The following is a 57671-nucleotide window of genomic DNA, read 5'->3' as shown; positions in this document are numbered from 1 at the left end:
TGCTGGCGGCGCTCTCGGGGCTCTCGTACGCGGTGTACTCGCTGATTGCCGGGCGGCTGATCGCGGCCGGGCACCCCTCCGCCGGGGTGATGGGCGCGATGTTCGGCGGGGCGGCGCTGCTGGTGCTGCCCGTGCTCGCGCTCGGCCCGGTGGGCTGGCTGCTCTCGGAACGCGGGGCGGGCGTCGTGCTGCACCTCGGGGTGATCACCACCTTCCTCGCCTACCGGCTCTTCGGCCACGGCCTGCGCCACACCTCGCCCCAGACCGCTACCACGCTGACCCTGGCCGAACCGGCCGTCGCCGCCGTCCTCGGCGTCGCGGCGTTGGGGGAGCGGCTGCCGGCGGTGTCCTGGTGCGGGCTCGCGGTGCTCGCGGGCGGGCTGGCGTTCCTGACGCTCCCCGGTCGGCGGTAGCTCAGTTGCTGCGCAGGAAGTCGGCCCGGTCGACTTCCTGCGCAGCAACTGCCCGGCAGCTAGGGTGAGGTGATCGTGTGATCGTCGGGGGCCGCGTCGCTCGTGGTGCAGGGCTCCTGGCGTTCCCGCTTGTTCAGGACGGGGGACTGGTCATGGAGGAGTTCGCGGGTCCGTTGGAGGTGCTCGCCCGCTACCGTCGGGCCATGCTCGACCTCGACGCCGATGCGCTGGCCGAGCTGTACGCCGAGGACGGGGTGCACGAGTTCCCGTTCCTGTTCCCGGGGATGCCCGAGCGGTACCGGGGGCGCGAGGAGGTGCGGGCCGGGTACCGGGCGGCCTGGGGTGCGAGCACCGCGCGGCCGCAGGAGATCCGGGAGGTCGCCGTCCACCCGAGCGCCGATCCCGAGGTGCTCACCGTCGAGCAGTGCGTGATCGGTACCGATGCCGCTACCGGCAGGCCGTTCAGCCTGCCGGGGCTGCTCGTGCTGCGGGTCCGGGACGGCCGGCTGGTGCACGTCCGGGACTACATGGACGGCCTGGGCGTGGCCCGTGCCATGGGGCGGCTGGCCGCCGTGGTGGCGCGGCTGGAGGAGCGGGGCTGACGGTCGGTCGGATGGCGCCGTTCCGTGATCTTGAGCGTGTTCGGGCGACTACGATCAGTGGATATGACGACGCCGCCCGATGAAGGCATCCACCCGTTCCGCATCGCCGTTCCGGAGAGCGACCTGGAGGACCTGCGCCAGCGCCTCGACCGCACGCGCTGGCCGGACGAGTTGCCGGGGGTCGGCTGGGCCTACGGGATCCCGCGCGACTACCTGATGGAGCTGGCCGGCTACTGGCGACACGAGTACGACTGGCGGGCCGCCGAGGCGCGGCTCAACCAGTGGCCGCAGTTCACCACGACGATCGACGGCGCCAACATCCACTTCCTGCACGTCCGTTCGCCGGAGCCGGACGCGGTGCCGCTGCTGCTGTCGCACGGCTGGCCCGGTTCGATCGTCGAGTTCGCCGAGCTCATCGGACCGCTCACCGACCCCCGGGCGCACGGGGCGGGCCCCTCGCCGGCCTTCCACCTGGTGATCCCGAGCCTGCCCGGTTTCGGCTTCTCCGGTCCGACCCGGGAGGCCGGCTGGGAGTACCGGCGGGTGGCGGCGGCCTTCGCCGAGCTGATGCGACGGCTGGGCTACGACTCGTACGGGGTGCAGGGCGGCGACTGGGGCTCCGCGATCTCGCGGGAGCTCGGCCGGGTGCACCCCGAGCGGGTGATCGGGGTGCACCTGAACCTGATCCCGGGGGGTGCGGCGGAGAGCGAGCCCACCGAGGAGGAGCTCGCCGGGCTCTCCGCGCCGGAACGGGCGCGGACGCTGGCCTCCTGGGAGCGGATGCGCGAGTGGAACCGGGAGCGCAAGGGCTACGCGGACATCCAGACCACCCGGCCGCAGACCCTCGCGTACGGCCTCACCGACTCGCCGGTCGGTCAACTGGCCTGGATCGCCGAGAAGTTCAAGGAGTGGACGGACTCGGCGGAACGCCCCGAGGACGCCGTCGGCCGGGACCAGCTGCTCACCAACGTGATGCTCTACTGGCTCACCGGGACGGCCGGGTCCTCGGCCCGGCTCTACTACGAGCGCACCCACGCCGACTACTGGGGCCGGCCGGCCGAGCCGTCGACCGCCCCGACCGCCGTGGCGCTGTTCCCGGAGGAGAACTTCCTGGTCCTGCGGCACATCGCGGAGCGGACCAACAACATCGTGCGCTGGACGGAGCTGGACCGGGGCGGTCACTTCGCCGCGATGGAGGAGCCGGACCTGCTGGCCGCCGACATCCGGGCCTTCTTCGGGCGGCTGCGCCCGGCGGGCGCCTAGCCGCAGCGGTGCGCCGCCTCCAGCCCCTGCGGGGAGGCGGCGCCGCTCAGGCCCGGGTGGCGCCGGCGTCGGGCTCCGCGAAGACCCCGTACAGCAGCAGGTCGAGGACGGCGAGCAGTTCCTTGGTGAGTGCGCCCTTGCGGCCGGGGTTCATGCACCAGCGGTACAGCGTGCCGAGGTAGAGGTCGCGCAGCGCGTTGCCGACCTGGTCGGGGCGCGTCCCCTCGCGGAACTCGCCGCGCCGTACGCCGTCGGCGACCAGCTCGGAGAAGAGCTCGGCGAGGTAGGGCTCCTCCAGGAGCGGCCGGCCGGCCCGGACCCAGGCCATCAGCATGGCCCCGGTCTCCTTCTGGTCCTCCTCGTTCATCTTCCCGAGGGCGCGCATGCAGCGCTGCAGCCGGGTCCGGGTGGTGCCGGTGCCCAGGGCGTCCGCGGCGAGGGAGCCGCGCAGCTTGTCGCGGCGCTTCTCGCCCCACGTCCCGAGCAGGTCCTCCTTGCGCTGGAAGTAGTTGAAGAAGGTGCCGCGCGCGACGTCGGCGCGTTCCGCGATCTCGTCGATCGAGGTCTCGTCGTAGCCCTGTTCGGTGAACAGCGTGAGGGCGGCCGTGTAGAGGCGCTCCCTGACCCGTAGCTTGTTGCGCTCGCGGCGCCCGAGTGGCGCCGCCTCCGGCGCGGCTTCAGCTCCCGTGGAGTTCAACGGGCTCTCCGATCAATGGTGGCTGTCGGGGAGGGCCCACTCCTCCCCGACTTGGTGCACCACAGTTTAACTATGATTCGTAGTTGAAATTGTCCTCCATTAAGAGCTTTGATAGCTGTCGAACTTTTCAGCCTATGGCCGCCAGCAGGCCGTTGAGGCTCTCCGAACCGAGCAGGCGTCCCGCGGTGAGGTCCAGCCCGCAGTCCGAGCGGACCTGCGCCCGCAGCTGCGCGGCCATCAGCGAGTCCAGTCCCAGGTCGCGCAGCGAGCGGCGGCGGTCGATCGCCGCCTCGGGCAGGTCGAGCAGCCGGGACACCCGCTGGAGCAGCGCGTCCGTCGCGGCGCGCGCGGGTTCGGGCGCCGGCTCGGCGGCCACGGCCGCCAGGACCGGCTCGGCGTTCACCGGCACCGGGACCGGACGGGCGTCCACCGGCACCGGCCGGGGGCGGGCCAGCGACCGGGCCGCCGGTACGGCGGGGCGCCGCCGGGCCAGGGCCCCGGCCAGCCGGCCGCGGACGCCGGCCGCCGGCGCGGCGAGGGCGACCAGCTCGATGTCGAGGAACTCGGCGAGCACCGAGCCGTCGGTGGCGAGCAGGAGGACGTCGCCCCGGGCCCGTCGGCCGCCCGGGCCGGGCGTGACGCGGCACAGGGTCCAGTACTCGTCGGCGAGTTCGGCGTGGCGGCGGACGGCGCCGAAGCCGGCGGGCACGTAGCCGGCGCCCGCCGGGTAGCCGGCGAGCATGGCCAGCAGCCCCGCCTCGTAGCCGACGGCGGTCGAGGCGCCGGCGCGGCGCACCCGGGCGACGACTCGTCCGCCGCGCCGCCAGGCGTGCTCGACCGTCCGCAGTCCCGTGCCGACCTCGAAGCCGCGTTCGGCGGCGCCCGCATACAGGGCGTCGGCGGACAGGTACTCGCGGTGGCGGGCCAGGCTGGTCTCCAGCAGCTCCCGCCGGTCGGGAGCGGCGCACGCGGTGGTGGGCTCCAGGCGGCCGAGCGCGCAGAGTTCCGGGCCGGCGCCGTGGCCGCGGCGGGCCTCGACCCGGACCGCGCGGGCGCCGTCCGGACCGGGCGCGTCCACGGTGACGAGCAGCACGGCGGTGGGGACGTCGGCGAGGGTGAGCGCGGCGTCGCCCAGGCGCACCCCGGCCAGGGTGAAGTGCTGCCCGGGCGCGGCCTCGCGCGCGGCGGCGAACGCGGCCTCCAGGTAGACGGAGGGGAAGACCGGCTCCGCCCCGCTCACCCCCACCCCGGCGCCGACGGCGGGCAGGCCCCAGGCGTCCAGCCGGAATTCGCGCACCGGCGGCGCGGACGCGGCGGCCGGTGCGGTGGCCTGCGTCGCGGCGCTCTGGCGCAGCCGGGTGGCGTCCCAGGGGTAGGCGGGCAGCGGCACCACCGGGGGCTCGAAGCCGTACCAGCGCGACCAGTCGACGGCGGCGCCCCGGGTGAACGCCCGGCCCACCGCCTCCAGCAGCAGGACCGCCTCGTCGCCGCCGCGCCGCAGGGTGGGGACGGCGGCGGGCTCGGCGCCGCCCGCGGTGACCGTCTCGTCGATCGCCGTGGTCAGCACCGGGTGCGGGCTGACCTCCAGGAACACGGTGTCGGTCTTGGCCAGGTGCTGCACGGCCTCGACGAAGCGGACCGGGCGGCGCAGGTTGTCCAGCCAGTAGCGCGGGTCGAGTTCCGCGCCGGTGGTGGGGGCGGCGGTCACGCTGGACATCAGGGCGGTCCGGGCCGGGCGCGGTGCCAGGCCGTCCAGGGCGGCGAGCAGCTCCGCCCCGATCAGGTCCATGTCGGGGGAGTGCGAGGCCACCTCGACCTTGACCAGACGGCAGAGCACCCCGACGCCCTCCAGACGCCTCGCGATCTCGGCCAGCGCGGTCGGCGGGCCGGCCAGCACGGTGGACGACGGGGAGTTCTGCGCCGCGACGCACACCGCGGCGAACTCCCGGTCGGAGGCGAGGAGTTCCTCGGCGCCCTCGGCGGAGAGCTCTACCGCGAGCATGGCGCCACGCCCGGCGAGTCGGCGCATCAGCCGGCTGCGGCGGCAGATCACCGCGGCGGCGTCGCGCAGCCCGAGCGCCCCGGCGCTCTGGGCGGCGGCGACCTCGCCCATGCTGTGGCCCACGCAGACGTCCGGGCTCAGGCCGGCCTCGCGCAGGGCGGCGTCCAGGGCGACGCCGACCGCCCACAGCGAGGGCTGGACCTTGTCCATGTCGGTGGGGAACTCCTCGACGTGGGTGAGCAGGTCGACCACCGACCAGCCGAGCTCCAGGCCGATCGCGGCGTCGCACTCCAGCAGCTTCTCCCGGAAGGCCGGGGAGGTCTCCAGCAGCCGGCGGCCCATGCCGGGCCACTGGGCGCCCTGGCCGGGGAAGACGAAGGCCAGCCGGCGGGGTTCGCCGAAGCCCGCCTCGGCGGTGCCGCCCTCGGGGACGGACTTCCCGGCGGCCAGCGCCCGCAGGCGCTCGGCGACCACCTCGTGGCTGTCGCCGCGGACCCACAGCCGGTAGGGGTGGGCGTCCCGGCGCAGGGCGGCGGCCGCGCAGAGTTCGGCGAGCGGGAGCTCGCGGCCGGGGCCGTCCGTCAGGTGGGTCGCGTAGGCCTCGGCCAGCCGGTTCAGCGAGCGGGCCGAGCGGGCGCTGAGCACCAGCAGCTGTTCGGCGGTGCCGCGGCTCGGCGGTTCGGCGGCCAGGGCGGCGGGTTCGGCCGGGACGGGGACGTACTCGCCGATCACCACATGGGCGTTGGTGCCCGAGATGCCGAAGGAGCTGACGCCGAGCAGCGCCCGGTCGGCGGTCCGGGGCAGCGGGGTGTTGCGGGTGACGACGGTGACGCCGAGCTCCTCGCGCTCGATCACCGGGTTCGGCTCCGCGCAGTGCAGGGAAGCGGGGATGACACCGTGTCGGGCGATCAGGACGGCCTTGATCAGCCCGGCTATGCCGGCCGCGGACTCGGCGTGGCCGATGTTGGTCTTCACCGAGCCGGTCAGCAGCGGGCGCCGGAGCGGGCGGGCGGTGGCGGTGGCGAGCGCCTGGAGTTCGACCGCGTCGCCGACCGAGGTGCCGGTGCCGTGGGCCTCCACGTAGTCGAGGTCCTGCGGGGAGACGCCGGCCGAGCGGCAGGCGGTGCGCAGCATGTCGACCTGGCCGCTGATCGCGGGCTGCAGCAGGAGTCCGCTGCCCCGGCCGTCGTTGGTGACGGCGCTGCCGAGCAGGGTGGCCAGGATGCGGTCGCCGTCCCGTTCGGCGTCCGCGAGCCGTTTGAGCACGATGACGCCGACGCCGTCGCTGCGGACGAAGCCGTCGGCCCGGGCGTCGCCGAAGCGGCAGCGGCCACCGGGCGACAGCATGCTGCCCTGGGAGTAGGCGATGGCGTCGTGGGGGGAGAGGACGAAGTTGACGCCGCCGGCGAGGGCGAGGTCGCACTCCCCGGCGAGCAGGCTCTGCCGGGCCTGGTGCACCGCGACCAGGGAGGAGGAGCAGGCGGTGTCGAGCACCACGCTGGGGCCGAAGAGGTCGAAGGCGAAGGAGAGCCGCCCGGCGGTGACGGCGCGCAGCCGGCTGCCGGCCACGTCGCGGACGTTCGGGCCGGTGGTGGAGCGGGTGGCCTCCGAGTACTCGGCGGTGGCCTGGCCGATGAACACGCCGGCGTGGGTGCCGGCCAGGGTGGACGGGCGGATGCCGGCGTCCTCGAAGGCCTCCCAGGTGGCGTGCAGCAGCAGGCGCTGCTGGGGGTCGATGGCCCGGGCCTCGGCGGGGGAGATGTTGAAGAACCCGTAGTCGAAGGAGAACGGGTCGGTGACGAAGCCGCCGTGCCGGGAGGCGGTCCGGCCGGGGACGCCGGGGGTGGGGTCGTAGTCGGCCGTGATGTCGAACCGTTCCGCGGGCACCGCGGTGATCGAGTCCTGCTGGGCGATCAGGTTCTCCCAGAACCGTTGCGGTCCGTCCGCGCCTGGGAACCGACACCCCATGCCCACGACGGCGACTTCGGGACGGGGGTGCTGGTGTGCGTGCTCCATGGATGGCCCAATCTCGGTAGACGTAGACCTATGGCGTGCATGACCGTGCGCGGCTCTGGGGCTAGCGGGATCCAAACTTACACCGGGACTCAAGTTTGTTCCTAGGGTTCTACCGCTGGACTTTGAGTCCAACGAAAGACCGGGGTGGTGTCGGCGGAAGTGCCCCGAGGGGCGGGGATTTCGGCACTTGTCGGGGTGATCGGGCCGCTTGCCCGGACGGTGCCGAAGGGTGCCGGAAAAGCAGGAAAGGCCGCCCGGGGCGACGGTGTTCCGTCGTCCCGGGCGGCCTTTCACGGGCGGGGTGGTTCCCGGCTGTCGGGTTCGGCCGGGTTCGGTCGGTCCCGGTCCGCCTCAGTTCGGTGAGTGTCCCGTGCCGGCGGGGCGCTCCCGCGCGGCCAGGCCGTGCAGGACCAGGTCCAGCACGGACACCAGCTCGCCGGTGAGCCGGCCCGGATCCTCCCCCCGGGCCGCCCGCCGGGTCCACCGGTAGAGCGCACCCAGGTAGAGGTCGCGCAGCGCTTCGCCGACCTGCTCCGAGCTGAGCCCGGTGGCGATCTCCCCCCGGGCGCGGCCGGTCTCGACCAGCTCCGCGAGGATCGCGCCCAGGTAGGGCTCCTCCTCCAACGGCCGTCCGGTGCGCACCCAGGCGGTGAGCATCGCCCGGCTGAGCTCGGGCTCCTCCTCGTTGAGGGCGCCGAGGACGGCGAGGCACTGCCGCAGGCCCTCGGCCGAGCCGGGCCGGTCCGCCGGCCCTTGCCCGGGCCGCCGCTGTTCCAGCCCCGCCTGTTCGAGCCCCACCTCTTCGAGCCGCTGCATCAGCCTCTCCCGTCGCGCCTCGGCCCAGGCGTTGATCAGGGCCTCCTTGCGCGGGAAGTGGTTGAAGAAGGTGCCGCGCGCCACGTCGGCGTGCTCCGCGATCTCCTCCACGGAGGCGCCCGCGTAGCCCTTCTGGCTGATCAGGGTCATCGCCGAGGCGTAGACCCGCTCCTTGACCCGCTGCCGGTTGCGGTCTCGTCGCGTCGCGGCCGGGGTCGGCACTTCGCCGTGCGCATCCATGGTCCGTCTCCGCTCCGGGCCGTCGGTCGGTCAGTGTGTCCGGTTCTGCGGCGGCAGTCCGCCGATGAACTCGTGGTCGCGCTCCAGGGTGCCGAGCTTGGAGGCGCCGCCGGGCGAGCCGAGTTCGTCGAAGAAGCCGGTGTTCGACTTCCGGTAGTCCTCCCACTCGTCCGGGAGGTCGTCGTCGTAGAAGATCGCCTCAACCGGGCAGACGGGCTCGCAGGCGCCGCAGTCCACGCACTCGTCGGGGTGGATGTACATCGAGCGGGCGCCCTCGTAGATGCAGTCGACGGGGCATTCCTCGATGCACGCCTTGTCCTTGACGTCCACGCAGGGCTGCGCGATCACATAGGCCACGTGCTGTTCCTCCTCGTGAAGGGATGTCGGGCTAGAGACCGCGCAGGTACGGGGCGTCGCCGCTGCTGCCGATCCCGTCGGGCGCGTGCCCGCCGCCGGTGGATCCGCCGGTCGGAACCGTCCTGTGCTCGTAGCTCTCCAGTCGGGCCATCTCGCCGCGCGGGACCTCGGGTCGCTCCTGCGGCTGGTGAGGGTGGGACATGGCAGCCTCCAGCTGACAGTATGTAGAACTTGAACTTCAGTCCATTTGTTCTCCATCAGGCAAACATGGACTCAAGTTCATGTCAATGGGTCGGTACGGCGGACGGCGCGGCGCTGCGCCCGGCGAGCGGACGACGACGCAGGGCGGCCTCGGCGATGGCCGGCGGCGGCCAGGAGGCGTTCGGGTCGTACAGGTTGACGCCGGGCGGGACGATCTCGTCGATCCGGTCCATCGCGGCGTCGTCGAGCAGCAGCGAGGCGCCCTTGATCGTCGCCTCCAGCTGCTCCATGGTGCGCGGGCCGATGATCGCCGAGGTCACGCCGGGGTGCGCCGTCACGAAGGCCATGCTCAGCTCGGGCAGGGTGCAGCCCAGCTCGTCCGCCAGTTCGGTGAAGCGCTCGACGGCCTCCAGCTTGCGGACGTTGCCCGGGATGCTCGGGTCGAAGCGGCTCGGCACGACGGCGGCGCGGCCCTGGGTGAGGTCCACCGGGCGGCCCTGCCGGTAGGTGCCGGAGAGGAAGCCGAAGGCGAGCGGGCTCCAGGTCAGCACGCCCATGCCGAGCCGCTGGCAGGTCGGCAGCACCGCGGCCTCGGCGCCGCGGGCCAGCAGCGAGTAGGGCGGCTGCTCGGTGCGCGGGCGCAGCAGGCCGCGGCGCTCGGCGAGGTGGTGCGCCTCGACGAGGTCCTCGGCCGGGTAGGTGGACAGGCCGTAGGTGCGGATCTTCCCGGCCCTGACCAGATCGCTCAGGGCGGCGAGGGTCTCCTCCAGGTCGGTCGAGCGGTCCGGGCGGTGGACCTGGTAGAGGTCGATCCAGTCGGTCCGCAGCCGCCGCAGGCTCTCCTCGACGGCCTGCACGATCCAGCGGCGCGAGTTGCCGCTGCGGTTGCGGCCCTCGCCCATCTGGAAGTGGAACTTGGTGGCCAGCACGACCTCGTCGCGCCGGCCCCGCAGGGCCTTGCCGACGACGGTCTCGGACTCGCCGGCCGAGTACATGTCCGCGGTGTCGACGAAGTTGATCCCGTGGTCCAGCGCGGTGTGGACGATCCGGGCGCAGTCCTCGTGGTCGGGGTTGCCGACGAACCCGAAGTTCATCGTGCCGAGGCAGTACGCGCTGACCTCGATGCCGCTGCCGCCCAGGGTGCGGTAGTGCATGATCCGGCTCCTTTTTCGGTCATGGCGGAGGCCGCGCCGGGGTGCGTGCCGGCGCGGTGACAAGGGGTTGGGGGGATCCCGACGGTACACGACCCCCCCTTTCCCGCAACAGCTCTGACGGACCATCAGCTGGTGCGGAGCGGTGAACCGGGGCGTCCGCCGGTCCGTCGAGGATCCCATTGACATGAACTTGAGTCCATGTTTGACTGCGGGCCGCGAGATGGACATGAGTTCATATTTGATCTCCCGGAAAGGAATCCGGCCATCATTACCCACGATGCGCCCGTATCCCGGTGCCCGGTCACCGGCGGCGCGGCAGCGGACCTGGTCGACCCCAGGCTCTACAGCGACGGGGACGCCTGGCGGATCTGGCAGCGCATGCGCGCCGAGAAGACGCTCGGGTGGCACCAGGTCGACGCGGAGCGAGGCTTCTGGTCGGTGGTCAAGTACGCCGACTCCGACCTGGTCCTGCGGGATGCCGCCACCTTCACCTCCGAACGAGGCACCCTGCTGGACATCCTCGGCACGGACGACCCGGCCGGCGGCCAGCAGCTCGCCGTCACCGACCCGCCCCGACACACCCCGCGCCAGGCGCGTCTGAAGAAGGCCCTCGCCAGCAAGGCCGTCGGTCGGCAGCGCAGCATGATCACCCCGATCGTGCGCGAGCTGCTCGAACCCCTCGGCGACGGCGGCGTCTTCGACTTCGGCGCGGCCATGCTCGGACTGCCGATGTCGGTGACCGGCACCATGATGGCCCTGCCCGAGCAGGACTGGCCCTGGCTCACCCGCCTCACCACCATCTGCATCGCCGCCGACGACCCCGACTTCCAGGGGCCGGACGGCAAGGAGGCGACGCTGACGGAGGCGCACCGCGAGCTCTTCGGCTACTTCCAGGACCTCACCCGGCACCGCCGGGAGAACCTCGGCGACGACCTGCTGAGCACCCTGATCTCGACCACCTTCGAAGGCCGGCAGATGTCGGCGGCCGAGGTCGTCTCCAACTGCTACAGCCTGCTGCTCGGCGCCAACGTCACCACCCCGCACGCGCCGACCTTCGTCATGGCCGAGTTCGCCGAGAGCGACGTGCTCGCCGACTGGGCGGCTCACCCGGAGGTGCACGCCACCGCCTACGAGGAGGCGCTGCGCTGGGCGTCGCCCGTCAACCACGTGCTGCGCTACGCGACCCGGGACACCGTCGTACGGGACACCGAGATCAAGGCCGGCGAGGCCGTGGTGGTCTGGCTCGGCGCCGCCAACCGCGACGAGGAGGTGTTCGCCGACCCGCACACCTTCGACATCCGCCGCAAGCCCAACAAGCACCTGGCCTTCGGCATCGGCCCGCACTACTGCGTGGGCCACAGCGTCGCCCGGGTCACCGTCTCGATCCTCTTCGAGGAACTGCTCGCCGGCTACCAGGACTTCCGACTGGCCGGCACGCCCGAGCGGCTCGTGTCGAACTTCGCCTCCGGCTACAAGTACGTGCCGATCACGGCCCGTCGGCGGAAGTGAGCCCGGGATGAGCACGACCGAGACCGCGGACGACCGCTGGTACCCGGCCAACCCGGCGCAGAAGGGCCTGTGGGTCCTGGACCGGGTGGAGCAGCTGCGCCGCACCACCCTGATCCCGACCGTCGTCCGCTTCACCGGCCCGCTCGACGTCCAGCGGCTGGCCCGGGCCGTCCAGCAGGTCCTCGACCGGCACCCGGCGCTGCGCTCGCGCTTCCGGCTCGACCCGGAGCACAAACGCGTCGAGTTCCGCACCGACCTGGAGCCCGCCCGGGTCGGCGTGATCGACGCCGCCGCGGAGGGCTGGACGGAGGCCGAGCTGCCCGAGCTCGTCGACGTCCTGTGCTACGCGCCGTTCGACCTGTCCGCCGAGGCCCCGGCCCGGGCGGAGCTGATCGTCCTCGGCCCGCAGGACGTGCGGCTGGTGCTGACGGTGCACCACATCGTCTGCGACGGCTGGTCCCACTCGCTGATCCTGCGGGAGATCGAGCAGATCTACCGCGCCGAGGCCGAGGGCGTCGACCCCGCCCTACCGGTGCCGCCGCACCCCGGCGAGGTCACCGTCGGGCCCGGACCCGAGGAACTGGCCGAGCGGCTGCCGGACGTGGTCGAGCGCCTCGCCGGTGCGCCGCTGGAGGTCGACTTCCCGTTCCGCCGCCCCGTACCGGCCGACGCCGAACCCGACCTCGACGGCGGGACGCTGGCGATCGACCTGGACGAGGAGCTGACCGGCGCGCTGCTCGACGCCGCCGCCGGGGCGGGCTGCACCCCGTTCGCCCTCGGGGTCGCCCTGCTCACCGGAACCCTGGCCCAGATCGGCGACCAGCGCGACTTCGTCATCGCCTTCGGCTGGCCCGGCCGGGACGACCCGGCGATCGCCGACGTGGTCGGGATGTTCATGAACACCACCATGCTCCGGGTCACCCTCGACGGGGACCGCACCAGCTGGGGCGAACTCCTCGGCGGCGCCCGGCTCGGCGCCCTGGAGGCGTTCATCGACGCCGACATCCCGCTGGACGCCGTGACCGCCGAGCTGAAGCCCGAGCGGGCGGTCATCTGGCCGCCGCTGTCGGCGGTGCTCGTGAACCTCAACGAGTCGCCGCGCGACCTCGTCCTCGGCGACGGGGCGGTGGGCCGGCTCCAGCCGCTCGACCGCCTCCACATGAAGTACGACCTCGCCCTGTTCGTCCGCGTGGACGAGACCCCGCGGGGCCGGCGGCTGCAGCTGTCCGTGGACTACACCCGGGCGCTGTTCGACTCCGCCGACATCAGCCGACTTCTCGACGCCATGCGGCGCAACGCCGCAGTCATCGCCCACTCCCTGGAGGAACCCGTGACCGTAGCCGTGAACCCGACCGTAGACCTGGACGACCCGGCCGCCCGGCTGGAGCTCGTACGTTCGCTCTGGCTGGAGGTCCTCAAGCTCGACTCGGTAGGCGACGACGTGAGCTTCTTCGAGGCCGGCGGCGACTCGCTGCTGCTGGTGATGCTCGTGGAGCGCCTCACCCAGGCCACCGGCCGGGCCCTGAAGACCATGGACCTGTTCCGCGCCGGCACCGTACGCGGCCACGCCGAGCTGCTGGTGACCGCCGGCTCGCCGGCCGGCGCCGGCGCCGGCAGCAGCCGGGACCGCCTGCTGGGCGCCGCCCGCGCGGCCGCCGCCGCGCGCTGATCCCGGGCCCGCCCCGGGCATGTCCGGCGGGTCTTCGCCGGGGTCGACAAGATCCGCCGGACATGCCCCGGGCGGTACGCGAGCCGCGTCCAACCCTTCCTCATTGGAGAGCAACTGATGACGCTTCATGAAATGGCGTGCACCGTGCTCGGCCTGCAGCCGGCCGGTGCGGACCTCGGGACGCTGAGCTTCGTCGAGCTCGGCGGGGACTCACTGCGCGCGATGCGGCTCGCGGCAACGGCTCAGGAGGAGCTGGGGCTGCGGCTGGCGATGCGGGAGCTGCTCGGGATCCGGCCGCTGGCCGAGGTCCTGGCCGAGGCGGCGGAGTCCGCCGTCGTACCCGCTCCGGCGGCCACCGGTGACGGGGCCGACCGGACCGCCGCGACGGACGCCCTGTCCTACACCCAGCGCGGGATGTGGCTGATCGAGAGCATCACCGGCGGATCCCCGTACAACCTGGTCTTCACCTGCTTCGTCGAGGAGGGCAAGCTCGACCAGGGCCTGCTCCAGGAGGCCTTCGACCGCACCGCCCGCCGCCACGAGGGACTGCGCACCGTCTTCCGGGAGCGCGACGGCGAGGCGGTCCGGCACATCCTGGACGGCGTCACGCCGCAGCTGACCGCCGTCGAGCACGACGGTCCCGCCGACGAGTTCGACGCGTACGTCCGGCGGGTGTCCGCCGAGCGCGGCGCCGAGCCCTTCGACCTGGCCGCGGCCCCCGCGCTGCGCCTGCTCTTCTTCGGCAACCCGGCCGGCGGCCGGGCCGTCACCCTGATCGCCCACCACATGCTGCTGGACGGCACCGCCGTCGGCCTGCTGCTGCGCGAACTCTTCGACCACTACCGCGAGTTGGAGGGCGGCATGGCGGCCGACCACGACCCGGCGGTACCGCTGGACGCCCTCATCCGGCGCCAGGAGGAGCTGCGCTCGGCCGGCGAGTGGGAGCGGCAGGCGAACTTCTGGACCGAGCACCTGGCCGGCGTACCGAGCGTGCTGGAGTTGCCCGCGGACCGGCAGCGCCCGGCGATCCAGGACGCGGCCGGCGACCGGCTGCCGCTGGACCTCGGTGCCGAGGTCAGCGCCGCGGTGACCGGACGGGCCCGGCAGCTGGGCGTGACCCCGTTCGCCTTCCTGCTGGGCGCGTTCGGCCTCACGCTCAGCCGCTGGACCGGCACCCGCCGCCTGCTGGTCGGCGTACCGATGCTCGGCCGCGAGACCAGCGAGCTGGCCCGGCTGGTCGGCGTGGCCGGCAACCTGGTACCGGTGCGGATCGACGTCGACGACGACGCGGACACCGCCGACTACCTGCGCGCCGTCCACGACTCGGTGGCCCTCGCCATGGACGCCGGCCAGCTGCCCTTCGACGAGCTGGTCGCCCACCTCGGCACCGAGCGCACCCTCGGCTGCCACCCGCTGGTCCAGGCCTGCTTCGGCATGCACGACCAGCTGGTGCCGGAGCGGCTGCGCACCGACGCCCTGGCCGTACGCGTCGAGGAGGGGCACGGCGGCGGCTCGCAGTTCGACCTCACCCTGCTGGTGGGCCACGCCGACCCGGCGTACGCCGGCCACGTCGAGTACGCCACGGCGGTGTGGCACCGCGGCGAGGCCGAGGCCTTCGTCGCCGACTTCCGCACCGCCGTCGCCGAACTGGCCGTCGCCGACTCCGCCCTGGAGGAGGTGCGCTGCCTGGCGCCCGAGCGCCGCACCCTGCTCGACCGGCTCAACGAGACCGGGCAGGACGTCCCCGCCACCTCGCTGGACGAGGCGTTCCGCACCGCCGCCCGGCGCCACCCCGACGCCGTCGCCGTCCGCGAGGGCGACACCGAGCTGACCTACACCCAGCTCGCGGCGGCCGTCGCCGAACAGGCCCGGCTGCTGCGCGCGGCCGGCGTGGTACCGGGCGACACCGTCCTGGTCGGCCTGGAGCGCTCGGTCGCCGAGGCGGTCGCCGTCCTCGGCGTGGTCTCGGCCGGCGCCGCCTACGTCGGCGTGGACCTCGGCCTGCCCGCGGCGCACACCCGGCAGATCACCGCCAAGGCCGCCCCCGCCGCCGCACTGGTACCGGCGCACGCCCGCGAGCACGAGGCCCTCACCGGGATCCCGGTCGTCGAGGCCTGGGACCCGTCCTGGCGGCCCGAGACCGCGGCGGACGCGGCGCACCCCGCCGCGGACCCCGCGCGCCAGGCCTACATCGCCTTCACCTCCGGCTCCACCGGCGAGCCCAAGGGCGTCAGCGTCCCCCACCGCGGGGTCCTGCGGCTCGTCCTGGACGTCGACTACGTCCGCCTCGGCCCGGGCGAGCGGATGCTGCGGCTGTCGCCGCTGGCCTTCGACGCCTCCACCCTGGAACTGTGGGGCGCGCTGCTGACCGGCGCGACCCTGGAGGTCCACCCGGCCGGGCTGCCCTCGCCCTCCGAGCTCGGCGCCTTCCTGGTCGAGCGCGAGGTCACCGTCGCCTGGCTGACCGCCGGACTCTTCCGCCTGGTCGCCGAGTTCGCGCCGGACGGCCTCGGCGGGCTGCGCCAGCTGCTCACCGGCGGCGACGTGGTACCGCACGACCACGCGGCGCGGATGCTGGCCCGCCACCCCGGCCTGGTGATCACCAACGGCTACGGGCCGACCGAGAACACCACCTTCACCACCACCCACTCGGTGCGCCGCCCCGAGGACGTCGACGGCCCGCTGCCGATCGGCCGCCCGATCCCCGGCACCCGGGTGTACGTCCTCGACGAGCGCGGCCGGCGGGTCCCCCCGGGCGCGGTCGGCGAGCTCTATGCCGCGGGCGAGGGCCTGGCCGACGGCTACGTCCACAACGAGGCGGAGACCGACCGCCGCTTCGGCCACTTCTCCACCGAGGTCCCCGAGCGCCTCTACCGCACCGGCGACGTCGTCCGGCTCGACACCCGGGGCCGGATCTCCTTCCTCGGCCGTTCCGACCACCAGGTCAAGATCCGCGGCTACCGGATCGAGCTCAGCGCGATCAGCGACGTCCTCGCCACCCACCCGGGCGTCCAGGACGCCGTGGTGGTGGTGACCGACGACGACAGCGCCGGCAAGCGGATCGTCGGGGCCGTCGTCCCGGTACCGGGCGCGGCCCTCGACGCCGCCGAGCTGCGCGACCTGCTCGCCGAGCGGCTGCCCAGCTACATGGTCCCCGTGCTGTGGGCGTTGCTGGAGCGGATGCCGGTCACCGCGAACGGCAAGGTGGACCGCAAGGCCATCATCGCCGCGGCCGCCCCGGCCCGGACCGGCCGACCGCAGCCGGCGGCCGCGCCCGGCGCCGCCGCCGAGGCCGACCCGACCGAGCGCGTCGCCGCCCTGTTCGCCGAGGCGATCAAGCGGGCCGGCAACCAGACCCGGGAGATCCCCGCGATCGACCGCGACACCGACTTCTTCCGGATCGGCGGCACCTCGCTCGCGGCCGTCCAGCTGATCCGCCTGATCAAGCAGGACCTCGGGGTCACGCTCAAGCTCCGCGAGTTCCTGCTCAACCCCACCCCGACCGGAGTGCACGGGCTCGCCGACAAGGCGGCGACCGCGTGACCGGCCGCACCGTCGAGAGGAGGTGGCGGGCGTGGTAGCCGACCGTGCCATCGCCGTGATCGGAATGGCGTGCCGGTACCCCGGCGCGTCGGACGTCCGGGAGTTCTGGGCGAACCTGCGCGCCGGCGTCGAGGGGATCACCCACTTCGACGTGGACGAGCTGCTCAAGGCCGGAGCGGACCCGGAGTACGTCCGCCGGCCCGAGTTCGTCGGGTCCAAGGGCGTCCTGGCGGGCTCCCGGAACTTCGACTGGGGCTACTTCCGCTACCCCCGGGCCGAGGCCGCCGTCATCGACCCGCAGCAGCGGGTCTTCCTGGAGTGCGCCGCGACCGCCGTCGACGACGCCGGGATCGACCCGACCCGCTTCCCCGGCCGGATCGGCGTCTACGCCGGCTCCGACCGGACCGCCCAGCCCAGCGACGACCTCAGCCCGCTGGCCCGGGTGATCAGCCTGGAGAAGGACTTCGTCGCCACCCGGGTCGCCTACAAGATGGGCCTGCGCGGCCCGGCCGTCACCGTCCAGACGGCCTGCTCCACCTCACTGACCGCCATTCACATGGCCGTGCAGAGCCTGCTCGGCGGCGAGTGCGACGTGGCCCTGGCCGGCGGCGTCGCCGTCTCGCCGAAGGGCGAGTGGGGCTTCCTGCACGAGCCGGGCGGGGTGCTCTCGCCCGACGGGCACTGCCGCCCCTTCGACGCCGAGGCCGGCGGGACCGTCCCCAGCGAGGGCGTCGGCGTGGTGGTCCTCAAGCGCCTGGAGGACGCGCTGCGCGACGGCGACCGGATCGCGGCCGTCGTCCGCGGCTCGGCGATCAACAACGACGGGGCCGAGAAGCTCGGCTTCACCGCCCCCTCGATCCCCGGCCAGGCCGAGGTGATCCGCCACGCCCACCGGGTGGCCGGCGTGGACGCCGAGCAGATCGGCTACGTGGAGTGCCACGGCACCGCGACCAGGCTCGGCGACCCGGTCGAGGTGGCCGCGCTCACCGAGGCGTTCCAGCTGTCCGCCGAGGAGCAGACCTGCTGGCTCGGCTCGGTCAAGAGCAACATCGGGCACACCAGCGTGGCCGCCGGCGTCGCGGGCTTCATCAAGACCGTCCTGATGCTCGAACACGGCGAACTCGTCCCCACCCTGCACTTCCGCAGCGCCAACCCGCTGCTCGACCTGGAGTCCTCCCCCTTCCAGGTCAGCACCCGGACCCAGGCCTGGGCCCCGGAGCGGCGCACGGCCGGCGTCAGCGCCTTCGGCGTCGGCGGCACCAACGCGCACGTCGTCCTGGAGGCCGCGCCGCCGCGCGAGCGCGCCGCCGCCGACCGCGGCCCGCGGGTGCTCACCCTCTCCGCCAACACCCCCGAGGCGCTGCGCCGGATGCGCACCCGCCTGGCGGAGCGGCTGGAGGCCGACCAGGAGCTGGAGCTGCCGGACGTCGCCCGCACGCTCGCCGGACGGCGGGTCCACCCGCTGCGGCAGAGCGTCGCGGTCGCCGACCGCGACAGCGCCGCTCAGGCACTGCTCGCCGCCCCCGAACCGGTGCGCGGCGACGGCCTCAACAAGGTCGCCTTCCTCTTCCCCGGCCACGGGGTGCTGCGCCACCCCGCCGGAACCGCGGCCTACCGGCTGCTCCCGGACTTCGCCCGGGCCTTCGACGAGCTGCGCGCCTCGGCCGCCGGTCTCGGCCTCGACCTCTCGCCGCTGGTGGCCGGCGAGGCCGCGCCGGCCGAGTGGTTCGACGAGTTCGTCCACCACCAGGTCGGGCTGTTCACGCTCGGCTACGCGCTGGGCCACCAGCTCAAGGAGTGGGGCGTCAAGCCCGCCGCCATGTTCGGCAACAGCGCCGGCGAGTACGCGGCCGCCGCCGTGGCCGGCGTCTGGGCGCCGGAGGACGCGCTGCGGCTGGTGCACGAGCGGGCGATCGCGCTGCGCGCCACCGAACCGGGCCGGATGGTGGCGGTCAACGCACCGCCGGCGGAGGTGGCCGCGCGGGTCCCGCTGGACGGGCGGATCGCCGTCTCCATGGTGGCCCGCGGCGGGGTGGTCCTGTCCGGGCCGGCCGCCGAGATGACCGAGCTGCTCGACGGGGACGCCCTCGACGGGCTGGACCTGCGGGTGCTCAACGTCGACCGGGCCGCCCACTGCGACATCCTCATGCCGGTCGCGGACCGGCTGACCGAGCTGGTGGCCGGGATCCCGGCCCAGCTGCCCGGCGTCCGGCTGGTCTCCAACGTCTCCGGCGGCTTCGCCGACCCGGCGGCCGTGACCACCCCCGAGTACTGGGCCTCGCAGGTCCGCCGGCCCGTCCTGCTGGACGCGGGCATGGCGACCCTGCTCGACTCCGACTGCGACACCTTCCTCGAACTGGGCCCCGGCGCCACCATGCTGAGCGCCCTGCGCTGGAGCCCGGACTGGGACGGCACCCGGGCGGCCGTGCCGGTGCTCGGCCGGGCCGAGGACGGCGAACTCGGGCTGCTGCGGGCGCTCGGCGCGCTCTGGGAGCGCGGACTGGACGTCCTGGAACCGCCCCTGACGGCCGACGGCGCGCGCCCCGCGCTGGTCCCGCTGCCCGGGTACCCGTTCGCCGAGGACGACCCCGAGGTGGAGCCGGAACCGCCCACCGCCGTGGCCGGGGCCGCCGCGCCGGACGACCCGGACGCGCTGCGCCCGCTGCTGGAGCGGCTCTGGTGCCGCACCCTCGGCGTGGCGTCGGTGCGCGACGAGGACGGCTTCTTCGCCCTGGGCGGGGAGTCGCTGACCGTGCTGTCGCTGCTCAGCCGGCTGCGCGAGCAGGCCGAAGTCTCCGTCGTGGCCGCCGAGTTCATGCGGGAGGCGACCTTCGGCCGACTGCTCGCGCTCGCCGAGGAGCAGCGGGCGCTGACCGGACCGGCCCCGCTGGTCGGCGCCGTCACGCTGCGCGAGGGCGTCGGCCGGCCCGTCCTGCTGGTCGCCGACGCCGCCGGATCCGCCTGGAGCTACCGGGAGTTGGCGCAGGCCCTGGAGACCGACCGGCCGGTCGTGGTGCTGGAGCCGGTCGACGGGGAGAACGGACGGGGGACGATCGAGGAGATCGCCGCCCACCACGTCCAGGCCCTGCTCGCGGTGCAGCCCGAGGGCCCGTACACCCTCGGCGGCTGGTCCTTCGGCTCGGTCGTGGCGCACGAGATGGCGACCCGGCTCAAGGCCCGCGGCGCCGTGGTGGACCTGCTGGTCTGCCTGGACTCCTACCTGCCGGGCCGGCCCGGCCAGGCCTTCGGCGCCACGCCCGACTTCCTGCTGGGCCACGCCCGCCTGGTCGGCGGGGCGTTCCTCGGCCTCGGCGCCTCCGGCCGGGCGGTCCGGCGCAACCCGGCGCTGCGCCGGCTGCTGCTGGACAAGTTCCGGCTGCTGTCCCGCTACCGGCCGCGGCCGGCGGCCTGCCCCGTCCTGGTCTTCAAGGTCGACACCGACCGGGCCGGAGCGGACCGCCTGGAGCGCCGGATCCGCGCCATGTACACCGCGGGGTTGCGGGTCCGGGCGGCCGCGGGCGACCACTGGTCGATGCTCCGGCCGCCGCTGGTGGGCCGGCTCGCCGGTCAGCTGTCCGAGGCGCTCGTCCACGCGGCCGCGGCGGTCGAGCCGTCGCCGACGGAGGGAGAACACGATGGCGATCGATGACGCACCCCCGGCCACCGAGCCCGTCCCGGCCGTCGAGCCCGCCCCGGAGGCCGTGGCCGAGGACCCGGAGGCGCACCGCGGTTCGCTGCTGCGCAACCGCAGTTGGCAGGCCTTCTGGGTGAGCGAGACCCTGGCGGCGGTCGCCGAACAGTCCGCGGACATCGCCTACCCGCTGCTGGTCCTGGCCACCACCGGCTCGGCGTCCTACGCAGGGGCGGTGGGCTCGGCCCAACTGCTGGCCACCGGCCTGCTGTCGATCGTCGGCGGGACCCTGGCGGACCGCTTCGACCGGCGCCGGCTGCTGGTGCTCTGCAACACCGTCCGGGCGGTCCTGCTCGGGGCGTTCTGCTGGATGATCGCGGTGGGCACCGTCCCGATCGCGGTCACCTTCGCCGTGGCCCTGGTCTCCGCCGCCTGCTTCGGCATCTCGATGCCGACCCAGATGGCGCTGATCAAGCAGCTGGTCCGCCCGTCCCAGCTGACCGAGGCGACCGCGCAGAACCAGATCCGCTGGTTCGGCGCGATCACCGCCGGTCCCCCGGTGGGCGGCTGGCTGTTCGGCGTGGCCCGGGCGCTGCCCTTCGTGGGCGCCGCGGTGGCCTTCCTGGTCTCCAACCTGCTGCTGATGCTGGTCAAGGTGCCGGCCGCGCAGAAGCCCGCCACCGGCACGGCCGGCCGCGGCACCATGGAGGGCTTCCGGTTCCTCTTCCGCCACCCCGTCCTGCGGCCGCTGATGATCAGCATCACGCTGTCCAACATGGCGTTCAACACCACCGGGATCTTCCTGGCGGTGATCGCCACCGCCAAGGAGCGCGGCGCCTCCGACGGGTTCACCGGCGTCACGCTGGCCCTGGCCGGCGCCGGCGGCCTGCTGGGCTCGCTGGTGGCCGGAGAGGTCATCAAGCGCACGCCCCCGCCGCTGGTCTTCATCGTCGGCTACGGGATCGGCCCGATCGCCGCGCTGCTGCTGGCCGTGGTGCCCGGCGTCGTCCCGCTCGGCGTGATCGTCGCCTGCGTCTTCGTCCGCGGCCCGATCATCAGCGCCCTGTTCCTCACCTACGCGGCCAAGCTGGTGCCCGACGACATCCAGGGCCGCGTACTCGGAGCGATCGTCTTCACCTCGATGATCGCCTCGCCGATCGGCGTCCTGGCCGTCGGTGCCATCTTCGACACCGGGGGCTCGTTCTGGGTCTTCGTCGCGGTCGCCGTCACCGCCGCGCTGGGCACGCTGCCCACCCTCACCCGCGGGGTCCGCACGCTCCGCCCCCTCGACGAGATCACTTCCTGAGGCTTCCCCACCGCCCCTTCGACACGCAGGAGTCGGACCATGACAGACACCATCGACCACACCCTCGACCAGACCCTCGACCAGACCCTCGACCAGGGCGGCGAGGCCGTAGCCGGCGGCCCCTCCGAGATCCTCCCCCCGGAGTTCTTCACCGACCCGCTGGCCGACCGCAACGCCACCTACGCGCAGCTGCGCGAGCAGTGCCCGGTCCGCGGCATCAACCACCCGCCGGGCGCCGAGGCGTACATCGTCGCCGACTACGACCTGGCGCTGAAGGCCTTCGGCGACGGCCGCATCTCCAAGTCGCTGGACAACGCCCCCAAGTGGTTCCGCGACCAGCTGCTGGACGCCAGCCCGGTGCAGTCCCGCAACCTGCTGATCGCCGACGCCCCGGACCACTCCCGGCTGCGCAAGCTGGTCAGCAAGTCCTTCGTACCGCGCCGGATGGAGACGCTGCGCCCGCGCATCCAGGAGATCGCGGACGACCTGATCGACGCCTTCCCGGAGTCGGGCGAGGTCGACCTGATGGAGTTCGCCCGGGTGCTCCCGGTGATGGTCATCTTCGAGTACCTCCGCGTCCCGATCGAGGACCGGGCGATGCTCTACAGCTGGGCGCCGATCCTCGGCGGAGCCCCGTACCACACCGAGGAGGAGAACCGCCGGCTCAAGGAGGTCAGTGCCAGGTACGAGCAGTACCTCCTGGACCTGCTGGAGTCCCGCCGCGCCGACCTCGGCGAGGACCTGGTCAGCCAGCTGCTGCGCGCGGCCGACGAGGACGTGTTCACCACCGACGAGATCGCCTCGACCATGTCGCTGGTCATCATCGCCGGCCAGCGGACCACCACCAACCTGATCGGCAACGGCCTGTCGGCCCTGCTCAGCCACCCCGACCAGCTGGAACTGCTGCGCGAGAACCCCGAGTTGGTCGTCTCCGCGGTGGAGGAGTTCCTGCGCTACGAGGCGCCCAGCTACCGCGGCACGCTCCGGGTCGCCGCCCAGGACATGGAGATCGCCGGGGTGGAGATCGGCAAGGAGGCCTTCGTCCACCTGCTGATCGCCGCCGCCAACCGCGACCCGAAGGTCTTCGAGGACCCGGACGCGCTGGACATCACCCGCAAGAACAACCGCCACCTCACCTTCGGCCACGGCCCGCACTTCTGCCCGGGCGCGCCGCTCTCCCGACTGGAGGGCCACCTGGTCTTCCCGACCCTGCTGCGCCGCCTGGAGGGCATCGAACTCGCCGTCCCGGAAGACGAGTTGGACTGGGTGTACGACAACTCGGTGAGCCGCGGCCTGGCCTCGCTGCCGATCCGCTACCGCCGCCGCCTGCCGCGCACCGACGGCACGCGGACCGCGCCCGCCGAGGCCGTCGAGATCGTCGAGGCCCCCGACGCCACCGAGGCCGCCGCCGGGGCCCCGGCCGGCGTCTGCCCGATCACGGGGATGACGGTATGAGGCTCCTGGTACTGGGCGGGACGGTCTTCCTCTCGCACGCCGTCGCCGCCGAGGCCCTGCGCCGCGGCCACGAGGTGGTCTGCGCCGCCCGCGGCACCTCCGGCCGGGTACCCGACGGGGCGCGGCTGGTGAAGGTCGACCGCAACGAGCCGGACGGCGTCCGGGCGCTGGCCGGTGAGCAGTTCGACGCGGTGGTGGACGTGGCGACCATGTCCCACCGCTGGGTGCTGGAGGCCCTGCGCGCGGTCGGCGCCGACGCCGGCCACTGGACCTTCGTCTCCTCGATCAACGTCTACGCCGACGCGGTGACCGCCGGCCAGAACGAGAGCGCGCGGCTGCACGAGCCGATCGCCGAGGAGGCCCCGCCGGAGGAGCGCATCCAGCACCCGTACCTGTACGGGGCGATCAAGGCCGCCAGTGAGCAGGCCGTACTGGAGCAGCTGGGTGAGCGGGCGTTCGTCGTCCGCTCCGGGCTGATCGTCGGTCCCGGGGACGTCTCCGACCGGTTCGGCTACTGGCCCGCGCGGATCTCCCGCGGCGGACGGGTGGCCGTACCCGACGCCGCCGACCAGATCACTCAGTGGCTGGACGTCCGCGACCTGGCCTCCTGGATCGTCGACGCGGGCGAGCAGCGCCTCGGCGGCGTCTTCAACGGCGTCGGCACCGCCCACCGCCTCGGAGACTTCTTCGACCGGGTGGCGGCCACGGTCGGCGCCCCGGACACCGAGCTCGTCCCGGTGCCCCTCCCGGTGCTGGAGGCCGAGGGGGTCGAGTACTGGCGCGGCCCCAAGTCGATGCCGATGTGGATGCCGGACGAGGACGCCGGGTTCTGCGCCCACGACAACACCAAGGCGCTCGCCGCGGGCCTGCGTCCCCGGCCCGCCGAGGAGACCCTGCGCGACGTGCTCGCCGACGAGCTCCGGCTCGGCCCGGACCGGGACCGCAAGGCCGGCCTGACCGACGCCGAGGAGACCGAGCTGCTCAAGGCCCTGGAGGTACGGTCGTGACCGCGCAGCCCGCCTGGCGCCGGATCGGCGACGGCGAGGGCGGCCGCACCGTCCTCGCCGTCGACTACGACGCCACCGGTCGGCCCGAGGCCACCTTCGACGAGCTGGCCGCCCACCCGGCCCTGGCCGGTCTGACGCTCTGGCACGCCGTCCAGCCGGAGACCGGCCCCGGTGCCACCGCCTGCGCCGAGGACTACCTGCGGGCATGGCAGCGGCCGCCGGTGGACGGTCCGGTCGAGGCGGTGCTCGGCTACTGCGTCGGCGGCGTCTTCACCGGCGAACTGGCCGACCGCCTCGCCGAGCGGCAGGGCTTCCGCCCGCAGGTGCTGCTGTTCGACCCCGAGCCGGTCGACGACGGCAGCGTGCTGCGCGACTTCCTGAAGACGCTCGACACCATGACCATCCTGTCCGAGCCCGAGCGCGCCGAGTACCGGGCGAAGGCCGAGGCGGCCCGCGCGGCCGGGGGCGCCGACTTCGGCGCCGCCGCCGCGGGCATCACGGCGGTCTACGAGGCCGCGGCCGGCGAGGCCTTCGAGCGGCTCGGACTGGACGAGGAGGAGAGCGAGGACCTGCTCGACCTCTTCCGCTCCTACGTCCGCTACCTGACGGCGGCCCGGGAGATGACCGAACCCGGCTGGGCCGCCGCCACCGCGCTGACCTCGGCCGGCTCCAGCCCCGGCGCCCCGCACGCCCGCGAGGAACTGGGCTTCGACACCACCACCGCGGCCCTGCTGGAGGACGACCGGGTGGCCGAGGCGGTAGCCCGCCTGCTGGCCGTACCCGCCGCCTCCGCCGCCGCGACCCCGGACGCCACCCTCCCCGCCCTCGCAGGAGACCGCGCATGACCGACATCCTCGACCCCGTAGCCGTGGCGGACGGCACCGAGCTGCTGTCCGCCGCCGACCGGAGCCTGATCGAGGGCTGGAACGCCACCGGGCGGCCCGTCCCGACCGCGACCCTGCCCGAGCTCGTCCAGGCGGGCGCGGCCGCCCACCCCGACCGCCCCGCCGTACGGCACCACGACACCCGGCTCAGCTACGCCGAGCTCAACGAGCGGGCCAACCGGCTCGCCCGGCTGCTGATCCGGGGTGGCGCGCGCCGCGGCGACATCGTCGCCATGGTGCTGCCCCGGTCCGTGGACTACATCGTGGGCGCCCTGGCCGTCGTCAAGACCGGCGCGGCCTACCTGCCCGTCGACACCGGCTACCCCGTCGACCGGATCACCCAGGTGCTCTCCGACGCCCGGCCGACCCAGGTCCTGACCGTCACCGGGCTCGTGGACTCCGTCCACAGCGAGGCCCGCCTGGTGGTGCTGGACGAGGAGACGACGCGGCGCGACCTGGCGCAGGCCGACCCGGCCGACCCGGCCGACGCCGACCGCCTGGCACCGCTGACCCCGGACAACCCCGCCTACGTGCTCTACACCTCGGGCTCGACCGGGCGCCCCAAGGGCGTCGTGGTCGCGCACAAGGCGATCACCAACCGGCTGCACCACATGCAGTCCGAGATCCCGCTCGGCGCCGGCGACCGGCTGCTGCAGAAGACCCCGGCCGGCTTCGACGTCACCGTGCGCGAGGTGTTCTGGCCGCTCATCGCCGGGGCCGAGATCGTGGTCGCCGACCCGGACGGGCACCGCGACCCGGCGTACCTGGTCGAGACGATCACCGCCGAGTCCATCACCATCTGCCACTTCGTCCCCTCGGGGCTGAAGGTCTTCCTCCAGGAGCCGGAGGCGGCCGGCTGCACCAGCCTGCGGAACGTGGTCTGCGGCGGCGAGGCCCTGCCGGCCGAGCTGCAGGCCTGGTTCGCCTCCGTGCTGGAGGCCCGGCTGCTCAACGTCTACGGGCCGACCGAGGCCGCCGTCGACGTCACCTCGATGTTCTGCCCGCGCAACCCGGCGCCCGGGCCGGTGCTGATCGGCCGTCCGGTCTGGAACACCCGGCTGTACGTCCTGGACGACCAGCGCCGCCAGGTACCCCCCGGCGTGCTCGGTGAGCTGTACCTGGCCGGCGTCCAGCTGGCCGAGGGCTACCTCGGCCGCCCCGACCTGACCGCCGAGCGCTTCGTCGAGGACCCCTTCGTCCCCGGCGAGCGGATGTACCGCACCGGCGACCTGGCCCGCTGGCGGGCCGACGGGATGATGGAGTTCTTCGGCCGGATCGACCACCAGGTGAAGATCCGCGGCTTCCGGGTCGAGCTCGACGAGATCGAGTCGGCCGTGCTGCGCGAGCCCGACGTGGGCCAGGCCGCCGTGATCGTGCGCGAGGACGTACCGGGCGACCAGCGGCTGGTGGCCTACCTGGTACCGGCCGCCGGGGCGGTACCGGATCCGGAGCGGCTGCGCGAGCGGCTGACCCGCGAACTGCCCGACTACATGGTGCCGACCGCCTTCGTCCAGCTCGACAAGCTGCCGCTGACGCCCAACGAGAAGCTGGACCGGACCGCCCTGCCGCGGCCCGGGACCGTCGCCGTGCGGACCGGCCGGGAGCCGCGGGGCGAGGCCGAGCAGCTGCTCGTCGGGCTGTTCGCCCGCTTCCTGAACCTCCCCGAGGCCGGCATCGGCGTCGCCGACGACTTCTTCGAACTCGGCGGCAACTCCCTGCTGGCCGCCCAGGTGATCGGCGAGATCCGCAAGTCCACCGGTGTCCGGCTGCGCCTCAACCAGGCCTTCCGGACGCCGACGGTCGAGGCGCTGGCAGCACTGCTCGCCTGACCAGGCGGGGCCCGGGCCGGGCGGGCGCGATCCGCTCCGCCCGGCCCGGGCCCCGCCCCCACCGACCGAGAACCACGGCACTGGCACTGGCAACGACCGCGCCGGCGGCTGCGACAAAACGGCTGCGACAAAACGGCTGCGGCAACAACGGCTGCGACAACAACAGCTTCCACAGCAGAACGGGGTCGGAAAGATGCGCACACTCAAAGTAGCTCTCCTCGGATGCGGCGTCGTGGGCACCGAGGTGGCGCGGCATCTCGCGCTCCATCAGGACGACCTGACGGCCCGGATCGGGGCGCCGGTGGAACTGGTGGGCATCGCCGTCCGGCGGGCCGACCGGCTCCGGCCGGGGGTGCCCGAGGAACTGGTCGGCACCGACGCCGCGGCCCTGGTGGCCCGGGGCGACATCGACGTCGTGGTCGAGGCGATCGGCGGCATCGAGCCCGCCGGCGAGCTGATCCGCAGCGCGATCGCGCGCGGCGCCTCGGTGGTCAGCGCCAACAAGGCGCTGATCGCGGCCCAGGGCGGCGAACTGCACCGGGCCGCCCGGGAGGCCGGGACGGACCTCTTCTACGAGGCCGCGGTCGGCGGGGCGATCCCGCTGCTGCGGCCGCTGCGGGAGTCCCTGGCGGGCGACCGGGTGACCCGGGTGCTCGGGATCGTCAACGGCACCACCAACTTCATCCTGGACAAGATGGACTCCACCGGCGAGGAGTACGAGGTCGCCCTCAAGGAGGCCACCGCGCTCGGCTACGCGGAGGCCGACCCGACGGCCGACGTGGAGGGCCACGACGCCGCGGCGAAGGCCGCGATCCTGGCCGGTCTGGCCTTCAACACCCGGGTCACCGCCGACCAGGTCTTCGTCCAGGGCATCACCGGCGTGACCGCCGCGGACATGGCCAGCGCCCGGGCCATGGGCAGCGTGGTCAAGCTGCTGGCCATCTGCGAGCGCGGCGCGGACGGCGAGTCCGTCACCGTCCGGGTCCACCCGGCGATGATCCCGCTCGACCACCCGCTGGCCTCGGTCCGCGGCGCCTACAACGCCGTCTTCGTGGAGGCGGACGCGGCCGGCCGGCTGATGTTCTACGGGCCCGGCGCCGGCGGCGCGCCGACCGCCAGCTCCGTCCTCGGCGACCTGGTCACCGCCTGCCGCAACCGGCTCGCCGGGACGACCGGGCCGGGCGAGACGGTCTACCGGCAACTGGACGTACGGCCGATGAGCGAGGTGGTCACCAGCTGCCACCTCGACCTGGACGTCGAGGACGAGCCCGGTGTGCTCGCCGCGGTGGCGACGGTCTTCGCCGAGCACGGGGTCTCCGTCGACACCCTCCGCCAGCACCACGGACCGGCCGGCACCTCCCTCGTCGTGGTGACGCACCGGGCCACCGACGCCGCTCTGGCCGCGACCGTCGAGGCGGTCGCGGGGCTGAGCCGGGTCCGGGCGGTCAACAGCATGATGCGCGTCGAGAGCCGCTGAGCCGGCCCGGGGCGTCCTTCCGCACCGATCAGAAAGCCCTTGGAGAACAGGTGGTAGCGATGGAGCGAACGTCGGCGACCGAGACCCGGCACGCCGTAGTCGATTCGGGAGCCCTGTACCAACTCGCGTCCGGTCACTCACCGGCCGCGGTGGAGCTCCGCAAGCAGGTCCGCAACGGCGATCTGCGCCTGACCGTCCCGATGGCCGCGTTCTCGGTGAGCTCCAGCATGCGCACCTGCTGGGACACCGAGTGCCGGCTCGACCACCCGGACGACGGGGTCGACGCGCTGCGCGACCTCCTCGACCGGCCCGGCATCCGGATCCACCAGCCGACCGCCGACTTCGCGCTCACCGCGGGCGGCCTGTACGCCGACTGCGTGGACCGCCGGGTGGTCGGCTCCGAGGTCCTGGCGGCCTGCCACTCGGCCCTGCTCGCCGAGCAGGAGAGCGTCCCGCTGATCTCGACCGCCAGCGCGCGCTACTGCTACGTCCCGCTGTCCGGCATGGACGCCGCCACCCAACTCGTCTTCGTCTGAAGGACTGCCATGATCGTCGAGAGTCCCGCGCGGCCCGAACCGGCCGCCAAGCCCGTCAGGTCCCTGGACCGGGTCGTGATCCGTTTCGCGGGCGACTCCGGTGACGGCATGCAGCTCACCGGTGACCGGTTCACCTCGGAGACGGCCACCTTCGGCAACGACCTCTCCACGCTGCCGAACTTCCCGGCCGAGATCCGGGCCCCCGCCGGCACCCTGCCGGGCGTCTCGTCCTTCCAACTGCACTTCGCCGACCACGACATCCTCACCCCGGGCGACGCCCCGAACGTCCTGGTGGCGATGAACCCGGCGGCCCTGAAGGCGAACCTGGCGGACCTGCCGCGCGGCGCGGAGATCATCGTCAACACCGACGAGTTCACCAAGCGCGCGCTGTCCAAGGTCGGCTGGACGGCGGACCCGCTGGACGACGGGACGCTCACCGGCTACCGGGTGCACCCGGTAGCGCTCACCACCCTGACGGTGGAGGCGCTCAAGGACAGCCCGCTGTCGCGCAAGGACGCCGAGCGGGCGAAGAACATGTTCGCGCTCGGGCTGCTGTCCTGGATGTACCACCGCCCGACCGAGGGCACCGAGCGGTTCCTGCGCGGCAAGTTCGCCAAGAAGCCGGCGATCGCCGAGGCCAACATCGCCGCGTTCAAGGCGGGCTGGAACTACGGCGAGACCACCGAGTCCTTCGCGGTCTCGTACCAGGTCGCCCCGGCGGCGAAGGCGTTCCGGCAGGGCCGCTACCGCAACATCTCCGGCAACCTGGCGCTCTCCCTGGGCCTGGTCGCCGCCGCCCGCCGCTCCGAACTCCCGCTGTTCCTCGGCTCGTACCCGATCACCCCGGCCTCGGACATCCTGCACGAGCTGTCCAAGCACAAGAACTTCGGGGTGCGCACCTTCCAGGCCGAGGACGAGATCGCCGGCATCGGCGCGGCGCTCGGCGCGGCCTTCGGCGGGGCACTCGGCGTGACCACCACCTCCGGGCCCGGTGTCGCGCTGAAGTCCGAGACCATCGGGCTGGCCGTCTCGGTCGAACTGCCGCTGCTGATCGTGGACATCCAGCGCGGCGGCCCGTCCACCGGCCTGCCGACCAAGACCGAGCAGGCCGACCTGCTGCAGGCCATGTTCGGCCGCAACGGCGAGGCCCCGGTGCCGATCGTCGCCCCGGCCACGCCGGGGGAGTGCTTCTCGATGGCGGTGGAGGCGGCCCGGATCGCGCTGGCCTACCGCACCCCGGTGTTCCTGCTCTCGGACGGCTACCTGGCCAACGGCTCCGAGCCCTGGCGGGTCCCCGAGCTCGACGAACTGCCCGACCTGCGTGTCGAGTTCGCCACCGAGTCGAACCGCGAGGACGGCAGCTTCTGGCCCTACCTGCGCGACCCCGAGACGCTCGCCCGCCCCTGGGCGGTGCCGGGCACCCCGGGCCTGGAACACCGGGTCGGCGGCATCGAGAAGCAGGACGGCACCGGCAACATCTCCTACGACCCGGCCAACCACGACTTCATGGTCCGCACCCGCCAGGCCAAGATCGACGGCATCACCGTCCCCGACCTCGCGGTGGACGACCCGGACGGCGACGCCGGACTGCTCGTCCTCGGCTGGGGCTCGACCTACGGGCCGATCGCCGCGGGCGTACGCCAGGTGCGTGCCGCCGGCGGCAAGGTCGCCCAGGCCCACCTGCGCCACCTCAACCCGTTCCCGGCCAACCTGGGCGAGGTGCTCCGGCGCTACGACCGCGTCCTGGTGCCGGAGATGAACCTCGGCCAGCTGGCCATGCTGCTGCGCGCCAGGTACCTCGTCGACGCCCGCCCGTTCACCCAGGTCTCCGGCATGCCCTTCAAGGCCGACCAACTGGCCGCCGTCATCGAGTCCGAGCTGTCCGAGCTGTCCGCGTTGTCCGAGATGGAGGCCACCGATGGCCACTGAGCTGAAGCTGATCGAGAAGAAGCCGACCGCCAAGGACTTCAAGTCCGACCAGGAGGTGCGCTGGTGCCCCGGCTGCGGGGACTACGCGATCCTCGCCGCGGTCCAGGGCTTCCTGCCGGAGCTCGGCATCAAGCGCGAGAACATCGTCTTCGTCTCCGGCATCGGCTGCTCCTCGCGCTTCCCGTACTACCTCAACACCTACGGGATGCACTCCATCCACGGCCGCGCCCCGGCGATCGCCACCGGGCTCGCCGCGGCCCGGCCCGACCTGTCGGTTTGGGTGATCACCGGTGACGGCGACGCGCTGTCGATCGGCGGCAACCACCTGATCCATGCCCTGCGCCGGAACGTCAACCTGAAGATCCTGCTCTTCAACAACCGGATCTACGGCCTCACCAAGGGCCAGTACTCGCCCACCAGCGAGGCCGGGAAGATCACCAAGTCCACCCCGATGGGCTCGCTGGACGAGCCGTTCCGCCCGCTCTCGCTCGCCCTGGGCGCGGAGGCGAGCTTCGTGGCCCGCACCATCGACTCGGACCGCCAGCACCTCCAGTCGGTCCTGGGCGCCGCGGCCCGGCACCAGGGCACCGCGCTGGTCGAGATCTACCAGAACTGCAACATCTTCAACGACGGCGCCTTCGACGTCCTCAAGGACCCGGCCACCCGCGACACCGCGCTGCTGCGGCTGGAACACGGCGAGCCGTACCGGCTCACCCCGGACGGCGAGGAGATCGTCCACGACGTCGCCGACCCGGACCCCACCCGGGCCTTCGCGCTCTCCCGGCTCTCCGAGCCCACCCCGATCGGCGTGCTGCGCGACGTCGAGCGGCCGGTCTACGACCGCCAGCTCAACGAGCAGCTGGACGAGGCCGTCCGGCGCCACGGCGAGGGCGACCTGACGGCCCTGCTCGGTGGCGAGGACTCCTGGACGGTGCCGCGGCCCGCCGGCGAGTCCGAGTGACCGCCGTAGGGGCCGTGGCCGGCGGCCGCTGGATCCGGAGCTCCGGTGCGGCGGGGGCCCGGGGCACCCGGCTGGTCGCCCTGCCGCACGCCGGGGGGTCGGCGTCGGCGTTCCGCTTCCTGTCGAACGCGCTCGCCCCGGAGTTCCCGGTGCTGGCGGTCCAGTACCCCGGCCGCCAGGACCGCTTCCACGAGCCGCTGGTCACCGATGTCCACGAGCTGGCCGACCACGTGGTGGAGGCCCTGGAGCCGTACCTGGAGGAGCCGCTCGCCCTGTTCGGCCACAGCATGGGCGCCAGCATCGCCTTCGAGACGGTCCGCCGCCTGGAGCGTCGGGGCGTCGGGCCGAGCGCGCTGATCGTCTCCAGCCGGACCGCCCCGGGTATCGGCCTGGGCCTGCCGCACACCGTGCACGAGCTCGGCGACGCCGAGCTGCTGGCGGAGCTGGCGGCGTTCGGCGCCGTCGACCCGAGGATCACGCAGGACGAGGAGCTGTTGCGGCACACCCTCGACGTGATCCGCGGCGACTACCGGGCCGTGGAGAGCTACCGGCCGGTGCCGGGCACCCGGGTCCACTGCCCGGTCAGCGTACTGGTGGGGGACCGGGACCCGCGGGTGTCCCCCGCGCAGGCCGCCGCGTGGCAGGACTGGTCCGCCCGGGGCGTCGACCTGCGGGTGTTCGAGGGCGGCCACTTCTTCCTGGAGGACCACGCGGACGCCGTCGCCGCGCTGGTCCGCACGGCGCTGGGGCGGGCACCCGGGCCGGTGCCGGTGGCGACGGCCGGCTGAACGCGAAGGCCCCCGGGCGGAGGGGAATCCGCCCGGGGGCCCGCTCGGACCGCCGTGATCAGCACTCGATGACGTTCACGGCGAGGCCGCCGCGCGAGGTCTCCTTGTACTTGATCTTCATGTCGGCGCCGGTCTCCTTCATCGTCTTGATCGCCTTGTCCAGCGAGACGTGGTGCCGCCCGTCGCCGCGCAGCGCCATCCGGGCCGCGGTGACGGCCTTGACCGAGGCCATGCCGTTGCGCTCGATGCAGGGGATCTGGACCAGGCCGCCGACCGGGTCGCAGGTGAGGCCGAGGTTGTGCTCGATGCCGATCTCGGCGGCGTTCTCGACCTGCTCGGGGGTGCCGCCGAGGACCTCGGCGAGGCCGCCCGCGGCCATCGAGCACGCGGAGCCGACCTCGCCCTGGCAGCCGACCTCGGCGCCGGAGATGGAGGCGTTCTCCTTGAAGAGCATGCCGATGGCGCCGGCCGCGAGCAGGAAGCGGACGATGCCGTCCTCGTCCGCGCCGGGGATGAAGTTCAGGTAGTAGTGCAGGACGGCCGGGATGATCCCCGCCGCGCCGTTGGTCGGCGCGGTGACGACCCGGCGCCCGGAGGCGTTCTCCTCGTTGACCGCCATCGCGTAGAGGGTCACCCACTCCATCGCGTTGGCCGGGCCGATCCCCTCGGCGCGCAGCGCCCGGGCCGCGGCGGCCGCCCGGCGGCGGACCTTCAGCCCGCCCGGCAGGATCCCCTCGCGGCTCATGCCGGCCCGCACGCACTCCTGCATCACGGACCAGATCTCCAGCAGCCCGGTGCGGATCTCCTCCTCGCTGCGCCAGGCCTTCTCGTTCTCCAGCATCAGGCCGGAGATCGACAGCCCGGTCTCCCGGGTGAGTCGCAGCAGCTCCTCGCCGGTGCGGAAGGGGTAGCGCAGCGCGGTGTCGTCGGGCTTGACCCGGTCCGCGCCGATCGCGTCCTCGTCGACGACGAAGCCGCCGCCGACCGAGTAGTAGGTCTTCTCCAGCAGCGTGGAGCCGTCCGCCGCGAACGCCCACAGGGTCATGCCGTTGGCGTGGTACGGCAGCGAGCGGCGCCGGTGCAGGATCAGCTGGCTGTCGGGGTCGAAGTCGATGGCGTGCTCGCCGAGCAGGTTGATCCGCTTCTCGGCGGTGATCCGCTCGACGTCCTTGTCGGCCTGGTCGACGTCGACGGTGCGGGGCGAGTTGTTCTCCAGGCCCAGCAGGACGGCCTTCGGGGTGCCGTGGCCGTGGCCGGTGGCGCCCAGCGAGCCGTACAGCTCGGCCCGGACGGACGTCACCTGGGTCAGCAGATCTTCGGACCGCAGGCGGCGGGCGAACATCCGGGCGGCGCGCATCGGGCCGACGGTGTGGGAGCTCGACGGGCCGATGCCGATGGAGAAGAGGTCGAAGACACTGATGGCCACGGGGACGTCCTTGTCTGGTCTCGTGGAAGGACTTGCGGTCGGGGTGGGCACGGAACGGGGCACCCCGCACACTGTCCAGTGTGCGGGGTGCCCCGGAGTCCCCGGTACGTTCCTGGGGTGAGGCCGATCACCCTACCGGCTGGTAACTTACCGGCGGGTCACCTACTCGCCGGTCACTTACTCCTGGTGGCCCAGGTTCGGGTAGAGCGGGTACTTCTCGGCCAGCGCGGTGACGCGGTCCTTGAGCGCGGCGGCGACGGTCTCGTCGAAGGCGGGCTTGAGCGCCTCGGCGATGATGTCGGCGACCTCGCGGAAGTCCTCGGCCTGGAAGCCGCGGGTGGCCAGGGCCGGGGTGCCGATGCGCAGGCCCGAGGTGACCATCGGCGGGCGCGGGTCGTTCGGGATGGCGTTGCGGTTGACCGTGATGCCGACCTCGTGCAGCCGGTCCTCGGCCTGCTGGCCGTCGAGCTGGCTGTTGCGCAGGTCGACCAGGACCAGGTGGACGTCGGTGCCGCCGGACAGCACGCTGGCGCCGGCCTCGGCGACGTCGTCCTGCAGCAGGCGCTCGGCGAGGATGCGGGCGCCCTCCAGGGTGCGCTGCTGGCGCTCCTTGAACTCCTCCGAGGCGGCGACCTTGAAGGCGACGGCCTTGCCCGCGATCACGTGCTCCAGTGGACCGCCCTGCTGGCCGGGGAAGACCGCGGAGTTGATCTTCTTGGCGAACTCGGCCTTGGACAGGATGACGCCGCCGCGCGGGCCGCCCAGGGTCTTGTGGGTGGTGGTGGTGACCACGTCCGCGTAGGGCACCGGGTTCGGGTGCAGCCCGGCGGCCACCAGGCCGGCGAAGTGCGCCATGTCCACCATGAGCAGGGCGCCGACCTCGTCGGCGACCCGGCGGAACGCGGCGAAGTCCAGCTGGCGCGGGTAGGCGGACCAGCCGGCGATGATCAGCTTCGGCTGGTGCTCCTTGGCCAGGCGCTCGACCTCGGCCATGTCGACCTGGCCGGTCTTCTCGTCCACGTGGTACGCGACCACGTTGTAGAGCTTCCCGGAGAAGTTGATCTTCATGCCGTGGGTCAGGTGACCGCCGTGGGCCAGGTTCAGGCCCAGGATGGTGTCGCCCGGCTGGATCAGCGCGAACATCGCGGCGGCGTTGGCCTGCGCGCCGGAGTGCGGCTGGACGTTGGCGTGCTCGGCGCCGAACAGCGCCTTGATGCGGTCGATCGCGATCTGCTCGACCACGTCGACGTGCTCGCAGCCGCCGTAGTAGCGGCGGCCGGGGTAGCCCTCGGCGTACTTGTTGGTGAGCACCGAGCCCTGGGCCTCCATGACCGCCACCGGGGCGAAGTTCTCGGAGGCGATCATCTCCAGGGTGGTCTGCTGGCGGTGCAGCTCGGCGTCGACCGCGGCGGCGATCTCCGGGTCGAGGGCGTGCAGGGACTGGTTGAGAACCGTCATGGTGTGGTCTTCCCGGGAGGAGGATCAGGGGTGCCGTGCGAAGCGCGCCCCTGGCGGTGGTGGCGGGCGACGGGTGGGCGGAGGGACGGTGGTGGCGGGACGGACCGCCGTGCTGCGGCCCGTCCCGGCGGGTGGCTCAGCCCTGGGGGTTGGTGAGCGCGTCGTACTCGTCGGCGCTGAGCAGCTCGTCGGTGGACTCCACCTTGACCTTGAACAGCCAGCCGCCCTCGAAGGGGGCGCTGTTGACCAGGGCGTTGTCGTCCAGGACGTCCTGGTTGACCTCGACGACCTCGCCGGTCACCGGGGAGTACAGGTCGCTGACCGACTTGGTGGACTCCAGCTCGCCGCAGGTCTCACCGGCGGTCACCTCGTCGCCGACCTCGGGCAGCTGCACGTAGACGATGTCACCGAGCGCGTCCGCGGCGTGCTTGGTGATGCCGACCGTGGAGACACCGTCCTCGGCGGCCGTCAGCCACTCGTGCTCCTTGGTGTACTTCAGGTGCTGGGGGTTGCTCATGGCGTCATTCTCCAGGATGGGAAGCGGGTACGACGAAGCGGGCCGCCGCGCGGACGGCTTCGACGTGCGGGTATGGGAAGAACGGGGGCCGGCCGGGCCCACGGGGCCCGGCCGGACCGCCTCAGCGGGCGCGCTTGTAGAACGGCAGCGCCACGACCTGGACCGGCTCGTGCTTGCCGCGCACGTCCACCGCGACGGTGCCGCCGGGGGCGGCGTGGGCCGCGTCGACGTAGGCCATCGCGATCGGCTTGCCCAGGGTCGGGGACGGCGCGCCGGAGGTGATCCGGCCGATCGGGGCGCCCTCGGTGGAGACCACGGTGTACTCGGCGCGCGGCACCCGCTTGCCCTCGGAGACCAGGCCGACCAGCACCTTCGGGGGGTTGGTCTCGGCCGCGGCGGCGGCCTGCTCCAGGGCCTTGCGGCCGATGAAGGCGCCCTCGTTGGTGGTCTTGTCGAAGCGGACGACCCGGCCCAGGCCCGCGTCGAACGGGGTGAGGTCGGTGGACAGCTCGTGCCCGTACAGCGGCATGCCCGCCTCCAGGCGCAGGGTGTCGCGGCAGGACAGGCCGCACGGGACCAGGTCGTGGCCCTCGCCGGCGGCGGTCAGCGCCTGCCAGATCTGCTCGGCGTCGCCCGGGTGGCAGAAGATCTCGAAGCCGTCCTCGCCGGTGTAGCCGGTGCGGGCCAGCAGCACGTTGCGGTCGGCCACCTGGGCCGGGAGGATCGCGTAGTACTTCAGGCCGGGCAGGTCGGCCTCGGTGGTCTCGGCCAGGATCGCGGTGGACTCCGGGCCCTGGACGGCGATCAGCGCGTAGGTGTCGCGGTCGTCGGTGACGACGGCGTCGAAGCCCTTGGCGCGGGCGATCAGCTCGTCCAGGACCAGCTGGGCGTTGGAGGCGTTGGCGACCACCAGGAAGGCGTCCTCGCGCAGGCGGTAGACGATCAGGTCGTCCAGGATGCCGCCGTCCTCGGCGCAGATCATGGTGTAGCGGGCGCGCAGCACGCCGAGCGCGGAGACGAAGCCGACCAGCGCGTGGTCCAGCATCTCGCCGGCCTGCGGGCCGGTGACGGTGATCTCGCCCATGTGCGAGAGGTCGAACAGGCCGGCCTTGGTGCGGACGGCGAGGTGCTCCTCGCGCTCGCTGCCGTAGCGCAGCGGCATTTCCCAGCCGGCGAAGTCGGTCATGGTCGCGCCGAGGGCGCGGTGCAGCGCGTCGAGCGCGGTCAGGCGGAGGGACGACATGGCCAGGAACTCCTCGGTCGGGGCACTCAGGGGTGCACGCGCCGGAACCGGACCCGCTCGGGGGCCGACCCTGCGCGCGGGCATGCGGCGGCGTGGGTCTCCCCATCTGTCGTCGGACCTGAGAGCTTCACCGCGGCCGTCCGCAGCTGTTTCCAGCATCCAGGACAGCATGGCGGCTTGCACCGTGGGTGGGCGCGCGACAGGGCCGTGCGCCGCTTTCCAGATGTGCCTAACCCGTGCGGTAGGGGGGCCTGAGAGATTCCGGGGAGGACTTGCTCCTTCGGCGCCGGCTGTACCGCCTGAGCGGCACTCCGGGCTCTCCCGCGCGGGTTCGAGCGGCCGGTGTGGAGTTGTAGGGGCCCGCGGCGCATGCCGTCGGACGCGCACATCATGGCACGTCCACGCGGACGAGGGGAGGGGGGACCCGGTCACACGGCCCGAGACCGAACCCGCGTCCTGGTCGACCTCTAGAATCTGCGCGTCGGCACAGCAGTGGGCGGCCGACCGGCAGAGGGCGGTTCAGGCGCGCATGGGGTACCCGGTGGAGCAGCAGGGGTGGGACGGTCCGCAGGCGGCGCCGCCCGGCGGTGCGTGGCCGGCCAACGAGCTGGAGCAGGTGCTGACCGCCGCGCTCGGCGACCCGGGCGCGACGCCGCGGGTGATCGAGGTGCTGGCCCGCAGTCAGGTGTGGATCCCGCTGCCGGCCGGGGGCGACCCGGGCGGGCAGTCGCTGGACCTGCCGACCATCGAGCTGGCCGGCGCCCCGTACGTGCCGGTGTTCTCCTCGCAGGAGGTGTTCCTGCAGCAGGCGCCGGGGATGGCCTTCGCGGTCGCGCCGGCCTGGGAGTTCGCCCGCGGACTGCCGCTGGGCGTGGGCATCGCGGTCAACCCCGAGGCCGCGGTGGGCATCCCGGTGCCGCCGCAGGGCGTGGCGGAGCTGCGCCGCGGGCCGCGCGAGGACCGCTGGGAGCAGCCGGAGGCGCCGACCGGCGGCCGGGTGGCGCTGCGCGAGCCGGTGCCGGGCGAGGACCCGGAGTACTTCCTGGCCGCCTGCCGGACCGAACTGTCGGCCCTGCCCGGGGTGTTGACCGCGCGCCGGGCGCTGGCCAGCGTCGAGGGCGAACCGACCGTGATGTTCGTGGGCGTCCAGTTGGATCCGGCCGCCCCGGCCGACCCGGGCGCGGTGAACGAGGCGCTCGGCCGGGCGCTGGGAACCGCGCCGCTGCCAGGTGGCGTCCACCTCGTACTGCTCGACCTCGCCGAGGACCCGGTGGTCGAGTGGCTGCTCACCCGGGTACTGCCTTTCTACGCGCGGGTGTGAGCGGGGGTTCGGATCAAGGGCACGTCGCCGATGGCGGTGGCCGGTGCCGCGCCATAGGGTGCGTGCAGACGGCCGACGGGCCGGCTGGGTTGAGGAAAGAGGCGCGGCGAGGTGGGCGCATGAGTGCGGGAGCGGGAACGGGCGGTGTGCCGGGGCCCTGGGGCCAGGCTCCGGCCGGGCGCCCGGCGGCGGATCCGGGCGCGATGGAGCACGCCCTGCGCGAGGTCGCGCCGGAGCGCTACGACGCGTACGAGCGGCTGCTGCACGCGCTGGCCGACGGCCAGGTCTGGATGCTGCTCTGGCACGGTACGCCGGGCAGTCCTGACGCGCAGTACGGGAACATGGAGATCAGCGGCCACGGCTACGCGCCGGCCGTGACCTCGCCCGAGCAGCTGACGGCCTCCGGCTGGGCCCGGGCCCACGAGGTCATCTCCGGGCGGGAGATCGCCGCCTCGCTGTACCGCACCCGCTGGGGCCTGTGGCTCAACCCGCACGCCCCCGGCGGCGGGGTCGGCGTGCCCTGGGCGGACCTGCGGCGGATCGCCGCGGGTCTGGACCGGCTGCCGGCCGGTCCGTTGAAGCTGAGCGAGCCGCAGGTGAACGCCCAGCAGTTCTTCGCGCTGCTGGAGCGGCAGGCCGGTGAGGTGCGCGCGGTCCGGGCGCTGCGCCGGGCCTGGGTGCAGCCGGCGGTGGGGGAGCCGTACCTGGCGATCGGCCTGGACCTGTACGAGAGTTCGCCGCCGGCCGTGGAGGCGGTGCGGGCGCTGATGCAGCGGGCGATCGCGGTGGCCCCGGAGGGGCTCGCGGTGTCCACGGTGGCGATGACGGACGAGTACGACCCGGTGGCCCTGTGGATGCGCGCCAACGCGCGGCCGTTCTTCGACCGGGAGGCGGGTCGCCCGCCGGTCGGCCCGTACCCGACGGCGGCGCCGCCGTACCCGGGGCAGTCGATGCCGGGCCAGCCGATGCCGGGGCGGCCGACACCGGGATGGGCCTACGGCACCCAGCCGCCCGCGCCGGGCTGGGGGCAGCAGCCCCCGCAGTCGTGGCCCGGATACCCCGGCCGCTGATTGCCGAAACCCGTTTCCAGCTAAAACCTTTACTGCGAAGCCGACTTGATTCTCCATCAGGTCGGCTTCGGTGCTTTCCGGACGAATTACCCCTCCGCCGGAGTCCGCACATCTTGGCATGGCTGTTGCAGCCGTGTGAAGAGGGATATGCCGATGACCTGGGAGGTGCATGCGCGCAGATCACAGTTGGGCATCTGTCGCTTGGCAGGGCTGGCGCAAGTCAGTTCGGATGGCAGAGAGTTCTGCGCAACGCACCGCGCGTACTGGATACCCCACAAAGGTGAGCGCGCACGCCGACCGCTCCACCACGCGACGCCCATCCCGCGTGGCGGCAGTACCTGTGCACGAAGCACTGCCGCGAACACCCGCTCCTCCTAAGCACCTCCGCACGTCCGCAGCCGCACCGCCGAAGCCGGCGCCCGGCACCCGTGGGCCGGCCACCGTCGGCGAGGGGACCCAACTGACCATGACCGCATCCGTGACCACCACCGGGAACGAACCGGAGGCACCAGCCACCGCGAGCCCGGCCAAGACGATCGAGGGCCGCTCCCTCGGTCGGATCGCCTGGACCCGCTTCAAGCGGGACAAGGCCGCCGTCGCCGGCGGCATCGTGGTGATCCTGCTGATCCTGCTCGCCGTGCTGTCCGGGCCGATCGAGTCCCTGTTCGGGCTCGACCCCGACAACCCGAACCCGGACCTGCTGGACGCCAACCTCGGTGGCCTGCCGCTCGGGGACTGGGGCGGCATGAGCGCGGACCACCCGCTCGGCATCGACCCCCTGCAGGGCCGTGACCTGCTCGCCCGCGTGGTCGACGGCTCCTGGGTCTCCCTGCTGGTCGCCTTCGGCGCGACCGTCCTGTCCAACACCATCGGCGCCGTGCTCGGCGTGATGGCCGGCTACTACGGCGGCTGGGTGGACACCCTGATCAGCCGGCTGATGGACGTCTTCCTGGCGTTCCCGCTGCTGCTCTTCGCCATCGCGATCTCCGCCTCGCTCCAGGGCGGCGCGTTCGGCCTGCACGGCCTCCCGCTGCACATCATGGTGCTGATCTTCGTGATCGGCTTCTTCAACTGGCCCTACATGGGCCGGATCGTGCGCGGACAGACGCTGTCGCTGCGCGAGCGGGAGTTCGTCCACGCGGCCCGCAGCCTCGGCGCCCGCGGCCCGTTCATCCTGTTCAAGGAGCTGCTGCCCAACCTGGCCGGCCCGATCCTGGTCTACTCGACCCTGCTGATCCCGACCAACATCCTCTTCGAGGCCGGGCTGAGCTTCCTCGGCGTCGGCATCCAGCCCCCGCAGTCCTCCTGGGGCGGCATGCTCGCCGACGCGAAGAACTACTACCAGGTCGACCCCCAGTACATGGTGGTCCCCGGTCTGGCGATCTTCATCACCGTGCTCGCGTTCAACCTGCTCGGCGACGGGCTGCGTGACGCCCTCGATCCCAAGAGCAACTGACACTGCGTCAGGACACTCCCTCCTCCACATCCTCAAGGGGTTGATCTCACCCATGCGTAGGTCCCGTACCCTCGCGCTGACCGCCGCGGCCGCCGCCGCGGTCCTGGTCGTCACCGGCTGTTCGTCCTCCAAGAACGGCGACAGCGGCTCCTCGTCCTCGGCAGGCTCCAACGACGCGAGCGGCGGCGGCGCCGACGCGGCAACCAAGCAGATCGTCAACGCCTCGGACAAGAAGGGCGGGACGGTCACCTACGAGATGAAGGGCACCCCGGACTCCCTCGACCCGGGCAACACCTACTACGCGTACATCTACAACTTCGCGCGTCTGTACGCTCGTTCGCTCACCACCTTCAACCCGGCGCCGGGCCAGGACGGCAACAAGCTGGTCCCGGACCTCGCCGAGTCGATGGGCGCGCCGAGCGCGGACGGCCTGACCTGGACGTACAAGCTGCGCGCCGGCCTGAAGTACGACGACGGCACCCCGATCACCTCCAAGGACGTCAAGTACGCCGTGGAGCGCTCGAACTACGCGCCCGAGGTGAACTCCAACGGCCCGACGTACTTCCACGACCTGCTGGTCGACAACCCGACGCCGTACCAGGGTCCGTACAAGGACAAGACCGGCGACCTGAAGTCGATCGAGACGCCGGACGACACCACGGTCGTCTTCCACCTCCAGCACCCCTTCGCCGACTTCGACTACCTGGTCAGCGCCCCGCAGACCGCGCCGGTCCCGCAGGCCAAGGACACCGGTGCCGACTACGTGAAGCACATCGTGTCCTCGGGCTCCTACAAGTTCGAGACCTACGAGGACGGCAAGCAGGCCGTCCTGGTGCCGAACACCAACTGGGACAAGGGCACCGACCCGATCCGCAAGCAGCTGGCGGACAAGATCGTGCTCAAGATGAACATCGACCAGGCCACCATCGACAAGGACCTGCTGGCCGGCAACGCCCAGGTCGACCTGGTGGGCGGCGGCGTCGACCCGCAGACCCAGGCGCAGATCCTGCGCGACCCGAAGCTCAAGGCCAAGACCGACAACGCCTACGGCGGCCGCCTGGTCTACATGGCGATCAACACCAAGGTCGCGCCGTTCGACAACATCGACTGCCGCAAGGCCGTCCAGTACGCGATCGACAAGGTCTCGGTGCAGACCGCGCTCGGCGGCCCGATCCGCGGCCAGGTGGCCAGCACCGTGCTCCCGCCGGACATCCCGGGCCACCAGGACTTCAACCTGTACGAGACCAAGGACAACAAGGGTGACGAGGCCAAGGCCAAGGACTCCCTGAAGGCCTGCGGCAAGGACGGCGGCTTCAGCACCGTCCTGTCCGCCCGCACCGAGCGCGCCACCGAGGTCGCCGCGGCCACCGCCATCCAGGCGCAGCTGAAGAAGATCGGCATCAACGTCGAGATCCAGCAGTACCCGCAGGGCAAGTACCTGACCGACTCGGCCGGTGCGCCGCAGTTCACCCAGGACCACAACATCGGTCTGATGATGATGCAGTGGGGCGCCGACTGGCCGACCGGCTACGGCTTCCTGCAGCAGATCGTCGACGGCCGCGCGATCAAGCCCTCCGGCAACAGCAACCTCGCGCAGCTGAACGACCCCGCCGTCAACAAGATGATCGACGACGCCGCGGTCAACCCCGACCGGGCGGCCCGCGAGAAGATCTACGGCGACATCGACAAGAAGGTCATGGAGTCCGCGGCCTACGTCCCGCTGACCGACTTCAAGGTCTTCCTGTACCGCCCGGACAGCGCCACCAACATGGCCTCCACCTCGGCCTTCTCGGGTGAGTACGACTACCTGAACATCGGCACCACCAAGTAAGAGCCTGGCTCCGCATCCCTGAAGGCAGGTGAAGGCAGCGGCGCCCGTCGCCGTCCGGAAGACCCCGGACGGCGGCGGGCCGCCGGAGCCGCCCAACTGTGTTTGCCTACATCATCCGCAGGATCTTCGCGGCCGTGCTGCTGCTGCTGGTCGTCAGCGCCGTCACCTTCGCGATCTTCTTCCTGCTTCCGCGCCTGGCCGGCGAGACCACCGACCAGCTGGCCGCGCAGTACATCGGGAAGGACCCGGGGCCCACGGCGATCGCCGCGGTCAAGCAGAACCTCGGCCTCGACCAGCCCCTGTACACCCAGTACTGGCACTTCCTGAAGGCACTGGTCGCCGGCGCCGAGTACAAGTTCGGGCCGGAACCGGCCACCTGCCACGTGCCCTGCTTCGGCTACTCCTTCAAGAGTCACCTCGAGGTCTGGCCGCTGATGACCAGCCGGATCCCGGTCACCATCTCGCTCGCCATCGGCGCGTCGGTGCTCTGGCTGCTCTCCGGCATCACCACCGGCGTGATCTCGGCCCTCAAGCCGCGGTCGATCTTCGACCGGCTCTCCATGGGCGTCGCCCTGGCCGGTGTCTCGCTGCCGGTCTTCTTCACCGGCGCCCTGCTGCTGACGGTGTTCAGCTACGAGTGGCCGATCCTGGACAACCTGCACTACGTCAACTTCACCGACGACCCGCTGATGTGGGCCCGCAACCTGATCCTGCCGTGGATCTCGCTGGCCTTCCTCTACTCCGCGCTCTACGCCCGGCTCACCCGCGCCGGGATGCTGGAGACGATGAGCGAGGACTACATCCGCACCGCCCGGGCCAAGGGCCTGGTCGAGCGCAAGGTGGTCGTCAAGCACGGGCTGCGCTCCGCGCTCACCCCGATCGTCACCATCTTCGGCATGGACCTCGGTCTGCTGCTCGGCGGTGCGCTGATCACCGAGCAGGTCTTCTCGCTCAACGGCATCGGCCAGTTCGCCGTCCAGGCGATCACCGACAACGACCTGCCCAAGATCCTCGGCGTCACCCTGCTGGCCGCCTTCTTCATCGTCGTCTGCAACCTCGTGGTCGACCTCCTGTACGCCCTCGTCGACCCCCGCGTGAGGCTCTCGTGACCGAGCTCAAGAAGACTCCGGCGGACGCCGATTCCGCCCCGGCGGACGCCGCGCCGACGCCCCTGGGCGACCCGTTCCTGTCCGTCCGCGACCTGCGGATCCACTTCGACACCGACGACGGCCTGGTCCGCTCGGTGGACGGGGTCAGCTTCGACCTGCACAAGGGCCGCACCCTGGGCATCGTCGGCGAGTCCGGCTCCGGGAAGTCCGTCACCTCGCTGGGCATCATGGGCCTGCACCGCTCCAAGCGGGCGAGGATCAGCGGTGAGATCCGGCTGGACGGCGAGGAGCTGATCGCGGCCGGACCGGACCGGGTGCGCCAACTGCGCGGCCGCGAACTGGCGATGATCTTCCAGGATCCGCTGACCGCGATGCACCCGTACTACACGGTCGGCGCGCAGATCATGGAGGCGTACCGGGTGCACCACCCCCAGGCCTCCAAGAAGCAGGCCAGGGCCCGTGCGATCGAGATGCTCGACCGGGTCGGCATCCCGCAGCCGGACCGGCGGGTGGACGACTACCCGCACCAGTTCTCCGGCGGCATGCGCCAGCGCGCGATGATCGCCATGGCCCTGGTCAACGACCCCTCGCTGCTGATCGCCGACGAGCCCACCACCGCCCTGGACGTCACCGTCCAGGCGCAGATCCTGGACCTCATCCGCGACCTCCAGGAGGAGTTCGGCTCCGCCGTCATCATCATCACCCACGACCTCGGGGTGGTTGCCGAGATCGCCGACGACATCCTGGTCATGTACGGCGGCAAGTGCATCGAGCGCGGCCCGGCCGAGACCCTCTTCGACGCGCCCGAACACCCCTACACCTGGGGCCTGCTGGGATCGATGCCGCGCCTGGACCGGGAGCTGCAGGACCGCCTCGTGCCGGTCAAGGGCACCCCGCCCAGCCTGATCAACGTGCCGTCGGGCTGCGCCTTCCACCCGCGCTGCCCGTACGCCGCCCTGACCGGCGGGCGCTCCACGAGCGAGCTCCCGGTGCTGACCGAGGCCGCGCCCGGCCACTTCGCGGCCTGCCACCTGCCGGCCGACGAGCGGCACCGCATCTTCGCCGAAGAGATCGCGCCCCGGCTGTGAGCCCGGCCTCGTACCACCTTTCTGGAGAGAACCGATGACGGACACTCAGGGGGCCACGCCCCTCACACGGGGAAATGGGGCTTCCCCGGCGCCCGCCTCCGACCGCGAGCCGCTGCTGAGGGTGACCGGCCTGACCCGGCACTTCCCGATCCGCGGCGGACTGCTGCGGCGCCAGACCGGCGCGGTGCGGGCCGTCGACGGCATCGACTTCACGGTCAACGCCGGTGAGACGCTGGGCGTCGTCGGCGAGTCCGGCTGCGGCAAGTCGACCATGGGCCGGCTGGTCACCAGGCTCGACGAACCCACCGCCGGGACGATCGAGTTCGAGGGCGCCGACATCAGCCACCTGGGCGTCGGCGCGATGCGGCCGATGCGCCGCGACATCCAGATGATCTTCCAGGACCCGTACTCCTCGCTGAACCCCCGGCACACCGTCGGCACCATCGTCAGCGCGCCGTTCAAGCTCCAGGGCGTGCAGCCCGAGGGCGGGGTCAAGAAGGCCGTCCAGGAACTGCTGGAGCTGTGCGGGCTCAGCCCCGAGCACTACAACCGCTACCCGCACGAGTTCTCCGGCGGCCAGCGCCAGCGCATCGGCATCGCCCGGGCGCTCGCGCTCAAGCCGAAGATGATCGTCGCGGACGAGCCGGTCTCCGCGTTGGACGTGTCGATCCAGGCGCAGGTCGTCAACCTGCTGGACGACCTCCAGCGGGAGCTGGGCCTGACGTACCTGATCATCGCGCACGACCTCTCGGTGGTCCGGCACGTCTCGGACCGAGTGGCGGTGATGTACCTCGGCAAGATCGTCGAGATCGCCGACCGGGACTCGCTCTACCGCAGTCCGATGCACCCGTACACCAACGCCCTGATGTCGGCGGTCCCGGTGCCGGACCCGCGCCGGCGCCAGCGGGCCGGGCGCGAGCGGATCCTGCTCAAGGGCGACGTGCCCTCGCCGATCAACCCGCCCAGCGGCTGCCGGTTCCGGACGCGCTGCTGGAAGGCGCAGGAGGTGTGCGCCACCCAGGAGCCGCCGCTGGCGGCGCTGAAGACCGGGCACCAGGTGGCCTGCCACTTCCCCGAGCGGAGCGAGGGGAACGAGTAGGCACAGCCCCGAGGGGAACGAGTAGGCGCAGCCCGGAGAGCGGGGCTGACTCGTAGGACCGGTGCGAAAAGGCCGCCCGCCCCCACTCGGGGACGGGCGGCCTCTCGTCGTTCACGCCGTCGGCGTCAGCCGCGGCCGCTCGGGACGGGCTCCGTCTCCCGGGGCGCGGCGGCCGACTCCGGCTCGCGCGAGGTCTGGGCGACCGGACGAGCCGGCAGCGCGGTGGCCGGGAAGCGGCGGTTCAGCGCCTTGATCGCCTTGCGGCCGAGGTTCTGGAACGGGATCTCGATCAGGCGGTAGCTGAGGTAGCTGATCACCAGCAGGACGGCCATGAAGCCGAAGAACTGCAGGCTCCGGTCCTGCCAGGAGGTGAAGGGCGGGCGCCCCTCCAGCTTCCAGTTCATGAAGTGGATGAGCGGGTTGTGCAGCAGGTACACCGAGTAGCTGACCGTTCCCAGCCAGGCCAGCCAGCGCGGGAAGCGGCGGTGGCGCAGCAGCATCCCGGCCGCGAACACGACCCAGGCGGCCAGGTAGGCGAAGGAGAACGACTTCCAGGTCTCGCTCCAGGTCCGCCACAGGGCCTGGTCGTGGTTGTACATGAAGCCGGACAGGAAGCCCGCGGTGAGGACGAAGGCGCAGCACAGCAGTGCCGGCAGGCGGTCGATCTGGCCGTGCTCCAGCCGGTACAGCACCGTCCCGGCGAACATCGTGGCGAAGATCATCAGGGACTCGAAGGCGGCGGACCGGCTGTTCAGCAGGAGCAGCACCAGGCCCAGCGCGCCGAGCATCGTCCCGCCCCAGCGGGTCAGGTCGGCCCGGCCGGTGAGGATGCAGACCATCGCGGTGACCACGACGACCACGGCGGCCAGCACCAGGTGCCTGGTGGCCGGCAGGCCGCCGGCCGTGAGCGAGCCGAGCGGCAGCCAGGCGCCGAGGACCAGCGCCATGCCGGCGAAGCCGATCGCGAGCGGGGCGCTCTGCCGGTGCCGGCCGTTGACGAACAGGGCCGTCACGAAGAAGTAGAAGAGCATCTCGTAGGAGAGCGTCCACATCACCCCGATGACGTTGGTGACGCCCATCAGGTCCTGGATCATCAGGCCGTTGCCCGCCAGCGTGAGCAGCGGGTGGTCGAACGCCCAGCCCTGGATCACCGAGTGGTTGCGCGGCATGATCAGGAGGCTGAGGACCACGGTGACGATCACCACCGGGTAGATCCGGAAGTACCGGCCCGCCCAGAACGAGCGGACGTCGCCGCGCCGCTCCAGTGAGGCCGGGATGATGTACCCGCTCACCAGGAAGAACAGCATCACGCCGAAGATGCCAGGGTCCAGGTAGCGCGGTTCGTGGTCGGCGTGCAGCCAGTGGAACGGCAGTGCCAGGTGATAGACGGCGACGGAGAGCGCGGCTATGCCGCGTAGAGCGTCGAGCCAGCCGAGCCGGGCGGCGGCGGGCTTCAGCGTCACAGGCACGGGGGGTTTCAGCGTCACAGGCGGAGGTTAGCGGAATCCGGGGCGGGCGGTTCGTGGGCGAGTCGCGGAAGACCCCGCCCGCGAGACGATTTCATCCGGACTGTGACCCTTGTCCCGACATGCGTGTCGCATCGGGTACACATGGACGGTGAGTTCACAGATCTTCCCCTCCGACGTGCAGCAGTCGCTGGACCTCATCGGCATATTCGTCTTCGCGCTCTCCGGAGCGCTGCTCGCCGTCCGCAAGAACATGGACATCTTCGGGATCTGTGTGCTGGCCGAGGTCACGGCCCTGGGCGGCGGGGTGATGCGCGACCTGGTGATCGGCGCGACCCCGGTGGCCGCCTTCACCAACCTCGGCTACTTCCTCACCCCGCTGGCCGCCGCACTGGTGGTGTTCTTCCTGCACCCCGAGGTCGAGCGGATCAACCGGGCGGTGCAGACCCTGGACGCCCTCGGCCTCGGGCTGTTCTGCGTCACCGGCACCGCCAAGGCGCACGACTTCGGGCTGGGCGCGGTCGCCGCCGTCGCGCTCGGCATGGTGACCGCGGCCGGCGGCGGCGTGATCCGCGACGTGCTGGCCGGGGAGATCCCCTCGCTGCTGCGCTGGGACCGGGAGATCTACGCCGTCCCGGCCCTGGTCGGCGCCGCCCTGGTGGCCGTGCTGATCGGCGCGAACCGGCTCACCGGCGCCACCGGCACCGCCGCCGCGCTCACCGCCTTCGGACTGCGGATGCTCGCCCTGAAGTACGGCTGGCGTGCCCCGCGGGCCTGGCACCGCAACGGTTCTCGCACCAGCGAGGAGTAGGCGAGCCGCCGCACGCGAGCGAGATCGCCTCGGCCGTGCAGAGCAGCTCCGGCACCATCCGGGCCAGTTCGGCCGGCCGCACCTGACTGGCCGGGGCGCTCAGCGCGCAGGCCGCGACCGTCCGTCCGCCGCTGCCCGCGACCGGCGCGGCCACGCAGGTCACCGGCTCCCGGTGCTCGGCCGACTCGGCCGCCCAGCCGCGCAGGCGCACCGCCGCCAGGTCGGTCTCCTCGCACGGCCCGTCCGCGGACAGCCCGGCGAGCAGCACCCGGCCGACCGCCGTCCCGGTGACCGGCGCCCGGCGTCCGATCCGCGACGGCCGGGCCGCCCAGGGCCCGGCCACCTCGTCCAGGTAGAGCACCTCGCCGTCGTGCAGCACGGCCAGTTGGACGGTGTAGCCGCAGCGCGCGTTGAGCGCGGCCAGGTAGGGCGCGGCCACCTGCCGGACGTCGAAGTCCTCCAGCGCCCGGTCGGCCAGCGAGAGCACCCGGCCGCCGACCCGGTAGCGCAGGTCGGGCTGGCGCCGGACGAAGCCGTGCTCCTCCAGGGTGCGCAGCAGCCGCAGCGCGGTGGACTTGTGCACCCCGAGGCTGCTCGCGGCCTGCTCCAGCGAGAGCGGTCCGTCGCCGAGCGAGCCGAGCAGGGTCAGCGCGCGGTCGACCGACTGCGACATGACGCCCCCCTGGAACTCGCTTGAGAAGTGTTCGTCAGGCTAACCGCTGGGCGGCGCAGTGGTACAAACCAGTCCCGGACACCGCCGTCCGGCCGGCCCGCGCCCGGTGGCCGGATCGGTGCGCAGGTCTGGATCACGGCACCGGGGTGCCCTCTACAATCGGATGGTTATGCCATACCTGGACCATGCGGCGACCACGCCGATGCTGCCCGAGGCGATCGCCGCGATGTCGGCGCACCTGGGGGTGGTCGGCAACGCCTCGTCCCTGCACGCGGCCGGCCGCCGAGCCCGCCGGGTGGTCGAGGAGTCCCGCGAGTCGCTGGCCGATTCGCTGGGTGCCCGCCCGAGCGAGATCGTGCTCACCGGCGGCGGGACCGAGTCCGACAACCTGGCCGTCAAGGGTCTGTACTGGGCCCGCCGGGACGCCGATCCGGCCCGCACCCGGGTGCTGTGCAGCCCGGTCGAGCACCACGCGGTGCTCGACGCGGTGCACTGGCTCTCCGAGCACGAGGGCGCGTCGGTCGACTACCTGCCGGTGGACGGATACGGCCGGGTGCACCCCGAGGCGCTGCGCGAGGCGATCGAGCGCGACCCGTCCTCGGTCGCGCTGGTCACCGTGATGTGGGCCAACAACGAGGTCGGCACCGTCCAGCCGGTGCGCGAACTGGCCGCCGTGGCCGCCGAGTACGGCATCCCGATGCACGCCGACGCGGTGCAGGCGCTCGGTCAGGTTCCGGTCTCCTTCGCCGAGTCGGGGCTCACCGCACTCACCGTCACCGGGCACAAGATCGGCGGCCCGTTCGGCATCGGCGCGCTGCTGCTCTCCCGCGGCGCCGCGCCCGTCCCGCTGCTGCACGGCGGCGGGCAGGAGCGCGACGTGCGCTCCGGCACCCTGGACGCCCCCGCCGCCGCCGGCTTCGCGGCCGCCGCGGCCTGGGCCGTCGAGCACCGCGCCGAGCACGCGGTCACCCTGGGCGCGCTGCGCGACGAGCTGGTGGCCGGGGTGCTGGCCGCCGTGCCGGACGCGGTGCTCAACGGCGACCCGGCCGCCGAGGGCCGCCTGCCCGCCAACGCCCACTTCTCCTTCCCCGGCTGCGAGGGCGACGCGCTGCTGATGCTGCTGGACGCCCAGGGCATCGAGTGCTCCACCGGCTCGGCCTGCTCGGCGGGGGTGCCGCAGCCCAGCCACGTGCTGCTGGCGATGGGCGTGGACCCGCTGCTCGCCCGTGCCTCGCTGCGGTTCTCGCTCGGGCACACCTCGGTGCGCGAGGACGTCACGGCGCTGGTCGAGGCCATCGCACCGGCCGTCCAGCGCGCCCGCAACGCGGGTCTGGCGTCCGTCCGGCGGTAGCTCCGGTACGGGGCCGGGCATGTTCCACGGCCCCGTACTCTTGTATTCACCATGACTGACTTCCCGGGTGCCCCGACCACTCCGTCCACCGGCCGTCTGCGCGTGCTCGCGGCGATGTCCGGCGGAGTCGACTCCGCCGTCGCCGCCGCCCGCGCCGTCGAAGCGGGGCACGAGGTGACCGGCGTCCACCTGGCGCTGTCCGCGAACCCGCAGTCCTTCCGTACGGGGGCGCGCGGCTGCTGCACCATCGAGGACTCCCGGGACGCCTGGCGGGCGGCCGACGTGATCGGCATCCCCTTCTACGTCTGGGACCTCGCCGAGCGCTTCCGCGAGGACGTGATCGACGACTTCGTCGCCGAGTACGCGGCCGGGCGGACCCCCAACCCCTGCCTGCGCTGCAACGAGAAGATCAAGTTCGCCGCGCTGCTGGACAAGGCGATCGCGCTGGGCTTTGACGCGGTCTGCACCGGCCACTACGCCCGGATCGTCGACCTGCCGTCCGGGGAGCGCGAGCTCCACCGCGCCGTCGATGCCGCCAAGGACCAGTCCTACGTCCTCGGCGTGCTCGACGCCGACCAGCTCGCCCACTCGCTCTTCCCGCTCGGCGACACCACCAAGGAAGCCATCCGCGAGGAGGCCGAGCGCCGGGGCCTGGCCGTCGCCAAGAAGCCCGACAGCCACGACATCTGCTTCATCGCCGACGGCGACACCCAGGGCTTCCTGGCCAAGCACCTCGGCACCGCCACCGGCGACATCCTCGACGTCGACGGCACCAAGCTCGGCGAGCACGACGGCGCGTACGGCTTCACCATCGGCCAGCGCAAGGGCCTGCGGATCGGCCGCCCGGCGGCCGACGGCAAGCCGCGCTACGTGCTGGACATCTCCCCGGTGAACAACACCGTCACCGTCGGCCCGGTCGAGGGCCTCGACGTCACCGCCCTGACCGCCATCCGCCCCCGCTGGTGCGGCAGCGAGCAGCTGGCCGAGGGCCGCTACACCGCCCAGCTGCGCGCCCACGGCGAAGAGGTCCCGGTCACCGCCTCGATGGTCGACGGCGAGCTCCACGTCCGCCTGGACACCCCGGCGCGCGGCATCGCCCCCGGCCAGGCCGTCGTGCTGTACGACGGCACCCGCGTCATCGGCTCCGCCACCATCGCCACCACCGAGCGCCCGGCGGTCCATGCCTGAGTGGGTCATGGCGTCGTCATCCAGAGGGATGACGACGCTGAATCGCCCGGATGACCGCGGCCGGAGATGGCATTCGTCGGGCTGATTCGGGAGGTCGGGCCGCGAACCTAACGTCAACGGCATGACTCGATCCCGCCGTATCGCGGCCATCGCCGCCCTCGTCCTCGCCCTTCCGCTTCCGCTGGCCGGGGCCGCGATGGCCTCGCCGTCGCCGTCCCCCACGGTGGCCGCCGCCTCGGCCCCCGTCGCCTTCCACGGCCAGCTGCCCCGTCCGACCGGGCCGTACGCGGCCGGGGAGGAGGTGCTGCACCTGACCGACCAGAGCCGCACCGACCCCTGGGTGCCCTCGGCCGGGCCGCGGCAGCTCGCGGTGACGATGTTCTACCCGGCCCGGCAGAACACGGGCGAGCCCGCTCCGTACATGACCCTCGGCGAGGCGCAGAACTTCGTGGCGACGCGGGTCCCGCCGGGCACCGGAGTCCAGCCGCAGGACCTCGTGAACACCAAGACGTACTCCTACACCGATGCCAAGGCCGCAGGCGGGAAGTTCCCGCTGGTGGTGCTCTCGCCCGGCTTCGAGAACCCCCGCGCCACGCTGACCGGCCTGGCGACCGACCTCGCCAGCCACGGCTACGTGGTGGCCCTGGTCGGCCACACCTACGAGGACTCCGGCGAGACGCTCGCCGACGGCAGCACCTCGGGCTGCGCGCTGTGCGACAGCGGCGCACCGGACTCGCTCCCTGACAGCCGGGCGAAGGACGTGTCCTTCGTCCTGGACCAGTTGACCGGGCACCACCCGGCCTGGCGCCTGTCACACCTGATCGACCGCGACCGCACAGGCATGGCAGGCCACTCGATCGGCGGCGCGTCCACGCTGAACGCGATGGCCGATGACCAGCGGATCCAGGCCGGGGTGAACATGGACGGAACGTTCTGGGCGCCGATCCCGACCGACAAGCTGGAGGGACGCTCGTTCCTCCTGCTCGGCAAGCAGAGCAACCACGCCGCCGGCGGCGGGGACGCGTCCTGGGGCCAGACCTGGGCGGGCTGGAACGGCTACAAGCCCTGGCTGGCCGTCGCGGGCACCAACCACGGCAGCTTCACGGACGTCGAGGTCCTGGCCGCCGAGCTCGGTCTTCCGCTCCCTCCGGGGACGACCACCTCGCCGGAGCGCGGGATGCAGCTGACCCGGGAGTACGTCGGGGCCTTCTTCGACCAGACCCTGAAGGGCATCCACCAGCCGCTGCTCGACGGCCCGTCGGCGGCGAACCCGGAGGTGCTCTTCCAGCAGCCGTGATTGTGACGGGCCCGGCCGCCCGGTGCGGACGGCCGGGCCCGTTCAGGGCCGTGGAACGGGGTTGTCCGGGGAGTCGAGCCAAGCGCACTGACCCTCCGGGGTGACCGTCAGACCGAAGCGCTCCGGTCCTGGGCTGCCTTGGGCCTCCCACCACCGGTGGGCAGCCTCCACCTCGCTCCAGAGGCGGCGTGGTCCGTACTGCCAGACCGTGAAGTGCTCGTCGTCGCGATCGACGGCCGCCCAGGAGAGGGCGTCCGTCGTCGCGACCCAAAGCCGCTCCTCGTCCTCCTCCCAGGCGGTCCACGCATCGCCCAACCTGAGCCCGAGCGCGAACCGCACCTCCCACTGGTCTCCCGTGATCCGTGAGGGCGGCAGCGACGTCCTGGACTCCTCCGGAACGTGCTCGTCGCGCACGACGTCCCGGAAGATGCGAAGGTCCCGCCGCTGGTTGCGCATCAGCATGAAGGCGGAGTGCGGGCCGAACCGCCCCTGCGCGCGGTCGCGTTCGACGGTGAGCTCGAGCAGCCCCCAGCAGAGCATGGGGCTGTCCCAGGGCGTGAGGACGATCCCGCCGGGCTTCGTCTGCTCGATCCACGCCCACGGCACCCGCCGAACCGAGCAGGTTGAGACGACCCGGTCGTACGGCTGGCGTCGAGGCCAGCCGCGAGCACCGTCCCCGCAGACCACGTTGACGTTCAGCCCCGCCGCATTGAGCGAGGCCCACGCCTGGCGGGCGACCTCGGCGTCGATCTCCACCGAGGCCACATGTCCACCACCAAGGTGGTGTGCCAGGAGCGCCGCGTTCCACCCGGTTCCGGTACCGATCTCCAAGACGCTCATCCCAGGCCGAACATCAAGATCGCGAAGCATCCTGACCACGATCGAGGGGGCGGACGCCGATGAGGACGGCCAGGCATCAGCAGGGTCAGTCGGCTCCTCGCCGTCGTTGACCTGCGTAACGATCGGCACGTCCGAGTACGCCGCTTCGAACCAGCGCTCGCCGTCGGCTTGGAGGTCGCAAGGTTCGTAGCCTCCCTTGCCGTCCTCCAGCCAGATCCGTCCGGGCAGGAAGCGATGGCGCGGAACCGCCCTGATCGCTTCCTTCCATTCGTGTGGGACGGGGCCGCCGAGTGCTTCGCCGACGGCCCGGAGCAGGCCGCGCACGGCGGCCTGCTCCGGTCGATGCACGGGTTCCGTCACTTCTCGCCTTCGCCCTTCCTGTGCTTCGGATCGGGCGCCGGCCGCGATCCGTCCGGCGACGGCTTGCTCGTGCCCGGGTCCTTCTTGCCCCCGTGCTTGCCGCCGCTGGGCTTGTCGGTTCCCCAGCCCATAACTCCTCCAGTTCGGTTGATCGTTGGTTGTCGGCGTGCCCCTACAGATCCGGCGGCCGGGGCGTAGGCGGGCTCTCCGGCTTCGGCGGGGGTGGCTTCGGCCTGGGCGTAGACATGGCAGTACTCCTCTCGGTCGGTCATGGAGATGAGGTGGTGTTCCCGCCCGCGCCGCCGGCCCGGCGGCGCGGGCGGGGTTCAGTGTCTGCGGTTGATCAGCAACAGGGCCGCAGCGATGACATGCAGCACGCCTGCTGCCGACACCCCGTAGGCGGTCCAGACCCGGACGGGATCAGGGGAGGGCGGCGGTGGATCTTCGGAATCGTCCTGCGGCAAAAGGCCGGTGTGGTTCACGAAGGCGGCTCAGCGACCGCGAGATCGGCGTGAACGATCTTTCCCAGCGGGAGGAGAGTGACGCCCCAGCGCCCGCGCGTGAGCCGGTGGACGATCGCCAGCCCTCGGCCTGAGGTGCGATCGGGCCCGGCGTCGACCATCGCGGGCATCGAGCGAGAACCATCACCGACGATGATGCGGATGATCTGGTCGGTCGGGCGGCGCACGGCGACGACCATGCGCGTCTGGCAGCCGGTCTTGACCGAGTTGGTGGTCAGCTCACTGACGATCACCGAGGCGTCGTCCAGGAGGTCGTCCAGCCCTCACTCCTGCAGCTTCGTCGCGACGAAGCGACGCGCGACCGCCACCGATTCAGGCCGGTACGGCAGGCAGACCGTCGCCGGCTCGGAGTGCGGACGGACTCTCGCGCCCACGTTACATACCGGCGCGGCGTCGCCTCTCACGGCATTCGAGAGGAGGGGCATCAGCACTTCTCCTTGGCGTAGTTGTCTCGCTACCGAGAGCATCGCCCCAGGAGAAGGGTCGGACTATCACTCCTCAGTGATAGTCCGACTCCATTGAGTGATCGTCAGATTCCGACCCAGTGGGCCATGCTGGAGAGCGTGCCCGGCGTCGACCGGTGCGCCGAGACAAGGCCAGCGACGGTCTCGCGCACCATCGGGTGGTAGCGCATCTGTTGCGGAGCGAGCTCCCGTGCCTGCTGCAGCGACCTCAACGACGCCTCCGGGCGGCCGATCCACAGCTGGGCCCGGGCCACCTCTGCGATGTGCGCGGCTGCCCGCGAAGCCGGCCAATCCGCTGGCATGTGGAGCTGTTCGGCGGCCCGTACGGCTTCGGCGTACTGGTACTGCTCGGCCAGCGTTGCCACCTGATGCACGGCCACGTTCGTGGGGCCGAACGAGAGCCAGTGCACCTGTGTGGCCTCGCCTGTGACCTCGGCGATTCGCTGTGCTTCCGAGACGTGCTCGGCCGCCGCGTCACCGTCACCGGACCGGGCGGCGAGGACGGCGGCACCGAGATGGAGTTGCCCCACCGCCACGTCCCGGACTCGGCCGGAATCTGCCTGTCCGAGGGTGCCCATGCCGACCCCGACGAGTCGCTTTCCCATCTCGTACTGGCCTGAGCGCAGGTAGACCAGCGAGCGGAGATACTGGCGGACTCCGGCGAGCACCGGGTCGGATCCGCGCTCGGCTGCCCATGCCATTCGATCCAGGGCCACGACGCACAGATCCGCGAAGCCTAGCTTGGTGGTGATGTCGTAGGCCGTCCGGTAGGTGTTGGCCAGCACTTGCCACGCCTTCTCCGAGGGGGCGGTGTGCGCGGCCGTGGTGGCTTCGGCGATCAGGGCTGGCAGGGCCCGGGCCGCGTCCTTGATGTGTGTCTCGCGGACCAGGGCGCACAACTGCTCGGCATCGACGTGCAGTTCATCTATCGGGCGGGCGGTGACATCGGGATCGGCACCGAGGTCGTACAGGTCGAGTGCCTCGCGGATCGGCTGGATCAGCACGTCGAGCTCGTCCTGTCGCAACTCGGTCAGGTACGGCTGGCCGGTGAGGTCGACGGTCTGTACGGACAGGACCCGCGCGACGGCGGCGATCACGGCAGGCGTGGCCGGCTTGGCACCCTGTTCGACCTTGGTGAGCATGCTGTACGAGATGTGGGCGCGGGCGGCGAGTTCACGCTGCGTCAGGTGGCGAAGCTTGCGGTATTGGGCGATCCGCTCGCCGGTGTGCTCGGAGACGTGCCTGGGCATACTGGTACTCCGTTCGTAGCGACCACTGCGGACGATACCCGCCGAAGGTGGCGGGATCTCCTCGGTAACCGGATCAGCTCCAGGTGGAAGCACTGTCGAAGGCCGCGTCGCTGGAGATGATCCGCAGTTCGCAAGGCGTGAGAGGAACGTCATGATCCCCCCTGTAGACCTGTCCGGCGCCGCGTGGTTCAAGTCCAGCTACAGCAACAACGGCGGGACTTGCGTTGAGGTGGCCCCGAACTTCCCCGGTTTGGCCCCCGTCCGTGACTCCAAGGACCCTCAGGGTCCCGCTCTCGTCTTCCCGGTCGAAGCCTGGGCGTCATTCGTCGCCGCCGTCCAGTCCGGCGAGTTCGGCGAGTTCTGAGCCGCTGGAGACCTGGAGGAGGCCCCTGCCCGAGCGGACAGGGGCCTCCTCCTCGGCGCCCTTCGGTGGACTTGCCCCGGCGCGACTGCTGAACCCCACGGGCTGCCGGAGAGAGCCAGGGAGGGTGCGGTCGGTCATAGTGGGTGGAGCCGCGTGGGGCCGACCTTGCCTCACGGCCGATGACAGCCCTGGACGCCATCCGGAGGGGACGGCATGACCTTCTACGAGCAGCACCGCGACTTCATCGAGGAGCTGGAGCGGATCGCCCCGGACGGCGTCCGGATCGAATGGTCCGGGGACACGCTGATCATGCAGGCGTCGCCGTCCAACATTCATCAGCTCAACGTGGCCCAGGTGCGTAGGCAGTTCGAGAAGCACGCTCCTGACGGCTATCTCCCCAGCGAGCGGAGCGAGATCGTCGGCCCGGACGTCTCCAAGGGGCGGAAGCCGGATCTGACCTACCTTCCCATTGATGTCCTGTCCGAGCCGGGTAACAAGGCCCCCGCCGCAGAAGCCCTGATCGCTGTGGAGATCGTCTCGCCGTCCAATCCGGGCAACGACTGGATGGACAAGCTGCACGACTACGCCGTGATGCGCATCCCGCTCTATCTGATCGTGGACCCGCGCCAGCAGACGGTGACGCTGTTCTCCGAGCCGAACCATGACCGGTACCACACCCGCAGCGACCGGAAGTTCGGCGACGCGATCACCATTCCGGAGCCCTTCGGCTTCACGCTGAGCCTCTCGAAGCTCGTTCCGTACAAGGACTGATGCTCGGGAACCGCCGGCCGATGAGCTCAACCCGCTCGTAGCGCCCCCGATCCCGGCGGCCTGCTCGCCGAGCAGCGCCGCCGGGCAGGGGAGTTACCTACTGCACCTGGCGGTACCAGCGCCGGTGCACCAGGGGCTCGACGCACAGCATGGCGGCGCCCGCGACCGCGCCGACCAGCAGGCCGGGCGCGCCGCCGCCCAGGGCCGCGCCGAGGCAGGCGAGGGCGACGGCGAGCGGGCGCAGCAGGGTGAGCGGGCCGAGGCCGATGCGCTTGACAAAGTCCGCTACATATCAGGGCCTGCCGGTTTCCCATGGACGCCCCAGGGGTGGGGGGGGGCCGGCCCGGCCCCCCCGCGGGGGGGGGGGGGGGGGGGGGGGGGGGGGGGGGCGGGCGGGGCGGGGGGGCGGGGA

47 protein-coding genes and 1 riboswitch (1 of these 48 running past the window's edge) are annotated in these 57671 nt (G+C 72.4%); of the genes, 30 read left to right on the top strand and 17 right to left on the bottom strand.

Going from position 1 to position 57671, the window contains the following annotated elements; translation table 11 throughout:
- From ACGF12_RS16365 to ACGF12_RS16355, 3 genes are all read left to right on the top strand, one after another.
- A protein-coding gene (locus ACGF12_RS16365) for a DMT family transporter (RefSeq protein ID WP_393029574.1) crosses the window boundary here: on the top strand, positions 1-413 show its final stretch. It extends 448 nt beyond the left edge of the window; the window shows 413 of its 861 coding nt (coding positions 449-861); its start codon lies off the left edge, out of view; its stop codon occupies positions 411-413.
- A 152-nt stretch (positions 414-565) separates the two neighbouring features.
- Positions 566-1015, top strand: coding sequence for a nuclear transport factor 2 family protein (locus tag ACGF12_RS16360; protein WP_393029571.1), 450 nt, complete (start codon positions 566-568; stop codon positions 1013-1015).
- 63 nt (positions 1016-1078) lie between these two features.
- On the top strand, positions 1079-2278 hold the full coding sequence (locus tag ACGF12_RS16355; RefSeq protein ID WP_393029569.1) for an epoxide hydrolase family protein: 1200 nt from the start codon (positions 1079-1081) through the stop codon (positions 2276-2278).
- A 46-nt stretch (positions 2279-2324) separates the two neighbouring features.
- Here ACGF12_RS16355 and ACGF12_RS16350 read toward each other — a convergent pair whose 3' ends face one another.
- From ACGF12_RS16350 to ACGF12_RS16325, 6 genes are all read right to left on the bottom strand, one after another.
- Positions 2325-2975, bottom strand: a complete 651-nt coding sequence (locus ACGF12_RS16350) for a TetR/AcrR family transcriptional regulator (protein WP_393029567.1) — start codon at positions 2973-2975, stop codon at positions 2325-2327.
- 127 nt (positions 2976-3102) lie between these two features.
- Positions 3103-6993, bottom strand: coding sequence for a type I polyketide synthase (locus tag ACGF12_RS16345; RefSeq protein WP_393029564.1), 3891 nt, complete (start codon positions 6991-6993; stop codon positions 3103-3105).
- 351 nt (positions 6994-7344) lie between these two features.
- Entirely contained in the window at positions 7345-8049 is a 705-nt protein-coding gene (locus tag ACGF12_RS16340) for a TetR/AcrR family transcriptional regulator (RefSeq protein WP_393029561.1), read from the bottom strand.
- 30 nt (positions 8050-8079) lie between these two features.
- Complete coding sequence (gene fdxA / locus ACGF12_RS16335; protein ID WP_393029558.1) at positions 8080-8406, bottom strand: ferredoxin; 327 nt, start codon at positions 8404-8406, stop codon at positions 8080-8082.
- 31 nt (positions 8407-8437) lie between these two features.
- Positions 8438-8608 (bottom strand): hypothetical protein, encoded by a 171-nt coding sequence (locus tag ACGF12_RS16330; protein WP_393029555.1) that lies wholly within the window; start codon positions 8606-8608, stop codon positions 8438-8440.
- Positions 8609-8690: 82 nt separating this feature from the next.
- Positions 8691-9761 (bottom strand): aldo/keto reductase, encoded by a 1071-nt coding sequence (locus tag ACGF12_RS16325; RefSeq protein ID WP_393029552.1) that lies wholly within the window; start codon positions 9759-9761, stop codon positions 8691-8693.
- Between the two features lie 378 nt (positions 9762-10139).
- On the opposite strand from ACGF12_RS16325, the gene ACGF12_RS16320 reads away from it, so the two are divergent.
- The 14 genes from ACGF12_RS16320 (at position 10140) to ACGF12_RS16255 (ending at position 32285) form a co-directional block, all read left to right on the top strand.
- Positions 10140-11270 carry a cytochrome P450 gene (locus tag ACGF12_RS16320; protein WP_393029549.1) on the top strand — a complete coding sequence of 377 codons (1131 nt, stop codon included), beginning with the start codon at positions 10140-10142 and terminating at the stop codon, positions 11268-11270.
- A 7-nt stretch (positions 11271-11277) separates the two neighbouring features.
- Positions 11278-12939 (top strand): condensation domain-containing protein, encoded by a 1662-nt coding sequence (locus ACGF12_RS16315; RefSeq protein ID WP_393029546.1) that lies wholly within the window; start codon positions 11278-11280, stop codon positions 12937-12939.
- A 117-nt stretch (positions 12940-13056) separates the two neighbouring features.
- Positions 13057-16482, top strand: a complete 3426-nt coding sequence (locus ACGF12_RS16310; RefSeq protein WP_393029543.1) for an amino acid adenylation domain-containing protein — start codon at positions 13057-13059, stop codon at positions 16480-16482.
- Between the two features lie 31 nt (positions 16483-16513).
- Positions 16514-20131 carry a type I polyketide synthase gene (locus tag ACGF12_RS16305; RefSeq protein WP_393029540.1) on the top strand — a complete coding sequence of 1206 codons (3618 nt, stop codon included), beginning with the start codon at positions 16514-16516 and terminating at the stop codon, positions 20129-20131.
- On the top strand, positions 20118-21419 hold the full coding sequence (locus ACGF12_RS16300) for an MFS transporter (RefSeq protein WP_393029538.1): 1302 nt from the start codon (positions 20118-20120) through the stop codon (positions 21417-21419). Before ACGF12_RS16305 ends, ACGF12_RS16300 begins: the two co-directional genes overlap by 14 nt.
- Before the next feature lie 39 nt (positions 21420-21458).
- Positions 21459-22874, top strand: coding sequence for a cytochrome P450 (locus ACGF12_RS16295; RefSeq protein ID WP_393029535.1), 1416 nt, complete (start codon positions 21459-21461; stop codon positions 22872-22874).
- Positions 22871-23881: an NAD-dependent epimerase/dehydratase family protein gene (locus ACGF12_RS16290; protein WP_393029532.1), complete on the top strand. Its 1011-nt coding sequence runs from the start codon at positions 22871-22873 to the stop codon at positions 23879-23881. The genes ACGF12_RS16295 and ACGF12_RS16290 overlap by 4 nt, the downstream gene beginning before the upstream one ends.
- Positions 23878-24726, top strand: coding sequence for a hypothetical protein (locus tag ACGF12_RS16285; RefSeq protein ID WP_393029529.1), 849 nt, complete (start codon positions 23878-23880; stop codon positions 24724-24726). The genes ACGF12_RS16290 and ACGF12_RS16285 overlap by 4 nt, the downstream gene beginning before the upstream one ends.
- A complete protein-coding gene (locus tag ACGF12_RS16280; RefSeq protein WP_393029526.1) occupies positions 24723-26594 on the top strand; it encodes an amino acid adenylation domain-containing protein in 1872 nt (623 codons plus the stop codon). Before ACGF12_RS16285 ends, ACGF12_RS16280 begins: the two co-directional genes overlap by 4 nt.
- Positions 26595-26787: 193 nt before the next feature.
- Entirely contained in the window at positions 26788-28071 is a 1284-nt protein-coding gene (locus ACGF12_RS16275) for a homoserine dehydrogenase (RefSeq protein WP_393029524.1), read from the top strand.
- 59 nt (positions 28072-28130) lie between these two features.
- The gene (locus ACGF12_RS16270; RefSeq protein WP_393029521.1) at positions 28131-28607 is read left to right on the top strand and encodes a hypothetical protein; all 477 of its coding nucleotides are present in this window, start codon (positions 28131-28133) and stop codon (positions 28605-28607) included.
- 9 nt (positions 28608-28616) lie between these two features.
- Positions 28617-30536 (top strand): 2-oxoacid:acceptor oxidoreductase subunit alpha, encoded by a 1920-nt coding sequence (locus tag ACGF12_RS16265; RefSeq protein WP_393029519.1) that lies wholly within the window; start codon positions 28617-28619, stop codon positions 30534-30536.
- Positions 30526-31497 (top strand): 2-oxoacid:ferredoxin oxidoreductase subunit beta, encoded by a 972-nt coding sequence (locus ACGF12_RS16260; protein WP_393029516.1) that lies wholly within the window; start codon positions 30526-30528, stop codon positions 31495-31497. The genes ACGF12_RS16265 and ACGF12_RS16260 overlap by 11 nt, the downstream gene beginning before the upstream one ends.
- On the top strand, positions 31494-32285 hold the full coding sequence (locus ACGF12_RS16255; protein WP_393029513.1) for a thioesterase II family protein: 792 nt from the start codon (positions 31494-31496) through the stop codon (positions 32283-32285). The genes ACGF12_RS16260 and ACGF12_RS16255 overlap by 4 nt, the downstream gene beginning before the upstream one ends.
- Positions 32286-32343: 58 nt before the next feature.
- Here the strand turns inward: ACGF12_RS16255 and ACGF12_RS16250 are convergent, their stop codons facing one another.
- The 4 genes from ACGF12_RS16250 to gcvT all read right to left on the bottom strand — a co-directional run bounded on the left by ACGF12_RS16250 (position 32344) and on the right by gcvT (position 36929).
- Positions 32344-33711, bottom strand: coding sequence for an L-serine ammonia-lyase (locus ACGF12_RS16250; RefSeq protein WP_393029511.1), 1368 nt, complete (start codon positions 33709-33711; stop codon positions 32344-32346).
- A 177-nt stretch (positions 33712-33888) separates the two neighbouring features.
- Positions 33889-35169, bottom strand: a complete 1281-nt coding sequence (glyA, locus tag ACGF12_RS16245) for a serine hydroxymethyltransferase (protein WP_393029508.1) — start codon at positions 35167-35169, stop codon at positions 33889-33891.
- Between the two features lie 136 nt (positions 35170-35305).
- Positions 35306-35686 carry a glycine cleavage system protein GcvH gene (gene gcvH, locus ACGF12_RS16240; RefSeq protein WP_393029505.1) on the bottom strand — a complete coding sequence of 127 codons (381 nt, stop codon included), beginning with the start codon at positions 35684-35686 and terminating at the stop codon, positions 35306-35308.
- Positions 35687-35807: 121 nt separating this feature from the next.
- Positions 35808-36929, bottom strand: coding sequence for a glycine cleavage system aminomethyltransferase GcvT (gene gcvT, locus ACGF12_RS16235; protein WP_393029502.1), 1122 nt, complete (start codon positions 36927-36929; stop codon positions 35808-35810).
- A gap of 229 nt (positions 36930-37158) precedes the next feature.
- Positions 37159-37263: riboswitch (glycine riboswitch) on the bottom strand.
- A 195-nt stretch (positions 37264-37458) separates the two neighbouring features.
- On the opposite strand from gcvT, the gene ACGF12_RS16230 reads away from it, so the two are divergent.
- From ACGF12_RS16230 to ACGF12_RS16200, 7 genes are all read left to right on the top strand, one after another.
- Positions 37459-38250, top strand: a complete 792-nt coding sequence (locus tag ACGF12_RS16230; protein ID WP_393029499.1) for an enhanced serine sensitivity protein SseB C-terminal domain-containing protein — start codon at positions 37459-37461, stop codon at positions 38248-38250.
- Positions 38251-38453: 203 nt separating this feature from the next.
- The gene (locus tag ACGF12_RS16225; RefSeq protein WP_393029617.1) at positions 38454-39320 is read left to right on the top strand and encodes an enhanced serine sensitivity protein SseB C-terminal domain-containing protein; all 867 of its coding nucleotides are present in this window, start codon (positions 38454-38456) and stop codon (positions 39318-39320) included.
- 466 nt (positions 39321-39786) lie between these two features.
- Entirely contained in the window at positions 39787-40776 is a 990-nt protein-coding gene (locus ACGF12_RS16220; RefSeq protein WP_393029496.1) for an ABC transporter permease, read from the top strand.
- Positions 40777-40828: 52 nt separating this feature from the next.
- Positions 40829-42607, top strand: coding sequence for an ABC transporter substrate-binding protein (locus ACGF12_RS16215; RefSeq protein WP_393029493.1), 1779 nt, complete (start codon positions 40829-40831; stop codon positions 42605-42607).
- A gap of 98 nt (positions 42608-42705) precedes the next feature.
- Complete coding sequence (locus tag ACGF12_RS16210; RefSeq protein ID WP_393029490.1) at positions 42706-43716, top strand: ABC transporter permease; 1011 nt, start codon at positions 42706-42708, stop codon at positions 43714-43716.
- Positions 43713-44804 carry an ABC transporter ATP-binding protein gene (locus tag ACGF12_RS16205; protein ID WP_393029487.1) on the top strand — a complete coding sequence of 364 codons (1092 nt, stop codon included), beginning with the start codon at positions 43713-43715 and terminating at the stop codon, positions 44802-44804. The genes ACGF12_RS16210 and ACGF12_RS16205 overlap by 4 nt, the downstream gene beginning before the upstream one ends.
- A gap of 34 nt (positions 44805-44838) precedes the next feature.
- Complete coding sequence (locus ACGF12_RS16200) at positions 44839-45903, top strand: ABC transporter ATP-binding protein (protein ID WP_393029484.1); 1065 nt, start codon at positions 44839-44841, stop codon at positions 45901-45903.
- 125 nt (positions 45904-46028) lie between these two features.
- On the opposite strand, the gene ACGF12_RS16195 is transcribed toward ACGF12_RS16200, so the two are convergent.
- Positions 46029-47372, bottom strand: a complete 1344-nt coding sequence (locus ACGF12_RS16195) for an acyltransferase family protein (RefSeq protein WP_393029481.1) — start codon at positions 47370-47372, stop codon at positions 46029-46031.
- A 148-nt stretch (positions 47373-47520) separates the two neighbouring features.
- Here ACGF12_RS16195 and ACGF12_RS16190 point away from each other — a divergent pair, with 148 nt between their 5' ends.
- Positions 47521-48180 (top strand): trimeric intracellular cation channel family protein, encoded by a 660-nt coding sequence (locus tag ACGF12_RS16190; RefSeq protein ID WP_393029478.1) that lies wholly within the window; start codon positions 47521-47523, stop codon positions 48178-48180.
- On the opposite strand, the gene ACGF12_RS16185 is transcribed toward ACGF12_RS16190, so the two are convergent.
- On the bottom strand, positions 48086-48853 hold the full coding sequence (locus ACGF12_RS16185; protein WP_393029475.1) for an IclR family transcriptional regulator: 768 nt from the start codon (positions 48851-48853) through the stop codon (positions 48086-48088). The genes ACGF12_RS16190 and ACGF12_RS16185 overlap by 95 nt on opposite strands.
- 169 nt (positions 48854-49022) lie before the next feature.
- Here ACGF12_RS16185 and ACGF12_RS16180 point away from each other — a divergent pair, with 169 nt between their 5' ends.
- The 3 genes from ACGF12_RS16180 (at position 49023) to ACGF12_RS16170 (ending at position 52689) form a co-directional block, all read left to right on the top strand.
- On the top strand, positions 49023-50204 hold the full coding sequence (locus ACGF12_RS16180) for a cysteine desulfurase family protein (RefSeq protein WP_393029472.1): 1182 nt from the start codon (positions 49023-49025) through the stop codon (positions 50202-50204).
- A 51-nt stretch (positions 50205-50255) separates the two neighbouring features.
- Positions 50256-51392, top strand: coding sequence for a tRNA 2-thiouridine(34) synthase MnmA (gene mnmA, locus ACGF12_RS16175; RefSeq protein WP_393029469.1), 1137 nt, complete (start codon positions 50256-50258; stop codon positions 51390-51392).
- 121 nt (positions 51393-51513) lie between these two features.
- On the top strand, positions 51514-52689 hold the full coding sequence (locus tag ACGF12_RS16170) for an alpha/beta hydrolase family protein (RefSeq protein WP_393029466.1): 1176 nt from the start codon (positions 51514-51516) through the stop codon (positions 52687-52689).
- 42 nt (positions 52690-52731) lie between these two features.
- Here ACGF12_RS16170 and ACGF12_RS16165 read toward each other — a convergent pair whose 3' ends face one another.
- From ACGF12_RS16165 to ACGF12_RS16145, 5 genes are all read right to left on the bottom strand, one after another.
- A complete protein-coding gene (locus tag ACGF12_RS16165) occupies positions 52732-53889 on the bottom strand; it encodes a methyltransferase domain-containing protein (protein ID WP_393029463.1) in 1158 nt (385 codons plus the stop codon).
- Positions 53886-54161: a hypothetical protein gene (locus ACGF12_RS16160; protein ID WP_393029460.1), complete on the bottom strand. Its 276-nt coding sequence runs from the start codon at positions 54159-54161 to the stop codon at positions 53886-53888. Before ACGF12_RS16160 ends, ACGF12_RS16165 begins: the two co-directional genes overlap by 4 nt.
- Before the next feature lie 54 nt (positions 54162-54215).
- The gene (locus ACGF12_RS16155; RefSeq protein WP_393029457.1) at positions 54216-54371 is read right to left on the bottom strand and encodes a hypothetical protein; all 156 of its coding nucleotides are present in this window, start codon (positions 54369-54371) and stop codon (positions 54216-54218) included.
- A complete protein-coding gene (locus ACGF12_RS16150; RefSeq protein WP_393029454.1) occupies positions 54368-54643 on the bottom strand; it encodes an ATP-binding protein in 276 nt (91 codons plus the stop codon). Before ACGF12_RS16150 ends, ACGF12_RS16155 begins: the two co-directional genes overlap by 4 nt.
- Positions 54644-54939: 296 nt before the next feature.
- On the bottom strand, positions 54940-56124 hold the full coding sequence (locus ACGF12_RS16145) for a helix-turn-helix domain-containing protein (RefSeq protein WP_393029451.1): 1185 nt from the start codon (positions 56122-56124) through the stop codon (positions 54940-54942).
- Positions 56125-56275: 151 nt separating this feature from the next.
- On the opposite strand from ACGF12_RS16145, the gene ACGF12_RS16140 reads away from it, so the two are divergent.
- Both ACGF12_RS16140 and ACGF12_RS16135 read left to right on the top strand, forming a co-directional pair.
- Entirely contained in the window at positions 56276-56488 is a 213-nt protein-coding gene (locus ACGF12_RS16140; RefSeq protein WP_393029448.1) for a DUF397 domain-containing protein, read from the top strand.
- A 213-nt stretch (positions 56489-56701) separates the two neighbouring features.
- Positions 56702-57259, top strand: coding sequence for a Uma2 family endonuclease (locus tag ACGF12_RS16135; protein ID WP_393029445.1), 558 nt, complete (start codon positions 56702-56704; stop codon positions 57257-57259).
- Positions 57260-57671 lie beyond the last annotated feature (412 nt).

It is taken from the genome of Kitasatospora sp. NPDC048296, assembly GCF_043201815.1.
In the GTDB taxonomy this organism is placed as follows: Bacteria; Actinomycetota; Actinomycetes; order Streptomycetales; family Streptomycetaceae; genus Kitasatospora.
The sequence above is the reverse complement of the archived record's forward strand: the minus strand, read 5'-3'. Positions and strand labels throughout refer to the sequence as shown.

What these genes read in the sequence shown, in the direction of transcription:
- ACGF12_RS16360 (WP_393029571.1), top strand. Translation starts at nt 566, where the DNA reads ATGGAGGAGTTCGCGGGTCCGTTGGAGGTGCTCGCCCGCTACCGTCGG.
- ACGF12_RS16355 (WP_393029569.1), top strand. Translation starts at nt 1,079, where the DNA reads ATGACGACGCCGCCCGATGAAGGCATCCACCCGTTCCGCATCGCCGTT.
- ACGF12_RS16345 (WP_393029564.1), bottom strand. Translation starts at nt 6,993, where the DNA reads ATGGAGCACGCACACCAGCACCCCCGTCCCGAAGTCGCCGTCGTGGGC.
- ACGF12_RS16340 (WP_393029561.1), bottom strand. Translation starts at nt 8,049, where the DNA reads ATGGATGCGCACGGCGAAGTGCCGACCCCGGCCGCGACGCGACGAGAC.
- ACGF12_RS16330 (WP_393029555.1), bottom strand. Translation starts at nt 8,608, where the DNA reads ATGTCCCACCCTCACCAGCCGCAGGAGCGACCCGAGGTCCCGCGCGGC.
- ACGF12_RS16325 (WP_393029552.1), bottom strand. Translation starts at nt 9,761, where the DNA reads ATGCACTACCGCACCCTGGGCGGCAGCGGCATCGAGGTCAGCGCGTAC.
- ACGF12_RS16320 (WP_393029549.1), top strand. Translation starts at nt 10,140, where the DNA reads ATGCGCGCCGAGAAGACGCTCGGGTGGCACCAGGTCGACGCGGAGCGA.
- ACGF12_RS16315 (WP_393029546.1), top strand. Translation starts at nt 11,278, where the DNA reads ATGAGCACGACCGAGACCGCGGACGACCGCTGGTACCCGGCCAACCCG.
- ACGF12_RS16310 (WP_393029543.1), top strand. Translation starts at nt 13,057, where the DNA reads ATGACGCTTCATGAAATGGCGTGCACCGTGCTCGGCCTGCAGCCGGCC.
- ACGF12_RS16300 (WP_393029538.1), top strand. Translation starts at nt 20,118, where the DNA reads ATGGCGATCGATGACGCACCCCCGGCCACCGAGCCCGTCCCGGCCGTC.
- ACGF12_RS16295 (WP_393029535.1), top strand. Translation starts at nt 21,459, where the DNA reads ATGACAGACACCATCGACCACACCCTCGACCAGACCCTCGACCAGACC.
- ACGF12_RS16290 (WP_393029532.1), top strand. Translation starts at nt 22,871, where the DNA reads ATGAGGCTCCTGGTACTGGGCGGGACGGTCTTCCTCTCGCACGCCGTC.
- ACGF12_RS16280 (WP_393029526.1), top strand. Translation starts at nt 24,723, where the DNA reads ATGACCGACATCCTCGACCCCGTAGCCGTGGCGGACGGCACCGAGCTG.
- ACGF12_RS16275 (WP_393029524.1), top strand. Translation starts at nt 26,788, where the DNA reads ATGCGCACACTCAAAGTAGCTCTCCTCGGATGCGGCGTCGTGGGCACC.
- ACGF12_RS16270 (WP_393029521.1), top strand. Translation starts at nt 28,131, where the DNA reads ATGGAGCGAACGTCGGCGACCGAGACCCGGCACGCCGTAGTCGATTCG.
- ACGF12_RS16265 (WP_393029519.1), top strand. Translation starts at nt 28,617, where the DNA reads ATGATCGTCGAGAGTCCCGCGCGGCCCGAACCGGCCGCCAAGCCCGTC.
- ACGF12_RS16260 (WP_393029516.1), top strand. Translation starts at nt 30,526, where the DNA reads ATGGCCACTGAGCTGAAGCTGATCGAGAAGAAGCCGACCGCCAAGGAC.
- glyA (WP_393029508.1), bottom strand. Translation starts at nt 35,169, where the DNA reads ATGACGGTTCTCAACCAGTCCCTGCACGCCCTCGACCCGGAGATCGCC.
- gcvH (WP_393029505.1), bottom strand. Translation starts at nt 35,686, where the DNA reads ATGAGCAACCCCCAGCACCTGAAGTACACCAAGGAGCACGAGTGGCTG.
- gcvT (WP_393029502.1), bottom strand. Translation starts at nt 36,929, where the DNA reads ATGTCGTCCCTCCGCCTGACCGCGCTCGACGCGCTGCACCGCGCCCTC.
- ACGF12_RS16230 (WP_393029499.1), top strand. Translation starts at nt 37,459, where the DNA reads ATGGGGTACCCGGTGGAGCAGCAGGGGTGGGACGGTCCGCAGGCGGCG.
- ACGF12_RS16225 (WP_393029617.1), top strand. Translation starts at nt 38,454, where the DNA reads ATGGAGCACGCCCTGCGCGAGGTCGCGCCGGAGCGCTACGACGCGTAC.
- ACGF12_RS16220 (WP_393029496.1), top strand. Translation starts at nt 39,787, where the DNA reads ATGACCGCATCCGTGACCACCACCGGGAACGAACCGGAGGCACCAGCC.
- ACGF12_RS16215 (WP_393029493.1), top strand. Translation starts at nt 40,829, where the DNA reads ATGCGTAGGTCCCGTACCCTCGCGCTGACCGCCGCGGCCGCCGCCGCG.
- ACGF12_RS16200 (WP_393029484.1), top strand. Translation starts at nt 44,839, where the DNA reads ATGACGGACACTCAGGGGGCCACGCCCCTCACACGGGGAAATGGGGCT.
- ACGF12_RS16185 (WP_393029475.1), bottom strand. Translation starts at nt 48,853, where the DNA reads ATGTCGCAGTCGGTCGACCGCGCGCTGACCCTGCTCGGCTCGCTCGGC.
- ACGF12_RS16180 (WP_393029472.1), top strand. Translation starts at nt 49,023, where the DNA reads ATGCCATACCTGGACCATGCGGCGACCACGCCGATGCTGCCCGAGGCG.
- mnmA (WP_393029469.1), top strand. Translation starts at nt 50,256, where the DNA reads ATGACTGACTTCCCGGGTGCCCCGACCACTCCGTCCACCGGCCGTCTG.
- ACGF12_RS16170 (WP_393029466.1), top strand. Translation starts at nt 51,514, where the DNA reads ATGACTCGATCCCGCCGTATCGCGGCCATCGCCGCCCTCGTCCTCGCC.
- ACGF12_RS16160 (WP_393029460.1), bottom strand. Translation starts at nt 54,161, where the DNA reads ATGACCGACCGAGAGGAGTACTGCCATGTCTACGCCCAGGCCGAAGCC.
- ACGF12_RS16145 (WP_393029451.1), bottom strand. Translation starts at nt 56,124, where the DNA reads ATGCCCAGGCACGTCTCCGAGCACACCGGCGAGCGGATCGCCCAATAC.
- ACGF12_RS16140 (WP_393029448.1), top strand. Translation starts at nt 56,276, where the DNA reads ATGATCCCCCCTGTAGACCTGTCCGGCGCCGCGTGGTTCAAGTCCAGC.
- ACGF12_RS16135 (WP_393029445.1), top strand. Translation starts at nt 56,702, where the DNA reads ATGACCTTCTACGAGCAGCACCGCGACTTCATCGAGGAGCTGGAGCGG.